The sequence below is a fragment of the Streptomyces decoyicus genome (assembly GCF_019880305.1).
Lineage (GTDB): Bacteria > Actinomycetota > Actinomycetes > Streptomycetales > Streptomycetaceae > Streptomyces > Streptomyces decoyicus.
Genome location: NZ_CP082301.1, coordinates 8,467,761 through 8,521,684, shown reverse-complemented (window position 1 = coordinate 8,521,684; position 53,924 = coordinate 8,467,761). Strand labels below are relative to the sequence as shown.

The window sequence follows — 53,924 nt, the reverse complement described above, 5'->3', positions numbered from 1 at the left end:
GCTCAGTCGCCGGCGTTCGCGCCGTTCTCCGCGGTACTGATCATGCAGGTGACGGTCTATCAGTCGCTGCTGCAGTCCACGCGCTATGTGGGGGCCGTGGCCGCGGGTATGGCCGTGCAGGCCGCTCTCGGGTTCTTGGGCGGTCCTGACCTGCTGACCTTCGCTCTGGTGGCGTTGGTCGCGCTCACCGTCGGACGGTGGCCAACCCTCGGCTCGCAGGGCACTGAGGTGCCCATCGCGGCGTTCTTCGCGTTCTCCACATATGTCTCCGCCACTTCCGACCTCGACAAGCTCACTCAGCTCGGACAGATCATCCTGCTGGTCCTCATCGGGTGCAGTGTCGGCGTCCTGGTGAACGTCACTGTGTTCCCGCCCTTGCGGCTTCGCGGTGCCGAACAAGGCATCCGCTCCCTCGCCCACGCGCTGTGTGACCTGGTCAGCGACATGTACCCGGCACTGCGCGAAGGTGAATTCGACCAGGAGCGTGCCAGGCACTGGCGGGAGCGGGCGGCCCAGACCGGAGAACTGGTCACCCAGGCCCGGACGGGCCTGCGCACAGCCCAAGAGAGCATCCACTACAACCCACGCCGACTCCTGCGCCGACACCGCGGCCGCACCAGTTTCCAGGGCTACGGCGCGGTACTGGAAGCAATGGAGCGGACGCTGTACCAGATGGCATCCCTCACACGCAGCCTGGATCAACGGCGCGAAAACGAGCCCGAGGAGCACCACAACTACCGCTCTTTCCTGCGGTGCTATGCAGACTTCTTGGAGTCCGTCTCAGAGATCACCCAGGTTCTCGCCGCCCTTGATGAGGACAAGCTGAACGAGCAGGCCCCGCAGCTGTGCCAGCTGGCGGACCAGGCACAGCGGTGTCGACACCGCGTGAGCAAACAGGCCGAGCAGGACGGCCTGCCACTCGCCGACCCCACCCACCCGTACGGAGTCCTCGTCATCGATGCCACCCGCCTCATGGAGGAATTCCAGTACACCGGCGACGTACTCCAACACCACGTCGGCCAGTGAGTCCCTTAGCCTCGCGCTTTCACGAGGCAGGCTCTCCGACTAGTGGTCAAGAAGGCAGAAAGTGCCTCTGAACAGCGAGAATCAGGATTGTTGAGGCCCTTGTCCCGCCACCGTCGCAGGCGCTTTCCAGGTGAAGACGCCATTGCCCGGCGGATGGCCGCACTGGTGCCGTCCGTCCCGGCGCGTTGACCGGAGACTGTCGGAACGGGGAGAGCCGTCGGACGAGTAGCGGGAGCGGCTTCGGCCACTGCTGCCGGTAAGCAACGGCCGGTGCGGCCGGTGGCACGACCACCGCCAGGTGCTCAACGGGATACTGCATCGGGTGCGGGCTGGGGTGCCGTGGCGGGGCCTGCCGGAATGATTCGGTTCCCTGGAAGACGGCGTATAAGAGGTCGCGCAGATAGGCGTGGTGGGCTACCCCGGGAGTAGGACAGGCACAGGTCTCGGTGATCATCGAGTTGCGACGCTCTGTGATCACCGGGGAGACCTTTTGCCTGTGCTGCCAGAGGGGCCGGCCTGCGCGGCGACCCCTCCGGTGGGCTGCCAGCGCCCACACATCACCGACCTGATCGGCGGTCAGCCCGCGTCGGCTTCTGCCCTCCACATGGAGCGGAGTTGCGCGTCGACGTCGCCTGCCTGGCGAAGACCCGCTTGGTAGGCCGGTTCCCAGGCTGCCAGGTCGCCCATGTCCGAGCCGAAAGCGCGTACCGAGGCCGGATCGGGGCCGATGGTCACCATCGCGCATGCCCCCACGGCCGCCAGCTGCTGGCTGAGTGGCTCCCGGGGAAACAGGTGAGCCATCGGCTCGACCACGACCAGCGTCCGGGCTCCAACAGCGAGATCGGCGTTGGGGCCCGCACGCAGCGCACCGTCCATGTACCGCCGGCCGTCGATGGCAACGGGCGGCGCGGCCCCGGGGAAGGCGCTACTCGCTGCCACCGCGCGCACCAACGGCACGCCGCTGTCGCGGTCCCACACCACGGGCTCACCGGCGGTTGCGTCCACGGCGGTGATCAGCAGTCGCCGCTCCGGCCACGCGTCCGCACCGATCAAGGCGGCGCGCCCCGCGATCAGCGCCTCCTCAGCCTGGAGGTCGGTGCTGTCGAGCGCGAGCCGGCCCACGCGACGCCTGGCCTCGCCGGGCTCCAGGCTGCGGTCGCCGAGTACGGCGAACACCTGGCCCATCCGCCTGGGGTCCACCTTGAGCCGGTGAGCTGGCTGGCGGGCCGACGTCGCGAGCCGCCTCGGGTCCTGGCCGGTGGCGAGTAGCGCTGCGACGATCGCGCCGGCCGACGTCCCGACGATCAGGTCGGCTTCGCCCAAGTCCACGCCATCGCGGCGCAATCCGTAGGCCAGCCCTGCCATCCAGGCGGTGCCGACGTGACTCCCAGGACCCAGGACGAGTGCTCGGTCGAAGGTGCGCAAGGTGATCTCCCTCGTTATTGAAACAGTCGTACCATATACTCGCTCATGCTGTTTCAACTCCGAGTCGCTGAGAGGAGGTCCACCATGGGGCGACCCGCTGACCCCGCCCGTCGCGAGCACACACTGGCGCAGGCAACCGACTATGTACTGGCGCACGGCTTGGCCGGGCTGAGCCTGAGGCCACTGGCCGCAGCCCTCGACACCAGCCCACGGATGCTGCTCTACGACTTCGGCAGCAAACAGGAGTTGGTCGCGGCGGTCCTCGCCGAGGCCCGCCGCCGCGGTGCTGTGCGCCTGGCCGAGAACCTTCCGCCAAAGACGGGCTCTGTGCAGGAGCGGCTGCGCGGCATCTGGGCGTGGATCAGCGCAGACGACCGCGCGCCGTTCGTCCGGCTGTTCTTCGAGGTGCACGCCGACGGACTGGTTCACCCCGAGACCTACCCCGACCAGGGCGAGGCGATCACGGACTGGTTCGACACGCTCGGTGCCACCTTCCGCGACGTCTCCACCGGTCCTGAGGACACCGTCACGCCCACGTTGGTCATGGCCGTCGTCCGGGGTCTGCTGTTCGATCTCACAGCTACCGGCGACCGCCACCGCACCGATCGTGCGCTGGACCGCTTCGCTGAACTCCTGAACCAGTAAGTGGTCCTGGCAAGGTTTTGCCAGGGTGGCACCACCCCGGGAAAGGATGGAAGCCGGACCGATGTCAGGGCCGGGAACACCGCCGAGTCGGAGCGATGCCGCGATCGCATTGGGCGGTCTGACGGTCGGTTTCGCCCAAGGGCCGGCGCCTGTTCATGGGAGGCGGTTCGGGCGTTCGTCCCATCGGTGGGTCGCCCATGCCCGACGGATCAGGCTACGTACCGCGATGATTGTGTCGGTGAGGTCGAAGAACGCATCGATGACGGTGGCGCGGCGCTCGTAGCAGCGGGCGAGGCGCTGGAAGGCGTTCTGCCAGGCATGGGTGCGTTCGACGTGTCACCTCTGACTTGCCTGGATCGGCGCCTTCTCGCCCTTGCGCGCGATGCGGGCGTGCAGGCCGCGTTCGTCGATCAGGGCACGGGTCTTGTCCGAGTCGTAGCCGGCGTCCAGGTGCACGGTGATGTACAAGATCCGCATCCCCCGACTCGGCTCAGGCCGACCACGACGCCTGCCGGACAGCGTCGGAGCGGACAAAGCGTACAGCAATGGTGTAATCCGCACCTATCTGCGGCGTCGTGGTATCCGACTCGTGATCCCGGAGAAGAAGGACACCACGACGGCTCGCCTACACAGGGGTTCACGCGGCGGCCGACCACCCGCCTTCGACAAAACCCGATACAAAGCCCGGAACACCGTCGAGCGGGCGATCAATAAGCTCAAGCAATTCCGAGCTGGTCACCGCCGCCGCAATCCTCATCTGGCTCCGCTCATGAGCCGAGGACCTCAGCGGGCGACGGGGCCCATGGCCCCGTCGTCGAAACCGAAGAAGTCCGCGCAGCCTGCCAGTCCGCACACGGTTACAGGTACATGCTCCTGACAGCTCCAGTCCTGCTGCGAGAGCCGGAAGTACTGGGATTCGACGACCTGCTCGTGAAGGACATCGCGGGAGATGCCGTCGGGCTTGTAACCGAGCTTGCGTGAGACGGACATCGAAGCCTGGTTGTCGATGAAGCACCCCGACGTGGCGGATACCGCTCCAAGTTCCGCGAACGCCAGGTGAAGCACGGCCACACGCATCTCGGTTCCGATTCCCTTGCCCTGATGGCCAAGCCCGAGCCAAGAACTTGAGGCAATCTCGCCTCGGATGCTGAAGTTCTTGGCCCACATCTCCTGGATGCCCACGGGTTGCCCCTCGAAGAACACCACGAGGTCCAGGGCCCAGTCGTCAGGCGCCCATGCCCCCAGGCGGCTCCAGTGACTCCGGACGACGTGCCTGGCACGCTCGGCAGGCGGCAGATCCGTCCAGGGCGTCAGAAACGGCCGTGCTCCTGGAGCATGGACTCCCTCCGCTGCTACCTCGGCCACTGCGGCCAGCTCTTCCTCGGAGGGAAGCCGCAGCTCCAGACGGGGCGACCGTACACGCAGTGCCTTGAGGGGCCAGACGTCGATCAACATGGACCCAAGTCTGCACCGGCGTGGAACGTGGTCGCCCCTCCTTTTCCCACAGCACATGATCGACGAGACGCCGCCTAGGCGAAGAGAATTCAGCGGAGAGGCGGGACGGCTCCTCCTCGCCGGCAACGCCCTCCATGCAGACCTCGCTCCGGAGGCCGCCGGCAGCGGGGGCTTCGGCTGGCTGATGACCATGCTCGGACAGACCTACGGCTTTCCGGTACCGGTGGGCGGAGCCGGAGCCCTGACCGCCTCCCTGGTGAGGCGGCTCCGCCACCGCGGCGGCATACTGCGCTGCGCTGAACGCGTCGTCGAGGTCGTCGTACGCGCGGGCCGAGCCGTGGCGGTGCGCACGGCGGACGGCGGACGGCGAATGCGTGCCGGCGAGCCGGGCCGTGCTCGCGGACGTCTCGGTCCCCGCCCTGTACGGAGAGCTCGTGGACCCACGTCATCTGCCGGGCCATCTCGTACCGGACCTGCGCCGCTTCCAGTGGGATTTCGCTACCTCAAGGTCGATTGGGCCCTGGACAAGCCCGTGCCCTGGAGAGCCGGAGAGGCATCGTCCGCGGGCACGGTCCACGTGGCCGAAAGCGTCGATGCACTCACCCGCTTCGCCGCGCAGATCGCTATGGGAGAGGTACCCGACCGGCCCTTCGCGCTCTTCGGCCAGATGACCACAGCGGACCCCTCCCGCTCCCCCGCAGGCACCACCGAGTCGGCATGGGCCTATACGCATGTGCCGCAACGGGTTCAGCAGTGACGCCGGGGCGGACGGCATCACGGGGGCGTGGGACCGACGGGAGCAGGAAGCCATGGCGGATCGGATGGAAGAGCAAGTGGAACGGTTCGCGCCGGGCTTTCGCTCGCGTATCCAACGACGCCGGATCCTCGCCCCGCCAACCCTGCAGGCGCTCGACGCCAATCTGCATGGTGGTGCCATCAACGGCGGGACCGCAGCCATGCACCAACAGTTGATGTTCCGGCCCCTCCCTGGCACGGGACGGCCTCCGCCGGCGCCCACCCCGGCGGAGGTGTCCACGGGGCGCCCGGCGCGAACGCCGCACGCGCGGCACTGCGCAGGCTGTCTCCCAGTACGGTCCTCGCGCTGGCTCAACGCGCAGTGACCCCCCGAAGCAGGAACGACGACCCTCGTCAAGGTCGCCTTTAGGGAGTGCGGCCAGCTCCCACCAGAGGTGGAGTAGCGGGGAGCTCGCCGGGGCCCACGCTTTGCTCGACGCAAGGCCCTGCGAAGAGTGCTGACTGCTGCTCATGTTTGGCCGACGCTCGTGTGCCGCAGCCAAGTGCGGGGTACTCGGGCCATGGCCTGCCAACAGCGAGGAGAGGGCGACGGGCGCATCGAAGGCCACCCGAGTCCAGTTGCCGCCCTGCGTGGCGGCAAAGGCGAAGGACGATCTGGAGGCGAAATATGGACCTGCGGCACGGCCCGCTATTGCGTGCCTGGCGCCGGTGGCGGCGCCCCCGTGACCTGCCTGTTCCCGCACGCGCATTCGGCGCGGAAGACGCGAACCGGCGTTTTCTCATGTACGGGGTGTTGCCTCTGTGGTGTGTGCCGGCCGTGGCGGACTGGATCATGCACCGCCGCACCCGTATCGAGGACACCACGGGGGCGCGTGAGTCAGCGTTGCATGCACTGATGATGACGGAAGCGGGCATCCCCGTGGCAATGGGCCTGCTCGCCAAGGTCAATCCGCTCGTACTGTCCGTGATGGGGGGAGCCGCCGTGGCTCACGGAGCTACGGCGCTGTGGGACGTCAGCTTGGCGACCGACGAGCGGGAAGTCCGCCCGGTGGAGCAGCACATCCACAGCTTCCTGGAGGTCTTGCCGCTCGCGGCAATGGCCTTCACCTGCTGTCTGTATGCCGACCAGGTACGCGCCACGCTGCGCGGCGGAGTGGAGTCGGACAACTGGAGGTTGCTCCCCAAGGAAAACCCCCTCTCCGTCAAGTACCTCGCCGGCCTGGGCCTGGCCATCGGCGCCTGCGTTGCCCTCCCCTATGCCGAAGAGATGACGCGGTGTGTCAGGACGGCACGGGCGCGGAAGACATCGTGAATCAGAGCGCAGAGCACACCATGCAGCCCGACGAGCCGCAGCTGCTCCCCGGCCCACGAGTGGTCGCCACCGAGATTCAGGGCCCGAAGACGTGGTGGCCGACGTCGAGGGCCGGCTCTTCACCGGGGCCGCAGACGGAACGGTCTGGCAACTGACACTCTCGGGTTCCGGAGCCGTCCGGGCGGATGCCGTTGCCCACACCGGTGGAAGACTGCTCGGCCTGGAGCCCACCGTGGATGGTCAACTGCTGGTGTGCGACGCACAACGAGGTCTGTTGCGTGTCGACCCGCGCGACGGGGCCGTACGCGTGCTGGCCGGCGCGTTGGGCGGCGAACCCTTGCGATTCTGCAGCAACGTCGCCGCGGGTGGTCAACCCTTCCGCTACGGCTATGGCGCCCGTCAGTTTCAGGTGCGCGCGCTTCACACATAGACGAGTGTGAAGCGCTGATACCCAGGTCCTGAGCTTTCGCAGGGATACTGTTTGATGTCGCCACCGTATTGGCCGCCGCCCGCCACGGTCCAGCAGAGTTCCGTGGCCGTCCTGAACTCGATCTGTGGCTCACCGTACTGGCCGAAGAACGTAAAGCGCTGCAATGGAGAACCGTTGCAATGCGACTGCACGATCGGCTGACGAGCACCGTCACCCAAGAACGGGGCTCGGGGGGTCAGGCACATGCCCTCCGCGAACGTCCTGATCTCGTGGTTCGGGTTCGCGGGGCCATCGCTCATGACCTTGAAGCGCTGGGAGGGAAGATTCTGGCACCGGTCATGTTCAAGCGCAGCGCCGGCGTTGGCGCTCTGGTTCCTGATGCCCAGGCATTGGCCATCGAACATCTTGATCTGGACGAGGTGGTAAGCCGCGGACGCCTGCGCGGGCTGAGCTGCTCCGATCATGGAGACAAGGACTGCCGTTGCGGCGGCGACGGCCACTACCGGCCTTCGCAGGCCCCATACCTCCAGGCCCGTGCACTGCACCTCAGCGCGGCCCGGTTCATTGCCGGGAGAGCGCCGCAGGCATGGCACAAGGTCATGCCCACGACACCGCCGCCGGGTGGCCGGTGGATCGGATAGCTAGCAGGCTGAAGAAGACGCGCGCGGACCATCCAGATCCTCGTTTCGGCTCTCGGCGCGGAGGTGCCTTATGAGCACGTGGCCAGCCACGCTCCCCGGACGCCATCCGCTGTGACGCTTGCTGGTGTCTATCTGCCACAGCACGACACGCGGCTCCTGTTGCGCGCCCTGTACCGCGAAGGTGTGGGGGCGGGCACCGAGCTCCTGGACCTCGGTTCGGGCAGTGGGGCCCTCGCGGTGGGAGCGGCGCGACGTGGCGCTCTGGTCACCGCCGTCGACATCTCCTGGCAGGCAGTCCTGGCCACAAGGATCAACGCCTGGCTCTCCCGGCAGCGCGTCACCGTGCGTCGCGGCGATCTGACCGCAGCTGTCGGCGGCCGTTCCTTCGACGTGCTCGTCAGCAACCCGCCTTACGTCCCCGCCCCCGGCAACCAGACGCCCCGGGGGCCGGCCCGCGCCTGGGACGCGGGGCCCGACGGACGGCTGCTCGTCGACCGTATCTGCGACTCCGCACCGCGTGTGCTCCGCCCTGGCGGCGTCCTTCTCATGGTCCATTCCGGACTGTGCGGCACCGAGGACACCTTGGAGCGGCTAGCCTCCGCGGGGCTGCGGGGGACGGTCAGCGACCGCGCGGTCATACCGTTCGGCCCGATCCTGCGCTCCCGGCTGGCCTGGCTGCGGCGCCAGGGCCTCCTGGACGAGGTCCAGGACTCAGAGGAATTGGTGATCATCCGTGCCGAGAACTCCTGAGCGGCCACGCCGCATCACCCTCGTCCGAAACGGCCCGCTCCTGGTGGAGGGGCCGGTGGAAGTGGTCGGTGACGACGGTTCGGTATCCGTCTCCCGACGCTTCACCGTTGCGATCTGCATGTGCCGGCGCAGCCGGAGCTACCCCTGGTGCGACACCAGCCACCGCAATCGTTCGAAGCTCCCGTCCGACCGCGCCGCCGGCACCGGCTGCCCGGCAGCCGACCGGAGCGCCGAAGGAGGCCAGCGATGAAGGCCGACCTCGGAGCCGCCCGGACCGGCAAGCCGCAGCTTCCGCGACCGCGCGGCTACCTGTCCGACACGGTGATCTCGTGGCTCCGCATCGGGAAGGGGCCCTTGCCGACACGGGAGGCGGTCCAACGCGAGGGCCCGTACGGGGCAGATCTCCAGCTCGCCCTCTACGTGCTGTATGAGCTGCACTATCAGGGGTTCGACGGCGTGGACGACGACCGCGAATGGGCTCCTGCACCGCTGTCGGCGCGGCGCTACCTGGAGGAGGCGTTCCTCCGGGCCCTGCGTGCTGACGTCCCGGTGCTCGGCATGCATGAGGCGATGGCGGGCCTGCTGACCGAGCCCGCCGACGACGGCAGCAGCGTCAGTCACTTCTTGAAACGCGATGGCCGGCTTTGGCAGCTGAGGGAGTACGCGGCCCTGCGCTCGCTGTACCACCTCAAGGAAGCGGACCCGCACGCCTGGGTCCTGCCCCGGCTGCGAGGCCGCGCCAAGGCCGGGATGGCCGCCATCGAATTCGATGAGTTCGGTGCCGGACGCGCCGAGGACATCCACGCCCAGCTCTTCGCGGACCTCATGGCAGATCTCGCCCTGGAGACCGCGTACGGTCACTACCTCGACCTGGCGCCCGCCGAAACGCTCGCCGTGGTCAATCTCATGTCTCTGCTGGGGCTGCACCGGTCCCTGCGCGGGGCACTGGTCGGCCACTTCGCCACGGTCGAGGTGACTTCGTCGCCAGGATCACGACGTCTCGCGGAAGCCATGCGCCGCACAGGTGCCGGCTCCGCTGCGGAGAGGTTCTACGACGAGCATGTCGAAGCCGACGCCGTCCATGAACAGGTCGTCCGCACTGAAGTGGTCGATGGTCTGCTGAAGGACGAGCCGGATCTGGAACCCGATGTCGCCTTCGGAATCGGTGCCACCACACTTCTCGAGGGCCGACTTGCCGCATATCTACTTGCCGCCTGGCGGGAGAACCGCACCGCACTGCCGGCACCGTTGCCGCGCGTCCGCGCCCGCAGGCCCGCACGGAGCGAGACCTGAAAGCCGCGTCCTCATCAATAGGGCCGCGGGGGACAACAGGAGGGTGTGATGGACGAGAGTGCTGAAAGGTTCTGGGATCCGGCGGAGAGCACGGTCTTTGAGGAGTGTCCGCCCGCCGTGGCGGCGGCGCGCGAGTCCTTGGCCTCGACCGGCGTCCACCTCATGCCCGCAGCCACCGTGAAGGCACACTTCAGCACCGGAGAGGAGGAGTGGACGCGCTTCGCCATGCACTGGGAGGACCTTTCCCAGGACCGGTACGCCGCCGAACGCGGCACCTGCCGACTGCGCCGCTACGGAAAGTTCGCGCTCACCCCCTCCACCGGTGAGCTGACCCAGTTGCCGGACTCCCCGTTCGTGCAGCCGGATCGCAGCAACCCGCTCTACGTGGACGTCGACCGTCACTTCGATCCGCTGACCGACGCCTTTGCGGCGGACCCGCTCCTGAGCTCGGTCGTGACGCTCCTCGGGGACGTCGCGGGCGCCCTGGACTCCGCCCCATGCTGGATCGCGAAGGTGCATCCGTTCCGGGTCGTCGCCAGGGCCGGCGGCGAAGGGCAGCCAACTCCGGAGGGCCGGCACCGCGACGGAGTGACGCTGGTGTCTTCGTTGCTGGTCGGCCGCAACAATGCGACCGGGGGCCGGAGCACCGTCATCGCTCCGGGACGGGCCCGAACTGCTCTCGGCCACTCTGGACGAACCCGCGAGCCTGCTGCTGTCGGACGACCGCCACACATTGCACGGCGTGTCACCCATCCGTCCGTTGAATCCGTCCCGGCCCGCGCGCCGGGATGTGCTGGTGACCACGCTCACGCCGGCCTGACGGTGACGCGTCCCGGTGGACGTCCTCCCGGTGGCTCTCCTCATCGAACGTCAGCCGCTCGAGATCATCCACTACGTCCGCCAGGTGTGCACGACGGCGCCACGAGGCCCGCTGACGCTGAGCGCCGCATCCCCGCTCGCCGAGCCGGCGCAGGAACCCCATGGCCCGGTCGAGATCCCCGTGCTGCTCCAGCGCGGAGCGGACATGCTCGACGAGCCGGGCGGCCTGCACGGAGCAGGGCAGGATCCGGCCCGTCAGCGCATCGACCCCCTTGCCGGACCACCCGTCGCGCGCGGCTCGCCAGTAGGCGGCGCGCACCAGTTCGCCACAGGTCTCGGGGCCGGTGTGGCCGCGTTGTACCAGCGCGCTGGCCGTCACCACGAGCGCCCGGATCAGCACCGCCAGGCCGACGGTGTCCGCCGCCTCCGCCGGGACATCCATGACCCGGATCTCCAGGGTGGGGAACTGGGGATTGGGCCTCACGTCCCAGAAGGGGATGCCGGCATCCAGCATCGCCTCGGATTCCTGCAGGGCGGCGGCAAGCCGCTCGTAGTGGTCCAAGGACTCGACGTACGGCGGGGGGCCCAGGGCCGGGAAGCGGCCCCTGATAACGGTGCGCCAGCTGGCATACCCCGTGTCACGCCCGTCGAGGAAAGGCGAGTTGGCGCTCATCGCCACGAGCAGCGGCAGCCACGGCCGCAGGTGATTGCCGACCAGCACCGCCACCTCCCGATCCGGCATGTGCACGTGGATGTGCGCGGTGCAGATGGCGAATCCGTCCAGCAAGGTGCCGAACTGGTCCAGGCCGGCCCGGTAGCGCGGATGGTCCCCGACGATTGCCGGGCCCTCGCGCCCCACAACCGGTGTACCGGAAGCGCAGATACCGAGCCCTTCGGCCCGCGCGGCTGCTGCAGCGGCCCCTCGTACGGCGACCAGCTCGTCGTACAAGGCGGAGCCCTCCCGGCAAGGGGGCGTTTTCACCTCGACCTGACACTCATCGAACTCCCCCGAAACGAGGTCACCCACCGCCTCCCGGGCACGCGCCACCACCCGGCTGCCCAGCGACGCAACCGCCCTGCTGTCTGGATCAATGAGAAAGAACTCTTCCTCCACGCCCAGCAACGGAGCGAGGGCGCGGCCCGTCGGCCCCGCTCCGGGGCACGGTCCGCTGCTCATCGTCCCTCCGGCCCCTGCCGACTCTCTGCCACTGTTCCGGGCCGGCGGCCGCGGGGAGGGCCGGGAGAAGGCCCGGGCCGAGCAGCCCCGCCGACCCGCGCTCTCGCCCGGTGCGGCCCTGCAGCCCGCCGAACAAGCGGTGGCACCGGAACTCTCGATGACATCCACCGTCATGGTGCCTCCTTGCTCCGGCTTCTCCTGTCTACGCCGTACCCGGCCAGGGCGCGACTCCAGGAGCCGGAGGCGGCAAGGCCAGCGGATCCGCAAGTAGTGCCGGTGACATGCAGCACCCCTCTGAACGGCGGGCCCCACGGCGAGCGGCGCAACGACGACGCCCCTGACACGCTCCTTCCGCTGATGTACCAACCGCGGAGCAGCGGGCGGCGGCCCTCTGCGCGTCCGTGTGCAGCACGCCACCTGGGAGAGCCGGCCTGCTCTCCCAGGTGGCGCGGGCGTTCCTTCGGGCGTGGGGTAGAGAGGCGCACCTGGCGCCCGGAGGTTGCCAGTGCCCCAGAGCGCCGGGTGCGCCCAGCCTGCAGCAACCGACGGCGGGATCAGGAGCGCCGAGAGAACCGCTGGAGCCCGTGCCCCAACATCGTGCCGGACCGGGCCGCATCGTTGCCACCGCTCCATGATCGTGTCCCGTAGCGTTTCCCGTCAGGCTGATCGCGATCCGGCGAGACAGGCGTGCCCAGACGTAGCACGCTACGGAGTTGTCGACGTCCTCACGCACCACGCGTGCGGTGCCCGCGCATAGTTGCACGCCATTCCCTGACTGAAGGAAGACCTCGTGACACCTCCTGGCGCATCCCCCGAGACAAGCACCGAGACGGAGCGCTACCGCAAGGCACTCCAGCGCCTGGAGAGCTTGGGCGCGGACGTCAAGGTCTGCCAAGGCGCCGATATCAGTGCCGGCATGCTGGAGACGCTCGTGATGTTGAGTGAGAGGGTGATGTCGGAGGAGGTGGCCGCGGACTGAGCCATCATTCCGTGCCAGTGGTCCACACCTCTGGGCCACCGCCGCGCCACTCGATCAGCAACGGATCAAGCAGGCGCACATCGTCGGGGCCCAGGCCGGCGCGGCGCAGGAACTCCAGGAGGTCGGCCACGCTGTAGGCGACGCCGAGGATCGCGGCGTCGACGTGGACGCGGCGGCCCCCGGTAGGGGCCGGTGGGTGGACCACTATGCGGGGCCGGGCCGCGTCGGTCATACCCCCAGCCTGCCGAACTCCGGCGCCGACTGCCTGCTGGGCTCGGCTATTGGTTCTCGCACTTTGCGTTTGGTCAGCTCTTCGACGATGTCGTCCAGGTCGATCAGGTCGGCTGACCCAGGTGCCAGTGAAGCCCCGGGCCGGGGCTCTCGGGCGCCCTGAGCTGCCGGTGAGCGCTGCCGGGCGACGCACCGCCCGCGCGGTCCGAACACAGGTCTCTTCCCTCCCGGGGAAGGGATGCTGTCGTTGATGTCAGGCATGCCCATAGCGGCTGATCTGCGAGGACGTGGATCGACGGCGAAATGCCGTTCCTACTCTCGGTCCAACTGAAGGCCCCACGATGCAAGCAATGGTGGAGCCGCCTGAGTGGAGCAACTCTCGGCCCCACTACGCATGAGCCCTGCCGGTCAGCGCTGTTCATCCCAGTTTTCGAGCTCAGCACGCAGGACAGCGAAGGCTCGTTCAGCTGCGTGCCGATCGCGCAGGGCGTCCATCCAACCGGGGCCCGAGACCGCCGCCGCGTGGCGTGGGAGGTATGCGTCGCCGTGGGCGCGCTCGCGGTAGACGTCGCGAGGCGCCTCCTGGGCCAGAGGGAGGGGCTGCCGGAAGGTCTCTTCAGGCTCACTCAGACAGGCGGGTGTTGTACGAAACGGTGCGGTGGACGCCGGTCGACGAGCCAGGGGACGGCGCAGGCGGACTTCGGTCTGGCGGTGCTGCCAGGCGGGGGTGTTGGTGCCGTTCAGGGAGCGGAAGAGAGCTGTGTAGCGCTCGGCGGTCCCATCCGCGGCAGGGTGGCCGGGACTTTAGTCATCCTGAAACGGGGGCTGATATGAACGTCTGCTCTTGCTGGTCCTGGCCGTGCTCGCTCCCTCGGCCTGTACGTGCTGTGCCGGGGAGCCCCGCCGATCCCACCGTCCTCACTGGCGTTGCTCGTGCGGTCGTGGTGCTCGTCCTGATCGGGCGGGAAGGCCAGTGGCAAAGCGGTCACCCTCCCAGCTGTAACCTTCCGCCCTGGCCGCAGTTGGAAGAGTGCGTGTAGGTCCGCCCCAACGGAGACACGTATGAGGGCCCGGAACCGCGTGGGTCGTCTTGTTCCAGGCCCTCACGCATGCCGCTGGTCAGAAGTCGAGCTCCACGTAGTCGATGTCGGTGAACTCGACCAGCAGGCCGCCGGCGCGACGGCCGTGGTCCTTGAAGTAGAGCTCCTGCAGGCCCTCGGCAGCGATGTTCTGCAGCTGCTGCTCGGTGGCGCCGGCGGACTGGGCGTCGAAGAGCCGCGCGGCGTAGAGGGGCGGGAGATGCTGGGTGGTCAGCCTGATCCGGCCGTCATCCGTCGTTCCAGGGGCAGCGGTGAAACCGAAACGTGCCCGGGTCTCGCCGGTGATCCCGCCGGTCTGCGCGGCGCGGCGCCGGGCCTTCTCGCGCACCCTGGGCTGCCAGCGGCGGCGGACCTCACTCTCTATGCGCGCGGCGAGGTCCTTCCGGGCCGCTTGATTTGTTTGTTGACGTACCGCTCCACCGTGCGCTGGGAGATGCGCAGGAGCTGCGCGACGGCTTTGGTAGAGCTCTTGTGCTGCTTGACCAGAAACCGCATCTGAGCGCCGGCGCTCTTGGGGATCGGGCGGGTGGTAGCGGCCTTCTCCAGGCTGTCGCCGACACACGTCGGCCTCCTACTCTCCGCTGTCGGGGGCATCGTCGCCCTTGATGTGCCGGGCCGGGTGACCTGATCGTCCTCGATGGCCCGATGAGCCAGGGGAAGTCGCGGGTGCCTTCGTGCTTGACCATGCCGGGGCTGACGCGGAGGCGGAATCCGCCGCCCAGAACGCTGCGGTTCCAGCTACCTGAGGATCTCCCCGGGGCGTGTCGTCTGGCGCGGCGGCACGAAGCCGCCACCGGGAGGTGTCCCGCGCTCTTCGAGGTGCTGGACGCCGCCCTCTCACGGGCGCTATGGAGCGGCCGGGGGCAGCAGTTCATCCCTCCACCTGCTGCTGCGTGGCGCTCCAGGCGTACTGCAGCCAGTCGGCGATGGTGACGACGCTCAGCCCGCCGGCGACCAGCCGGGTGGCGCGGGGGGCCACGGCATACCCGCAGACGAGCGCACCACCGACCCAGGATGCCAGGCAGAACGGGCAGGTCAGCAGCTCACCGGTGGCCAGCCGCAGCCCGTGGCCGCGGGCCTCGTCGGTGACCTCGCTGGCGCTCACGGTCTCCTGGCGCCGGGTGAAGGGCGCGCGGAGGAAGCTGGTGATTTTGTCCTTCGCCACCATGCGTGACGCCTTGTACGTGGCCGCCCCGAGGAGCAGTAGGTCCCAGGGCGGGATCCTGGTGGGCAGCGGGCGCCCGGAGGCCCGTACGCCCAGCGCGAAGAGGGAGACGCCCCCGGCGTAGAGGGACGCCAGGGTCGCGTAGCCCCGCAGGGGGATCTCCTTCCCCTCCCCGTACCCGGCGAAGGCCCAGGAGGGGCGTGCCTCCTCCGGTCGCTCGGATGGCTGGGCCGGCTTCCCGGCACGGTCGGCCGCTCCGGGGCCGTCGGGTGAATCCAGCGGGTTGAATGCCATGGAGCCTCCGGTTGACGATGGTCCAGAGTGAACGGGTACCCGGGGCGGCGCACGGTCCACCACAATGCCGCCGACCGCGTCAGCGCAGCCATGGCAGCCGCCGAGCGCGGCCGGGGGCGGTCAGGACGGCTTCAGCGGGTCGTGGCCGATGTCCATCGGACCGTACCGCCATGAGGCACCGCCAACCGGACGACCGGCCGGTGCTGCGGTCTGGGTGTAGCAGCGGACGTGGTCCATGCCTCGTTCGTGGTGGATGGGCGGTGGGCGTCATCAGCGCCAGGAAGAACAGCGCCTTGAAGGCGTCGGTGTCGAGGCTGGTCACCTCGCCGGTGGGGCCCACCAGCCGGGCGATCAGCTCGGTCGAGTAGCCGGAGCCCCTGCCGTACTCGGCGACCCGCATGTGCGGTTTGCAGGTCCAGGGTGGTCAGTTCGCGGTGGATGACGACCGGGTTCGAGCGGTGCCGCGTCGGGCTGCGGCCTTCGTGGTGGCGTAGTGGCACGGCAGTTGATGCCATCGCTCGTTGGGGCGGGTGCTGCCGGGGGAGGTCGTCGTCGTCCCCGCGCGGGAGTGCCGCGCGGGCCTGCCCTCCTGGCACCACCCGACCTACGACGCGCTGCTCCGGCAGGCGGTCGACGTCCAGGAGACCGGGCTGACGACGTCGGACTCCGCCGCGCACATGGCCGGCAGTGAAATCCTGGTCGGCCTGGCCGGCCAGCTGCTGGCCCGGTCTGCGGCCAGCCGCTCTGCACGCTGGGCCGCAGTCGGCTGCTCCGAGGCAAGCACTTCGACCAGCTGGCCGATGCTCACACCTCGCTCCTTGGCGAGCTCGGCAAGGTGATCACGGGTCTCCCGCAGAACCTGAATCGTCGTCGATGCCATAGGGGCGCTGTAGAACACCCATGGCGCATGGGCCCCGGCGACACCACGGCCTCCGCTCACCGCGTGCAGCCGCCACCGCTGGCGGCATCCGGTGCAATTCGCCCGCACGTCACGTTATCGACGGCGTTGCTCGGGAACCCGTGCTCTGACACGCCGAACCGGCCGGCGTCGCAGCGAAGGAAGGCGGAGATCATGGGTCATGGTGGAGACGTCATCCAGGAACTGACCACCGACCACCGAGAGGTCGACGACCTCTTCAACCAGTTCGATGACGCCGCGCCCGGCAGCCCGGATCGCAAACGCCTGGTCGATGCGATCACCATCGAGCTGGTGCAGCATTCGGTAGCGGAGGAGATGCACCTCTACCCGGCCGTGCGGGAGCACCTAAAGGGAGGCGACGCGCTGGCGGACAAGGAGCTCGCCGACCACGGACGCGTCGAGCGGCTCCTGAAGAATCTCGAGGCTCTCGACGCCGATGACAGCGTCTTCGACGCCACCGTCCGCGAACTGCGCGACGAGGTCACCGGACACGTCGATGACGAAGAGAACAACCTCTTCACCCAGCTGCGCACCCACGTCCATCAGCAGGTCCTGGACCGGCTGGGAGAGCAGGTGCGCGAGGCGAAGAAGACCGCACCCACCCGCCCGCACCCGGCCGCGCCGAGTACGCCGCCGGCCAACAAGGCCCTGGCACCTGGGCTCGGGCTGGTCGACCGGGCCCGCGACTACGTCACCGGCCGCGGCCAGTAACCCCACCCCACACTTCCTGAAGAAAGGCGACACTGTCATGCCTGTGGCACGCGACATCATGACCGCCTCCGCGGAGTGCATCGGCGCCGAGGACAGCGTCCTGGACGCCGCCCGCAAGCTCACCGAGCTCGGCGTGGGCGCTTTGCCGATCTGCGGCACCGACGACAAGCTCAAGGGCGTCCTGACCGACCGCGACATCACCGTCAAGGTGCTGGGCAAGGGACGGGACCCGCAGCAGACCAAGGCCGGCGAGCTGGCCCAGGGCGAGGCGGTCACCATCGGCGCCGACGACGACGCCAACGAGATCTTCGCGACCATGGCCCGCCACAAGGTCCGGCGCCTGCCCGTCATCGACGGCCACCGCCTGGTCGGCATGGTGGCACTGGCCGACGTCGCCCGCGCCCTGCCCGACCCCCAGGTCGGAGACCTCCTCGAAGCCCTCTCCACCGACTGAACCGCCAGTCCGCGGCACCCCGGCGAGGGGCCAGCCGCTCTCCCGGGTGGTGCGAGCGCTCGTTGGGGCGTGGAGTAGACATGCGGACCTGGCGGCCGGATGTGCCAGTGCCCCACGTCGCCAGGTGCGCCCAGCCACCAGAATCCGTCCCGCTCAGTTGGAGGAGCATCATGCCTGCGGGGTCGAGCAAAAAACGCGAACGACAGTACGAACACATCAAGGACAACGCCAAGGAACACGGCTCCTCGGAGCGACGCGCGAAGGAGATCGCCGCGCGCACCGTCAACAAGGAACGCGCCCGCTCCGGTGAGTCGAAGCAGGCGAGCAAGACCTCCACCGGGGACCCGAAGTCCGCCCCGCAGCGCGGCGGCGAACGCTCCCACCAGGGGCCCGGGGGGCCGACCAAGGACCAGCTGTACGAAGAGGCCAAGAAGAAGAACATCGACGGCCGCTCCCACATGAACAAGGAAGACCTGCGCAAGGCCCTCGGCCGCTGAACCGGGCCGTACACCGGCGGCCGAAGCCTGCTTTCCGCCCCTGCCACAGGCAGGCGCTCCCCCTCACTCCGTGGGGTGGGCAGGGTCCTTCAGAGCCCATGCCCGGCCGGAGCAGTCTTCCGGCAGGGGCGGGAAGGTGTGGTTCTTGACGTTGGTGCTGGTGCTCCAGCGATGGGAGTTCCCGCAGTCACACTCGTAGATGCCACTTTGGGGAACGGTCTCGCCGGGATGGAAGGTCTGTCCCTGGTCGCTCATATTCCCTGTCTACGGCCCCACCCTCGGTGCCGCGACCTGAGATCCGCGCAGCGGCGATCAGCGAGACGGAAAGACCGTGGCGTGGCCGGTGCGCTGCGAAAACATCGATAGCTTTTCAGGCTGGTCGGTTTCGGCCCGAGCCGACGGCCTGGTGCAAGAGCTGCTGTCAGCTGGAGAACGTTCCGATCGGGGCCACTTCGCGCACTCCGGGCGCCAGGCGGGGATGGCGTTGGCCCGCTGCCGGAACGCTGCACTCATCCACCGGGCCGGGGAAGGAGGCGAGAGCATATGAACGACGATGACAGGCCAGCGACCACGTCGATCCCGGGATCGTGCGACCTGTGCGGGGCAGCCGTCCCACCGGCAGCCCAGCTCTTCAGCCTGGTCCGCGACTCCTCCAGCATCCACCCCTACGACCCCGACCAGGACGGCGGACGGCTCCTGGCGGCCTGCAGCCCCGGGCACCTCGGCGAACTCCAGCAGCACTACCGCAGGCGCCCGTTCGTCAATGAAGAACGCTGGGCCGGAAAAATCGCCCGCGCCCTGCGCACACAGCCCGACCTCGACGAGGAAGAACTCGCCCAGGTGACCGGCTTGAACTTCATCCAGATCGAACACACCTGACCTGGGAGAGTGAACGCTTCCTGAATGAACAAGCTCCCCGCGACGGCCGTGAAGAGCCAGAAGGCGGCTCCGACACGCGCGGCGCCCCAGGGCCGGATTGACGGAGCAGCCGCCTCGTGGCGCAGCTGCTCCGTTCGCAGGAACTGTCATGGCGGGTCACTAACCCGTAAGACGCAATGGTGAGCTCAGCGTCGGCATCTGCCGGTGCGCCGACCGTCAGGAGCCCGCTATGTCCGAACGGCGCACCCTGCTGCGCAGTCTGCACGATGTGGGCCTGGCCGCCTGGTTCGGGGGCTCACTGATGGGCGCCGTCGGATTGAACTCTGCCGCCAAGCAGGAGGGCGACAGCTGGACGTCCACCGCCCGCATCGCCGCTGCCGGCTGGGCGAAGTGGACGCCAGTAAATGCGGCGGCCATCACCGCGCACCTGATCGGCTCCAGTGGCCTGCTGGCCGCGAACGCTACGCGCGTCCTCTCCCAGAAGGGTGTCGCAGCCGCGTCAGTTCACGAAGACAGTGCTGACCGGGGCCGCTCTGACGGCCACGCCTACAGCTGGGCCCTCGGCAAGAAGATCGAACTCGCCTCTTCCTACGATCAGCAGGACCTTGAGAAGGCGGCCGCACACCCGGTCGACACCAACAACGCACAGCGGCAGCTGGCGTACATGCAATGGGCCGTCCCCGCCCTCACCGGCGCGCTGCTCGCCCTCAACGCCCTCCACGGCGAACAGCAACGGCCCGCCCAGCAACTCCACGCCATGTGGCAGCGCACCCGCTCCCTCGCCCCGCATCTCCCCTGGCCGTCGACCGGCCGACTACCACTGATCCACTGACCACAAAACAGGGTGACCTCGCAGCGACGCAGCCCTCGACTACGTGACGACCAGGTCGCCTGCCCGCCGACCGTGCTCACCTTCGAGCCGAACAAGCAGTACTTCCGCCGTGGCACGGACGCCGCCAACCTCCCCGCTATGGTCAAGGCCGTCAAGGCCGCAGAAGCCATTGCCCCCCGTCCCCACGCAGGCGTCGAGACCGGTGCCGCCAACGGGGTCCTGGGGCCGGCCACCGCTCTCAAGGACCGCACCTGGGAGATCGTCCGCAAGTCCGAGGTTGGCAAGGCGCCCGGGATCCTTTTCCGCGGTGTGGAATTCGCCGAGTCGGACACGCGCATCGCGGAAAGCCTTCGGTTCTCCAGCCGCCGTGGGGGCAAGCCTGTCGACCCATAACGCATCGGCCCCCTGCTCTCGTAGGGGCGAGGCACGGGGGCCGTATGGGTGAAACCTTGCACCATTGCCTCCCTCGAGCCAGTTATTCGTGGCAGCGCGCTGTTTCCGTGATCTCACCAGGGTCCGTGGCCTTCAATCCTCTGGAAGAGCGGGGTCTTGCTGAGCAGGCCCTGCGCTGGAGAGAACCGATCGCCCCGAATCAAGGAGTGACAGCAAGGGGGAACTATGAGCTCTCACGGCGCCCTGGCGGTCGGCGTTCAAAATCCGCCTGCGTTTCAACTGCCCAAGCATGGAAGGTGAGTGTGTGCCATGGTGACGACGACGGAGGTCGCGGACCAGGTAGGCGGAGAGTCGGGCTGGAAGAAGAATGGCGCAGTGGTGGTGACATGGCTGACGACCACAGACCATAAGAAAATCGGCACCTTGTATATGGTGACGTCTTTCCTGTTCTTCCTCTTCGGGGGCGTCTTGGCGCTGACAATGCGCGCCGAGCTGGCTCGCCCGGGGATCCAGCTCATTTCCAATGAACAGTACAATCAGGCGTTCACCATGCACGGCACCATCATGATGCTGATGTTCGCCACTCCGCTCTTCGCCGGCTTCGCCAACGCCATCATGCCGCTACAGATCGGCGCGCCGGATGTGGCATTCCCGCGTCTGAACATGATCGCTTACTGGTTCTACCTCTTCGGTTCGCTGATCGCCGTGGGATCGTTCCTGACGCCCGACGGGGCGGCTGACTTCGGCTGGTTTGCCTACACGCCGCTCTCCGATGCCACACGCACGCCAGGAGTGGGTGGAGACATGTGGATCATGGGCCTGGCATTTTCCGGCTTCGGCACCATTCTCGGCGCTGTCAACTTCATCACGACCATCATCTGCATGCGGGCACCCGGCATGACGATGTTCCGTATGCCCATCTTCACCTGGAACATCCTGCTCACCAGCGCGCTCGTCCTGCTGGCCTTCCCGGTTCTGGCTGCCACCCTCTTCGCCTTGGAGGCGGACCGGAAATTCGGGGCGCATGTCTATGACGCAGCGAACGGCGGGCCCCTGCTGTGGCAGCACCTCTTCTGGTTCTTCGGCCATCCCGAGGTCTACATCATCGCGCTGCCCTTCTTCGGCGTTGTCACGGAAGTCATCCCGGTCTTCGCCAGAAAGCCGATCTTTGGGTACGTCGGCCTGATTGGCGCAACCATCTCCATCACCGGCCTGTCGATCACCGTGTGGGCCCATCACATGTTCGTCACCGGCGCTGTACTGCTGCCGTTCTTCGCCTTCATGTCCTTCCTCATCGCAGTGCCCACAGGCGTGAAGTTCTTCAACTGGATCGGCACGATGTGGAAGGGGTCGCTCTCCTTCGAGACTCCCATGCTGTGGGTGCTTGGATTCCTTGTCACCTTCCTCTTCGGGGGTCTGACCGGAGTGCTCCTGGCCTCACCACCTCTGGACTTCCACGTCAGTGACAGCTATTTCGTTGTTGCTCACTTTCACTACGTAGTCTTCGGCACTGTCGTCTTCGCCATGTTTGCCGGTTTTCACTTCTGGTGGCCCAAATTCACCGGCAAGATGCTCGACGAGACGCTGGGGAAAATCCACTTCTGGACTCTGTTCGTCGGCTTCCACACCACTTTCCTGGTCCAGCACTGGCTCGGCGCCGAGGGAATGCCGCGCCGCTACGCCGACTACCTCGCCGCCGACGGGTTCAGCGCCCTGAACACCATTTCCTCGATCGGCGCCTTCCTCCTGGGACTGTCGACGTTGCCTTTCGTCTACAACGTCTGGAAGACCGCCAAGTATGCGCCGAGGGTGACGGTGGATGATCCGTGGGGATTCGGGCGCTCGCTGGAATGGGCTACGTCCTGCCCGCCCCCACGGCACAACTTTCTTACGCTCCCCCGTATTCGCTCTGAGTCGCCGGCCTTCGACCTGCACCACCCCGAGGTCGCCTCACTGGATCAGAAGGAGTACACGGGGCGGCGCGACGTAGTGGAGAAGGAATGAACCCGGCAGGCGCGGGCCCTGACAAGGGGCATGAGACCGGCGCTGCCTTCCGTGAACTTGAGGGTTACCTCTTTTTGCAGGCCGAAGACGCACAGGCACGTGCCGAGGCGGAGCATTTCGCCGACCAGTTGCCGTGGCTCACCACCGGCCAACGGAAGGAAGTTGTACGCCTTTGCGTTCAGGACCGTCTGGCACTCAACCGCCGCTACCTCGAACGCATCAAAGATCGCTGCTTGGAGCTCCGCGGCGAGTATTCCGAGCGCTACGAACGGTTGCGCTGTCAACTGCTTGCCGTGGTCGCGGCAACGTTCGTGGCGGCTGCCGTACTGCTGTTCTTCGCCTTTCACGCGAACCTCAGAGATTGAAAGGAACGCAACAGCCGTAGGCGTCTCCTCCGGTCCGACCTCACGGCCTCCAGCTTCCACCCCCCGCCGGTGCTGCGCCTGACGCGAGCGGCGCCAGGCACAGCTTGTCGGGCGCGCCGTACGCATCCTGGCCCACCCTGGCCACTGGCCGTGCTCGGGCGCCCGGGCCGCGATCGCGGCCAGCGCCGCCTTACGCCCTCGGCCCGGGCCGCGCGCCGTAGGCTGCGTCGGCCCTATGCCTGCCCATCGGGCTTGACGAGCCGCGCGAGCGCGCGGTTCGCGGCCCGGCAGCCCGACGAAGACCAGCTCTTTGAACAGGCCAAGAAGAACATCGAAGGCCGCTTGGGATGAACAAGGACCAGCTGCGCCGGGACCGTCGGCCGCTGAACCGCTTGCCCGGGCCAGCCCCGTGGAGAAGAGCGCCGGGCGCAGCCTGCGGCGTGCGACCCGAGGGGAGCGTCAGGCTGCGCTCCCGGCAGCTGAGGTGCTGGGCAGTCAGCCGGTGGCCAGCATCTCTTCCCGCAGGCGGGCACAGATGCGGGTGATGAGTCGGGAGACGTGCATCTGGGACAGGCCCATTTCCTTGCCTATCTCGGTCTGGGTCATCTCCGCACCGAAACGGAGCTCGAGGAGAGTGCGCTCGCGCTCGTCGAACTGAGCGAGGTGCGGCTTGAGGGCCTGGATGTCTTCGGCCAGAGCGAGCGCGGGGTCCTCGTTGCCGATCAGGTCGGCGATGAGTCCGGTCCGTTGCTGGCTGCCACCGGCTTCGATGGGCCGGTCGATGGAATCGGCGTCAAAGCCGTTGCAGGCGACCAGGCCCTCGATGACCTCGTCCTCGTCCAGCTCGAGGTGGGCCGCGTAGTCGGCGACGGACGGCTCGGGAATGCCGCGTCCCTCGATCACTTCGCGGGCGCGCGCGAGGTCCACGCGCAGCTCCTGCAGCCGGCGCGGGACGTGCACGGACCAGGTCGTGTCACGGAAGAACCGCTTGATCTCACCGGTGACATAGGGGATGGCGAAGGTGGTGAACTCGTTCTCCAGCGACACATCGAAGCGGTCGATGGCCTTGATCAGGCCGACCGTGCCGACCTGCACCACGTCTTCCATCTCCTGTCCGCGGCTGCGGAAACGGCGCGCGACATAGCGCACAAGCGACAGGTTCATCTCGATGAGCGTGTTGCGTGCGTACTGGTACTCCCCCGTGCCTTCCTCAAGGGTCACCAACCGCTCGAAGAACTGCTTCGAGAGGCGACGCGCATCTGGCGGGGCCACACGTGGGGCCTTGTCCACCAGCGGCAAGGAAGGCTGCGCAGACCCAGGCTCTGCGTCCCTTTCCGAGCGGGTCACGGATGTGTGGATCTGCGTTGCTGCCGTCGCCATGGCTGGCTGCTCCTCTCCGCTGTCCGTCACTGCGTCGCTCCGTCATCTACCCGCGGGTCAGACGCAAAACATCTTGCGGGGGGGAAACTGTTTCCGCGGGGCAACCACGGTGCCGGATCCGTCGGTGGGCAGTCGGCGGGGTCGATGAGCTGCAACAGGCCTTGTGCGCGCTGTCCGTTGTAGCGCTCACAGGCAGGCCACCGGGCCGCCGACCCCGCTGAGCGACGGGGTGTTCGCGCGTCGTCCTACAGGAGCCGCCCGGGGCTCCGTCGTTGTCGACCGCCGATTGTCAGGACCGGGGCCGGTACGGAGGGGGCGGGGAGAGGGAACAGGCGTCGCATGGCGGCAGTGTGACATGCCTCGCTCACTCGATTGCACGCGATCCGAGTTCGATGCCACGGGACACCGGCGCTGGAGGACAGCAAAACCTGCGAGGCCTGGGGCCAAGGCGCCGACCGCCGCGTAGTCCATGGCCACGAACTCAACAGCGCGGCCCGCCCCGGGCCGGGGCCCTTTGAACGGCCCGTTTCGCCACAGCCCCAGCCTCCACCGCCTCCGCATCGTTAGTGCTCGGCCCGCCCGGAGGCGCGTCAAGCTGACCGAATCCCTAAATTGAGTTAAACGCGACGACATGGGCGCTTTGGTAAGCCATGCGTGTTCTGACGTGCCGGGATCGGCAAATGCCGGAGCGAGGAAGGACGAAGACCGTGGGCCATGGCGGAGACGTCATCCAGGAGCTGACCACCGACCATCGGGAGGTCGATGACCTCTTCAACCAGTTCGACGATGCCAAGCCCGGCAGCGCGGACCGCAAACGGCTGGTCGATGCGATCACGATCGAGCTGGTGCGGCATTCGGTCGCAGAGGAGCAGCACCTCTATCCGGCGGTGCGCGAACACCTGGAAGAGGGCGATGCGCTGGCGGACAAGGAGATCGACGACCACGGCCGCGTCGAACGGCTCCTCAAAGGCCTGGAGATGCTGGAGGCGATCGATCCCGACTTCGACCGCATGGTCCGCGAACTGCGCACCGAGGTCACCGCCCACGTCGATGACGAGGAAACCCACCTCTTCCCCCAACTGCGCAATCACGTCCACCAGCCGGTCCTGGACGAGCTGGCAGAGCTGGTGCGTGAGGCGAAGAAAACCGCCCCCACCCGGCCGCACCCGGGCGCGCCGAGCACGCCGCCAGCCAACAAACTCCTGGCACCCGGCCTGGGCTTGGTCGACCGCGCCCGCGACTACGTCACCGGCCGCGGCAGGACCAGGGCCGGCGAACTCGCCCAGGGCGAACGGTCACCATCGGCGCCGACGACGCGGACATGATGTCCCGGCACAAGGTCCGGCGCCTCCCCGTCATCGAGGGCCCCCGCCTGGCCTGGTGCAGGGCTCATCCTGGCCCCTGACGCCTTGCGCGAGGCCACCCTTGATATCTAAGGGCTGCGGGGGTGGCCTACACCCCTCGCGGGCGCTGTGCATCGCAGGGGGAGCGAGGCAAGGCTTGGGCAGCCCCAGTTGCTCGCCCTCTGGCTCTGTCGGTCTTCATCAGCCGCTTGCGGTCGCGTAGAGCCAGTACAGCTCGTGCCACCTGCCCTCGTATTCCGCCCGCATCCCATCCGCGCGGGACGTCGGGACGCCCCACCAAGAAGAGCCCAGTGTGGTGATGATCAGGCGCGCCAGGCAGCCGGCCTCCGGAGACCCACCGGGCGAGGCTGCGGCCGTCGATGAGGCGCAGGGGGTGATCGAGATCGGCGTGGGCGCGCTGCGCGTGGGGGTGAAGGAGCTGATGGTGACGATGACGGCCTGGTCGCAGCGGTGGTAGGCGCGGTAGGTGCCGTTGACGGTGCAGGGCGTGGGCAACGAGAGCCCGCCTGCTCGGCGCTCACCGTGACGGCTACTGGCTGCGGCGCCCTCTGGAGCAGGAACACGAGCTCTCGTCAGAGGTCGAGCAGTGGTCATCGACCGTGAGAGCATCCACGGGCCCTCACTCAACTGGGACACGATCGGGCACCTCCTGCTCTGCCGGCTCGGCGTTCAAGAGCTCCAGCAGTGAACTGGCCATACTGGAGGTGGCGGCCTCGCTGGCGCCCAACTGCGCGGTGCCGCTCGGCCAGGTGATCCGGGCCGTGGACGACCGCGAACTGCGGCTGCTCTGGGCCATGGACGAGCGCGCACGGCGAGGACTGATCCGCTCTTGTCAGACGCGGGCCCACCCGCCGCCGGCGCTCCGCCCGCTCCTCAATGGGCGGCTTCCACGGCCGCCCCGGCCCGGTCCCCCGGACTGGCGCCTCGGCCTACGCCAGAATGCCGTCGTCTCGCACGTGCAGTGTCGGAGAATGCTCTCGATACCCCCACTGGGCTGCATCCTCGGGCACCACCCAGACTCTGGCCTGGAACGCCTGAGCAGGCGTCAACGAAGCTGTACACGCGTCGAGCGGGCTGGTCCGTGTAGCCCTGCCCGGAATGGTGACCTTCACCGACGTCCCCCACGGATCGGGGCAGGTCTGCTCTACCGCAGCCTGGACGTAGGCAAGCTTCGTCTTCACGGTGACCGGCTTTCCCGAAGTGTTCGTGAACTGCACCAGGAAGGACAGGGCCCCGTCCTTGGTGACGAGCGTGCACGGCGTCCACGCCACCGCGCCCGCACTCCGGGCCTTTCCGCACTGGCGGTTGCCCGCGGCCCCGCCGGACTCGATTGAGGCGGCAGGGCCCGGCTTGGCCACATCCTCTTGCCGCCCGCTCGGCGCGGCCGCCCCGTCCGGCTCCTTCTTGGCCGAGGTGGACTCTCCGCCGCCCGGCCACACGAGCAGCGTGATGGTCCTGGCGACCACCACGGCGGCCGTGGCCGCTCCTGCCCAGACCCTCCAGTCCTTCCCGCGTCGAGGCCCAGCTGTCTGCCGGCATGCGACGGCCGCGGCTGACCGCATGAATGCCGTGGGGTGACCTGACCCTGCTCTTCGGTGAGGGCTTCTGCCACGCGGCACGAGCCCTCACCACTTCAGACATCGCGGGCGCGGCTGGCCCACTCAGCGCTCCTGCCCGGCCGGGCAGGAGCGGATGACTGTCGGCACCTGGACCTCCGTCCCCCGCGGATGGGGCTGGAGGGCATGAGCCGACCGGCTCATGCCCTTCACTTCTCTCCGCGCCGCGCTGCTCCCGTGGTGCCGTGACCGAACCCAGCACGGCCAGTTGTGCCAGTCATGAGTGACATCGATGACCGGCTCCTGGCCCTGGTCGACAGCGTCGTCGCCTGCGACGAGAAACGGCTACCGCTGCTGACGTTGCGCGAGGCCCGCGCCGCGATCGAGCTGCTGCAACTGCTCAGCGCCAGCAACGGCGCTGGAGCGTACGCAGCGCGGCACCTGGCCGGGAACCTGGTCCGACGGCTCCCGGCCGAGGAATGAGGATGGAAGGGGCATTCGGCCTGCTGACGCCTAACCTACGGCCGGCGACGCCACGAAGGCCACGCCCCGTAGACCTCGTCGACGGGCCGTGTTCGTGCTTGCGGCCTTGCCCCATTGAGCTGCTCAGGTCGACTTCCCCGGCGGGCAGTGCCGCCAGGTCTGCCGGATGGTAGCGGTCAGGCATGGTGCTACACGTTCCCGAGCCGATGCTGGCGGCGCCGGTCGCTGTGTTGCCGGCGGCCGGGGTGGCGTACGAGGCCAAGTGGGACGGGTACCGCTGCCTGCTCGCCCGGCACTGCGATGGGCGGGTGGAGCTGCGCTCGCGGCGGGGCACCGCGCTGGCGGTGGCGTTCTGCGACATCGCGGCGGCCGCGCAACGCGACCTGCCCGAGGACGGTGTGCTCCTCGATGGTGAGCTGGTGGTCTGGCACGAGGGCCGGCTGGCCTTCGACCGGCTGCAACGGCGAATGAACCGCACCGCCGCCTCGGTCGTCCGCGAAATCCGCGAAGCGCCCGCCCACTTCGTCGCGTTCGACCTGTTGCACCTGGCGGGCGAGAACCTGATGCCGCAACCGTATCTGCGGCGGCGCGAGCGGCTGGAGCGGCTCTTTGCCGAGGAGGGGCTGAAGCCGCCGTGGACGCTGTGCCCGATGACGCTCGACCGCGCCGAGGCGGAACGCTGGGTCCACGAGTGGGCGGCAGCTGACGTCGGCCTCGAAGGCATCGTGGCGAAGAAACTCGACCAGCCCTACCGCCCGGGCGCCAGGGCCTGGAGCAAACTGCGGATCCGGCACACCACGGAAGCTGTGATCGGCGGTGTCACCGGCACGCTGACCCGCCCCACCGGCGTGTTGCTGGGCCGGTTCGACGCCTCCGGCCGCCTGCGGTACGTCGGCCGCAGCACACCACTGTCAGCACAGGCCGACAGGCAGCTCGTCGGCCAGCTGGAGCCCGCGGCGGCAGACCATCCCTGGCACGGGCGCTCCTTCTCGGCGGGCTGGGGCTCGCGCGAGACGCTCTCCGCCGACCTGGCGGAACCTGATCTGGTCGCCGAAGTCAGCGCCGACACCGCCGTGGATGCCGGCCGGTGGCGCCACCCCGTCCGGGTGCTGCGGGTACGCGCCGACATGGTGCCGCAGGACGCCCCACTGTTCGGTGGGGAATGATCGTTGTGCCGAGGCTACTGGCCGCCCGGTGTTCTCTGACGATCAGCTGCCGGGTAGCGCATAATCCGTTTTAGCGTGATCGTTCTGTTCACGTCGCTACGGTCTCTTCCTGCCGCGATGGCCGTCGGCCAGGGCCTCCAACACGTCGGCCGACTTCGGCTGCAGGTCGGTGCCGAGGTACCGGATCCCTTCGCCTTCCGGAGTGCTGTCCTTGCCGATGGGGTGTCGTCGGCTGGTGGCGGTGCGCCATCCATACCGCTCGTGCCACACCAGGGCCTGGGCCGGCTGTTCGGGGTGGAGCAGGATGGCGGCCGCTAAGGGCTGTCCCGTAATCCCTGGTGGATCAGCGCACGGCGTCAGATGCGGTGCATCGCAAGGCGGAGGGACGTCCGGATACTGGGTGTATCCGGATGTTCCGAAAACGCGGCGAGGTGCCGTAGCTGTCGTCGTGCGCCCGCCAGGGATTACGGGACAGCCCTTAGGGGGTCGCCGGCCTGTCGTACTTCCACCCCGTCGGCTTCGGCCACGCCGGCTTCGGTAAGGGCCTCCGCGACGTCCTGGAGGTAGGGCTGGAGGGAGCGCCGGCGTTGTTCGTCCTGCGCGGCCGCGAGGGCACGCCGCCGCGTGATGGCCGGGTATCCGAGCTGTGCCGCGGCGTCACTGCCTAGTTCCGGGGAACCATGTCGCCGCTTCCCTTGGGCTTGCCGCCCGTCGAGCCTTGCCCCCTGGCCGATCGGCTTTGAAGGCGCGGATGGCCAGTGCTCGACCTGGGGCCCCTCATCGCTGGCTACGCGTTCGGGGACCAGGACCATGTGCTCGGAGCCCCCGGGGTCGTACCGGTAGCTGATCCCGTCCGCGGAGTGACGCCGAGCGGCACCCTTGCCACCCGCCTCGGCGGATTGGGCGCCGGCCTTTCTCGTTCCGCCCGCCGCTCCGCGAGCGCGGCGCACCGGTAAGCAGCTGGTCATCAGCCCACGTCCTGCCCGTCTGCTCCGGACACCGCAGTAGCTGTCGTGGGCAGCTCGGCGCACTGGGCAGCTATCAGGCCCCACACGATCGAGCGATACAGCTCGGCCACCAGCATCCGCTTCAGGTCGATACCGGTGAAGTCGCCATCGCCCCCGGATTCCGGGGCCATGACCTCGGCTGGCTGGCCATGGCTTGGTCGCCCTCGAGGCCCAAACCTGCGTGGCCTGCCAATCCTGTACCCGCCGGCCCCCGGCCTCAACGAGCCCCTCGCCGCGAGAGCCCTGGTCACAGACTTCACTATCCCGGCCACCCTCGCCCGAGACCTTCATTCACCGGCTCCAAGCCCCATCTGAAGGCGGGGCACGTAGTGGACCAGCCACGCGCTGGCGAGGCCGGTGGCGGCTCCGGCCGCGACGTCGCTGGGGTAGTGCGCTCCGCTGTGCACTCGCTCCAGGGCCACTATCGCTGTGGGGATGGCGGCCGTCGCTCCCCACCAGGGTGAGGAGGCGGCCACGGCGGCGGTGAAGCCCACGGCGGCGGCGGTGTGACCGGAGGGGAAGGATGAGGAGTCCGGACGGCTCTGGGCCTCGCCGGGCGGGAGCATGTCGCGTGGTGGCCTGCGCCGCTGAGACAGTTGCTTGCCCACCGCATTCCCGGCCAACTGCGCGGTGAGCATACTCAGTACTCCTGCCGCCGCGGCTCTGCGCTCGCGGCTTCCGCCGGCAGCAGCCATAGCCAGGGCGGCGCACCACCACAGTTTGGTTCCCTCGGCTGCGGACTCCACCGCCGACAGCACCTTGTGGGCCAAGGGAGCATCCCACCACGCGGCCTCACGGGTCAGCTGTCGGTCCAGACCACGCAAGTCATCGATTGGGCCCATAGTGCACGTGCTTCCATCCTCCACTGTCCACCGCTCAAGGCCGGTGTCGCACGAGAGACGGGGCGGGATCCGCCCCCGACTCCTTACGGTTCATTGTCCCTCCAGGTGCGGGGGCCCGGGATTGGACTCGGGCTCTTCTTCGGCGGGTGGTCGCCGACGACCGCGCGTCCCCGGATCAGTTCGGCATCGAACTGCAGCCCTAAGGCGAAGGTCGGCCCGGATCGCAACGTGGGCCCTGCAGCCCCGCAAAGCCCATCGAACAGATAAGAGGCGCAAGGGGCCGCGGCTGCGGCGGTGGTGTGCCCGAAGAGCACCCGAGCACCCGTAGCTATTCTCCAGTCCCTGCACCGCTTGCTTTCTTTCGTAGTGCTCGGCTGACTCCGCCATGCGCAACGGGGCCACTCTCAGTGACGAAGCGAAGCCCCATCGCGCTTTTCGAATCGGGTAGCCGCTGCTTGTGAAGGACGCCGAGACACCTGCGGAGGCGCCGTGCAGGCGCCTGTTCCGCTTGGCGGCCGTGGCTTCCCCGCCGACGGCGAAGGTCGCTGCGCCAACCAGGTGGGTGACGGAAGACCCGGGGCTCGCACCGATAAGTCACGCTCGGCGGCCGGGTTCGGTGGCGGCGAAAGGTGCGGTTCAAGAGCCGGGGTGGTTTCGAGGTGCGGCGTGGGCCACGGGGATAGCAGCAGGGCCAGAACACGGACAAGTCCCCCTCGCCAGGAGTCCGGCGAGCCGAGCCCAGCGACGTTGGCCAGGCCTTCTGCGCCGACGGCAGGATGAGCGCACCCGTCCGGCCCCTCCCGGTTGCGGATACCCGAGCGCGGAAGTCCTATGAGCGGGTAGCCCCGGTCACAGATCGACTGAGCGGGGCCGCTGCTGCTCAGCCACCGGGGAGGCAAAATGCGTGGAAGGTGGTACGTCCCGGGAGCCGGGGCGCTGGTGGTACTCGCCACGGTCAGTGGCTGCGACACCCTTTCCGCAAGGCGTGAGCAGGTGACCGCGAAAGTCGCCGGGTTCGAGCGGGCGCTGGCCGCCGGACAGTTGGGGCGGTTGTGCGCCACCCTCGCGCCCGCCACCAGGGAGGAACTGGAACAGTCCGCCAGGAGCCGATGTGATCGGGCGATCGGCCAGGCGATCGAGGAGCAGGAGTTGCCGGCGGCCGGTGCGGTACGGGGCGTGGACGTGTACGGCGATCAGGCCCGGGTCCTGCTGGAGCAGGACACCCTGTTCCTGGCGCACTTCTCCGCCGGCTGGAAGGTGACGGCCGCCGGCTGCCGGCCACGCCCCCAGCGGCCGTACCAGTGTGAGATCAAGGGTGGGTGAGGGCATATGCGGACACTGTTCATCGGGACCCTGCTGGTGGTCGTCGGCGGTTTGGCGTACTTCATGACGTTGGGGGTGATGCACCGATGAGCTCCGATCCGGAACCGGGTACGGTCACTGCACCGAACCGGCACCGCATACGACGCTTTGCGCAGCACAACAGCCTCGGTCTGTTCTTCATGGCCACATTCCTGCTCGCCGTGGCAGGCCAGGCCGTGGCTGGGCACGCCTCGTTCAATGACGAGCTCGTCGCCGACGGGCTGGCCCCCGTCAGCTTCGCCGCGTATGTGACGTCCTCGGACTTCGCCGTCGATGTCACAGAGAACTGGCAGTCCGAATACCTGCAGTTCTTCCTGTACATCTTCTGCACCGTCTGGCTGCTGCAACGCGGATCCCCCGAATCCAAGGAACTCGGCAAGGCCGGTACGGAGTCGGACAAGGAGCAGAGGACCGGGGAGCACGCCAGGAGCGATTCCCCCCGCTGGGCCGCGGATCAGGGCTGGCGGGGGGCCATCTTCTCCCGCTCACTGGGCCTGGTCATGGGGGGCATTTTCCTGCTGTCCTGGCTCACCCAGTCGGTCGCCGGCGTCGCGGCCTTCAATGAGCAGCAATTGCGCCGGCTCCAGGCGCCCACAACGTGGGCCGACTACTTGTCCTCCGCGGACTTCTGGAACCGCACCCTGCAGAACTGGCAGTCTGAACTGCTGGCAATCGCCTCCATGGCCGTGCTCGCCATTTACCTGAGACAACGCGGATCACCGGAATCCAAGCCGGTCGGCGCACCCCACGGCGCCACCGGCGTGGAAGGGGGCTGAGGGGGAGAGGCGGACGGGCAGCCCGGAACCCGATGGCTCGCCCGCGTCCTTACGCAGCGCCACGCTGCTCTCGCGCTGGTCGCCGCATGAGCCCGCTTCGGCTCCTGGCGCGTCAAAGAAGACAGATCAGTGTCGAGCACCTCGACGACATACTCCGCAGCAGCACCATCCTCAACAGCGCTGGGCCTATGGGCTATGAAAAGATGGCTGCATAATTTCGCCGACCTAAGCCTGGTCCTCTACGAATCCACACTGACAACTGGCCGGGCAAGCGAAGCCAGGCTGGTCGGGTCGGGGGCCAGCCTGGCGGCTTTTGGGGCGCCTGCGCCTCGCGGGCGACTGAACTGTCAGTGGGGCCCGTGCAGAACTCGATGCGCCGCCGAACAGCCGGGCCACGGCCCGGAACGGCAGGGTGACAACGTTAGCGATGGCCCCGCCGATGGACCGAGGAACATCTGCGATTGCCCTCAACACGGTGAACCTCCGTCCTCCTTCAGCGCAGAACGCCGGATCTGGCTTGCCGCTGCACGGCCGATCACCGGTCAGGTGCCCGCTAGTCAGCCGAGGAAACAGAGCCGGGGACAGCGACCAGAGCGCCGCCGTCCGGATCACGGGGTACTGCCTTCTGCTCCTTCCGTGCAGGCGGGTATGCGTGGACGAGCGTGGGCCCGTACCTCAGCGATCTTTCGGATGAGGCGTGTGAGTAGATCCGGCCGGTACCCGACGGATGTGGATGAGCACGTCAAAGGCGGGCCGCGCCGGTGCCGTTACTTTGTGCATTCCTCCGGTAGCTTTTTGCATCCAGGCCGGTCGGTTTCACGCGGTCAGTCAGTCCTCTCGGCGAGTGGTCGGCGGCCTGGCTGCAGGCCCCTGTATCTGGCAGCGGGGTTTGCGCGAGCCGCCCCTGCTTCATCCAAGGACAGGGGCGGCCTACGAGTCTGCCCGCCTCCGATACCCGCTCCTGAGTGCCGTGGCAGGGATGGAACGAGGAGCGCGGATGGACAAGGACGACGAGCCGGTGACCGGCCTGACGCCGTGTGACCTGTGCGGTATGCCCACCCCTGTGGCAACGCCGGTCTACAGCCTGGTCCCTGATTCCTCCATCCCTACGACCCGGACCATGACGGCCTGCGCCGTCTGTCAGCCTGCGGCCCCGAACACCTCGGTGAACTCCAGCAGCAGTACCGCACCCGGCCCTTCGCCAAGGAAGAGCTGTGGGCGGGCAAGGTCGCCCGTGCCCTGCGCACACAGCCGGACCTTAACGAGGAGGAGCTGGCCGATGTGACGGGCCTGCACTACATCCAGATCGAGCGCAGCCTGACGTGGGAGAGCGAACGCTTCCTGCGGACCAGAGCTCTCCGAACGATCACGACGGGCCAGCAGGAGAAGCCGGGACATAGAAGCCCGAAGAACCCAACTGACCCGTGCCACCCTCGCAGCGGCCGCTGGGCCGGGTAATGCGTGGACGCAATGGAAAAGCCGCCCTGGTGGCCTGGGGCCAGGGTGGCTCTTGTTCTCCACCACGGGCTCTGGCCAGCCCGTCTTCTCCGGCCTGTCTCCTGGAGGTCTTTCCCTCTTCAGGATAGGCCGGTTGTGCGGTTCTCGCCCGAGGGCCGAGAGCCGAGGCGAACAGCGTGGGGCGGTTAGATGTGGTGGCCGGCGCCTTCGCGGCACAGTGAGGTCGTCGGCCCTGCGCCCGCCCGGGGCCCCTGGAGTCGGGCGCAGAGCCGCCGGCCAGTAAAGACCGGGACGATGGGCGCAGTACGCAGCGCACCCGGGTTGATCTTCATCGTTCAGGCGGCCTGTGTCGTCTGTTCGCCACGCCCATTCGCCCGGCAGGGGGCAATTAGGTACACGGCTGCGTTATGTCCCCATGAGTTCGGGAACCCGTGGTGCGAGAGCCGGATGAGCCTACGGCCCAGTGAAAGGCGGCATGCTGTGGGACATGGTGGTGATGTGATCGCCGAGCTGACCACCGACCACCGGGAGGTCGAAGGGCTTTCAAACAGTTCGAGGACGCTCCCCCCGGCAGTGCAGATCGCAGGCGGCTGGTGGATGCGCTGACGATCGAGCTGGTGCGGCACTCCGTCGAGGAGGAGTACCTCTACCCGGCGGTGCGTGAGCACCTGGAGGAGGGCGATGCGCTGGCGGACAAGGAGCTCGCCGACCACGCTCGCGTCGAGCAGCTCCTCAATGACCTCCAGCAGCGCGAGTTCCCCAGATGCGCACCCACGTGCATCCCTACGCCCTCGAAGAGCTGGGCAACAAGATCCGGCAGGCGAAGAAGAGCGCTCCCACTCGCCCGCACCCCGGCGCCCCGAGCACACCGCCGGCCAACAAGCTGCTCGCCCCGGGCCTGGGGACGGTGGACCGGGTACGCGATTAGGTCTCCGGCCGCGGCAAGTAACGCCGCCTTCTTCCCTTCGCACGAACAACGAAAGGCCAAGCATGTCTGTGGCACGCGACATCATGACCGCTTCCGCTGAGTGCATCGGCGCCGAGGACAGCGTTCTGGAGGCAGCTCGCAAGCTCACCGACCTAGGTGTCGGCGCCCTGCCGATCTGCGGTACCGACGACAAACTCAAAGGCGTTCTCACCGACCGGGACATCACCGTCAAGGTGCTGGGCAAGGGGCGCGACCCGCAGCAGACCAAGGCCGGTGAACTCGCCCAGGGCGAGGCCGTCACCATCGGCGCCGACGACAGCGCCGACGAAATCTTCGCCACCATGGCCCGCCACAAGGTCCGCCGCCTGCCGGTCATCGACGGGCACCGCCTGGTCGGCATGGTGGCGCTGGCCGACGTCGCCCGCGCCCTGCCCGACCCGCAGGTCGGAGACCTCCTCGAAGCCCTCTCCACCGACTGACGACACCGCCGCCACCCGGGTGGCGGCGCGCGCCCACCGGACGTGGACTGGTATTGGCCACAAGAGAGGCGCCGGGAAGGCTGACCGAAGAAAGGGTGAGCAGCTGTGCCTGCAGGATCCAGTAAGAAGCGTGAACGGCAGTACGAGCACATCAAGGAACAGGCCGAGGAGCGCGGCACCTCCGACAAGCGGGCCAAGGAGATCGCCGCCCGCACGGTGAACAAGGAACGCGCCCGCTCCGGCGAAGCCAAAACCGCAAGCAAGACTTCCACCCGCGATCCGAAATCCGCCTCCCAGCGCGGCGGCGAACGCTCGCACCGCGGACCCGGTAGCCCGACCAAAGACCAGCTCTACGAAGAGGCCAAGAAGAAGAATGTCGAAGGCCGCTCGACCATGAGCAAGGACCAGCTGCGCCGGGCCGTCGGCCGCTGACCCACTTGCCCCGGCCAGGTCTACATTCGTAGCCGGCGGCTTCCCTCGAGCGAAGCGGCAGGCTACGCCCGACGGTTGAGGTGTTGTGCAGTCAGCAGGTGGCCAGCATCTCTAGCCGCAGGTGTGCGCAGATGCGGGTGATAAGGCGGGAGACGTGCATCTGGGAGAGGCCGAGTTCCTTGCCGATCTCCATCTGGGCCATCTCGGCGCCGAAGCGCAGTTCGAGGAGCGTGCGGTCTCGGTTGTTGAGTTCGACCAGGTGCGCATTGAGGGCCTGGATGTCTTCGGCAAGCGCGAGGGCGGGGTCTTCGGAGCCGATGACGTCGGCGACGAGCCCGGTCTGCTGCCTGGAGCCGGAGGGACCTCTGTCTCGTCCGGGTTGAGGTGAGTGGCGAGCTCGGCGACGGACGGTTCGTGGACGCCTTGGGCCTTCGAGTTGTTCGCGGGATCGGGCAAGGTCGATGCAGATGCCGGGGCACGCGGACCGACCAGGTGGTGTCGCGGAAGAATCCTTGATCTCACGCTGGATGTAGGGAATGGCCAGCGTGGTGAACTCCACCCCGCGCGAGACGTCGTAGCGGTCGATGGCCTTGATCAGACCGATCGCGCCGACATGCAGCATGTCCTCGGTGCTCTCCTCACGGCCGGAAAAGCCCCGGGCGACGTAGCGCACCAGGGTCAGGTTCATCTCGATGAGGGTGTTGCGCACGTACTGATCCTCGTGCGTCCCCTCCTCCAACGCGTCAAGGCGCAGACACGAACAGCTTCGTGAGCTCACGCGCATTGGCGGGAGCCATGTGCCGCGGGTCCTCGATCTGCGGCAGCACCGTCGGGGCCGGGACGGCACACACCTTCGCCCCCGTCTCCCGTACCGTTCCTGCGGTCATGATGCTGTCGCTCATGGCCGGCTCCCTCCGGTTGCTGAGCCCCGGTCGCCAACCCCCTACCCGACACCTCGATGAGCCCACCCTGCCGGAGGCGTCGGGTCGCGGCCCCAGCACTCGCCCCGCCCCATCGGCACCAGTCATGCCCCCGGCCGCGTTCCGCCCGAGCACAGAGCGGGCAGCCTAAAGGCCTAGATCACAACCCTTTCTTCAGTGACCATTACTGCCACTGAATTCATATCGATGAACTTACTCTCGTCCGGGTTCACCAACTCCTTGTAATTCTTAGACGCGAAGAAGGCGTCGTGATCTGCCCAGCTTTCAAACCAGATTTCAGTGAGACCGTCGTAGGCCGGACTGGGGTACCCTTCAGCCGGTATCGGGTGAGAGACGATGTACCTCTTCACGTACTGCCGCGCTTCCGGAATGGAGGTAAACAACGGGGCGTGGTGGCTTCGGTGATGCTCAACGAATCCCTCGAAGGTCATTCCATCGATACGGTTGATCATGAAAGCGAACTTGATCACGGACTTCTCCCATTCGTGCTCTCGCGGACGCGAGAGGTAGGCGACCTGATACCCCGGCAGCGGGTCGCGAGTCATGGGGTTAACCTAAACGCTCACATCGATGTCAAGGGCAAGTCGCCGTGACCCAATACACACGAGGAGTTGAGGTGCGGATTGGTGAACTGTCCGCCCGGACAGGAGCAAGCCGTCGATCGCTGCGCTACTACGAGCAGCAGGGTTTGCTGGTCAGTACAAGGTCCCCCAGCGGCCAGCGGAGCTACGACGACGAGCACGTCCAGCGGGTGGCGCTGATTCAGGTATTCCTGGCCGCCGGAATGTCCAGCAGAACCATCGCTCAGTTGGTCCCCTGTATGACGCAGCCCAACGTAGACAGAGCTCGGCAAGCCTTGACGGCAATGGATCAGGAGCGAACCCGCCTTTCATCCACAATTGACAGCCTAGCCGCCGCCAGGGAAGCACTTGATCACCTAATTGACGTCAACCGGAAATTCCTGGCGAGCGTGGCGGATGACTCGGCCTCAGACAAACCGAATCAACGTTCTGGGTTTCCTCCGGCGAGATGCTCCAATACAGCTCGCGCTCAGAAGATTTCCCTGGCTGATATCTTCCGCGATCCGCCGGATTTGGGTCCGTGAAAGTACGCAGGGGAGGCGTGCGGTCATGGCCGGCGGTTCGTGCGTACGTCCCAGCGGTAAGTCGTCCATGCTTGTCGGATCAGGCTGCGCACGGTTATGACCCTGTCGGCGAGGTCGAAGCATGCGTCGACCATGGCGCGCCGCTCGTAGCAGCGGGCGAGCCGGTAGAAGGCGCGGCGATCTCGCCGCCTGCCGCGAGTGCGTCGGCTACCGGGTCTCCCACACCTTCCCCGTGTGCGGGCACACCGCGAGGGTGAGGGCGCTCGCGCCCTTCGGGCAGGAAGCGATGGAGCCGACAGGCGGCCAGGTCGGTGTAGCCGCCGAGGTCCGCTAGGCGGTGCTCGGGCTGGTCGACGAGGTGATCAGCGCGCGCAGGCGTACCGGCACAGCGCGGTCAGTGAACCGCCGACTCTCTGAGTGCGGCGTTACGAAACCAGCGATGGATGCCGTGTGACAGGCAGGACCGACTGATCCTCGACGGTTCGCTCCGCCTGGCTAATCTCGGCCCAGACGGCGTCGAGAGACAGGCCGAGGGTGTCGGCGATCGCTGCGATGGTCGGGAAGGCGGGGGTAGCCACACGGCCGGATTCGATCTTCCGCAGAGTTTCCGGCGAGATGTGCGAAGCGAGCGCCACGTCCAGCATCGAGCGGCAGCCCCGGGCTCGGCGGAGCAGGGCGCCAAGGCGCTGTCCGCGTTCTACCTCGGCGGGGGTGAGCGGCAACCTGACCATGACCCCATTCTAATACCGGTACAGTTGGACCGGTATAGTTATTGGACATACATGAGAGGTCCCCCATGATTGAGATCCTGAACTCCGCGCGGCTTGAGCGGGCGAGGGACACCGGCGCCCTGGTCGGAAACATCCTGCACACGCTGAAGCAGCGCAGCACGGTCGGGACGAACCTGCTGGACATCGACCAGTGGGCCAAGGAGATGATCACCGAGGCGGGAGCGCAGTCCTGCTACGTCGACTACGCGCCTTCCTTCGGGCGCGGCCCGTTCGGGCACTACATCTGCACGGCCGTCAACGACCGAGTGCTCCATGGGCGGCCTCACAACTACACGCTGGCAGACGGGGATCTGCTGACTCTCGACCTCGCCGTAGCCAGGGGCGGGGTGGCCGCGGACGCCGCGATCAGCTTTCTGGTGGGCAAGGCCAGGCCAGCGGAGAGCGTCGCGATGATCGAGACGACCGAACGTGCACTCGCCGCCGGCATCGCCGCCGCCAAGCCCGGGGCGCGCATCGGCGACCTCTCCCACGCCATCGGCACGGTCCTCAGCAAGGCGGGCTACCCGATCAACACCGAGTTCGGAGGCCACGGCATCGGCTCGACCATGCACCAGGACCCACACATCGCGAACACCGGACGGCCCGGCCGCGGATACAAGCTGCGCCCCGGACTGCTGCTCGCCCTGGAGCCCTGGGTCATGGCCGACACTGCCACACTCGTCACCGACGCCGACGGTTGGACGCTGCGCAGCGCGACAGGCTGCCGGACCGCGCACAGCGAGCACACCATCGCCATCACCGACAGCGGAGCCGAAATTCTCACCCGACCGTAAGGTAGCCCACACCGCTGCCGCGTCAGCAGACCCGGCTGCCAGGCGCGGCCGGGCCTCAACTATCCCGGCCCCTCGAACCGGGAGGTCACCATGCCCGAGCTGATCGCCGCTTGCACACCGAACAGCCACCCGCACGATGGCGAGGTCCTGGTTGCCATCAACCTTCCGAACTGGGAGAGCTTCCAGAAGGTGACGGCCCGCCCGCCGCTGCCTCGCCGACGCGGGCTTCGCCCCCAGCCCGATCTCGACTCCTCCGGCTCGGCCGGCTGGAGTCCCGCCGGCCTCGGCTTCCTCGTGCCCGTCGTGCGCACCGGGACGACCGTGCCCAGGGCGGCCCGGCCACCGCTGACGAGCGACAGCCTGTAGGAGGGGCCGATGCCGCGATGCCTCAAACCCCCTTCGGCGCCAGCCGACACCTCCGGGCCACAGGCCACGCTTGATCAGGCCCGCACGGGTACCCAAGAGCCGGAGCTCGCCCACTGCGACGCCGGAGGCGACGCTCGGTTAGTCCGCTTCGTCACCGATGGTGTTCGTGACGGCGTCGGCAGTCGACGCACAGCTCGGTGCGCGGCAGAGCCACGACCCGCTCTTTGCCGATCGGAGCACCGCACACGACGCAGATGCCGAATGCCCCCTCTTCCAGTCGGCGCAGCGCACCGAGCGTTTGCTCCAGAACGCCCCGAGCCTCTTGGGCCCGGGCCTGTTGCTGGTCAATCGCTGCCCTCTGGGCACCCGGCGGCGTCTCGATTGCAGTCGGCGCGGAGCTCGGCCGCCGTCGCCTCAGCACCCGGCTATCACTGGTGACGACACCTCGGCGATCTTCCCCACCGGCATGCCCTGCGCGGACAGCAGCACCCTCTGAGCCCGCCGCCAGGTCACCACCGCCCCGGTGCCCCGGCGGATGATCCGCAACAGCCGCCGCCCCCGTCGTCATCAATCTCGCGCACGTGTACTCGTGCTGCCACCAGCACAGCTTGGCGAAGGACCGCATGACGCAGGACCTGCGCGGCGCGTCCCATCATCACAGGGCGCCCTCAAACTTCCTGCCTGACAGGCCCGCTCGGATCGCAGTGCCGCCCCGGGCTATCCCCCCGATACCCCGCCGGACGCCGGAATGACACCCAGCTGCTGAAGGAAGCCGAGGAGATCCTTGTCCGACCACTTTTCGGCGAGCTTGCGGTTCTCGATCCGATGGATCACTGTCGCGGTCATCGTGATCGGCTTACCGGTGGCAGGGATGCCTGGGAGGTCCCCCTCGTGCACGCCACGAGCCGTCAGCCGAGTCACGACCTTGTCGCCCTCCGCGATCTGGTCCTCGATCTCGTGGGTCCCGGGTGTGGCGTCCCAGAACAGGCGGAATACCTGCTTGAGTCCCTCGCGACCGGGTGCGAACCCCGGAAACGGTGGTGGCGAGTGGTCCTGGTAGTCCTCGGCCACGAGCTCGTCCATGGCATCCAGGTTGCCCTCGTCGATCTCCTGGTAAAAACGGCGAACCAGCCTCTTGTTCTCCTCGATGGACACAGGAACCTCTCTGCACGCTCGACTCATGTCGCCGGAACGGCACATACGACCTGAATCGTCACCCGTCGGGCCCCCGGCCACCCCCACGGCGCGCCAAGCCACCGCGGACGTTCACTCAGAAGCGGTTACGCAGGTGACTCAGCGCAGCGATGGCAGGCAGACGTTGCCTGATGCGGCATTAGTTAGGCTGCGGTGAAGCCGCCGTCGGCGGCGACCACGGCGCCCGTGACGAAACTGGACCGTGGTGAGGCGAGGAAGCACAGGACCTCGGCGATCTCCGGAGGCTGTGCCACACGGCCGATCGGGTGTGCATCGGCGAAGGATGCGAGGTAGGCGCGGCTGTCGGAGCGGAAGGTGTCGAGGAAGTCGGTCTCGACGACGCCCGCGGCGACGAGGTTGGCGCGGATGCCCAGGGAGCCACCCTCGACGGCGAGCACCTTGGTCAGCTGGGCCAGAGCGCCCTTCGAGGCGCTGTAGACGGCGCCTTGAGGCAGGCCGACGGTGCATACGTAGGAGCCGGTGCTGACGATGGCTCCGCCGCCGCGCTCCTTCATGGCCTGGAAGGCTTCGCGGGCGAAGAAGAAGGAGCCGCGGGCGTTGACCGCCATCACGGTGTCCCAGTCTTCGGCGGTGGTCTCGGTGATGGCCTTGTTCAGGGTGCGTCCGGCGTTGTTGACCAGGATGTCCAGTCCGCCGAAGGCGTCGACGACCGATCGCACCGCCCCGATGGCGGTCTCTTCCAGCGTGACGTCGCCGGTCATCGTCACGACGCCGGGGAACTCGTCGGCCAGGGCGGAGAGTTCGGGCCGGACATCGACGGCGACGACGCGTGCGCCGCGGGCATGGAGGAGAGCCACCGTTTCCTTGCCCACGCCGCGCGCGGCCCCTGTGACGAGGGCGGCCTTTCCGGCGAACTCGGCGGCTTCGGTGGACAGAATTGCGGATGTCATGGTGTGTTCCTTGGTGAGCTGGGGCCGGACGTCGACGCGGGGCGTCCGGATGCTGTGCGGTCGGGCGACGGGGCGCCGTCAGTGGCCGTGGCTGTCGGGCCAGTGCCGGTGCGGAGTGCGGTTCCCAGGCCGACGATCACGGTGGCGACGATGACGACGGTGCTGGGGCCGTAGCCCGCCAAACGGTCGTCTACGTTCGCCCTCGGCCCGGCTTCGACGACCGCGGTGACGAGGGGAGGACGACAGCGCCACCGATCTGCATGGAGGTGTTGAGCAGGGCCCCGCCAGCCCTTGGTCCAGGTCGGGCACACCGGCCACCGCGCTCTGACTTCATCCGGCGGGGGCTGGCGGAGCCGGAGCACACAGTCCGGCGAGCTACATATCCGGCGGCGGTGCGGACCACGGTCCCGTGCTCCGTCACGAGGGCTTCTCCTCGCGGTACAGCACGAGGTGCTCGTGGTAGAGCACTCCGTCCCGGATGTCGCCCGTGGCTGTGAAGCCGGTGCCGTCGACGTAGTCCAGATGACTGCCGGTCACCGTGTACCGGCCCGTGAACGCGCTGGGCCGGGTGCCCCGGGCCTCGTCGTAGCGGCCGTCCGGCAGCAGTTCCTGACGGATGTGACCGTCCGCGGTCACCCACATGCCGACCACGTCGGCGTTCTCAGGGGTTCGGCCGCTTCGAGCGGTCTCGGTGCTCCCGGTCTGGTCGGCTTGGTGCGCGCCAGCGGTCCCGGCCATGGCGGACTCCCTTCCTCTCGGTCCGGTGATGTTGTGCTCCACCAAGGTTGCGCAGGTCAGGGGGGAGCAACCAGGACCTCTGCTGCCTGGGTGCGGCAGGCCCAGGCAGGGCACCGTGCCCACCGGTTACCGGCCTTCCGCCCACATCGCCGAGCGGACCAGTTCCGCGCGGCGTCAGCTGATGGACGGCTACGCGAACACTCCGGCGTTCGTCATGAGCCGGAACCTGGACCTCCTCGCTGCCAACGCCCTGGCCGACGCGCTCTACGCCCAGTTCGCCCCGGCGGACACCTGACCTGGTTGTCCTTTCTGGACCCTGCAAGTCGGCGCTGCTACACGGACTGGGCGGGGGCGGCCCAGGCCGCCGTATATGCGCCAGGCAACTGGCTTTGATCCCGACAACCCGCGGTCCCGCGCCAGCTGCCCGGACAGGATCCGGACAACGCACTGACCAGGCCGGACATACAACCGACTGTCCGGGACAGACATCGCTGTTGCCCACACCTGTGCCGTGCCGTCAAGCTCTGTCTGCCCAGCCGAATAGGCAGCCGGCGGGCCCCAAGCACGCGACGAATGCCGGTCGGAGCTGCTCAAGAACCGGGAACAGAAACATCCCTTCAAGGAGGATTGATGCGCCCCACCCGTCTCGCTCTCACTGCCACAATCGCGGCCCTCACCGCAAGCCTCCCTGCCTTTGCGGCCGCCCCCTCAGTCGCGGCCCACCAGCCGACGAAGACGCTTCACGTCAGCGACGTCGCCGCCTCTACAGGCTCCACCACGTGCAACGACCTGAAAATCGACGCGACATACACGATCCGCGGCAAGTGGAGCTATCTCAACAGCGTGCATGCCTACGAGACGGGCGGCTACGACAAGCTCTCGTCGACAACCGTCCACTACCGGGCAGACGGTGGGAGAACCACCTTCACGTCCGAGTCATGGTTCCGAGACCAGGACGACGACTTCACCTGGCGCCCCAACATGGGCGGGGTAGACATCGCCCGCAAGCCCTACATCAAGATCCAGCGCAAATCGCTCGGCGGCCTCGGGCACTGCAACGCATACATCCACCTCTACTGACACGCGACGCCATCTGACATCACGCGGGCCGTGACACGTTCGGCCCGCGTCCCCGCTTGAGCCTGCGGCGCGCCGCGTCTACCTCGGAAGTGCGGTCAGACCCGTTAGACGTGGCGCCCGTCGCGGGCGCGCCGGGCGCCGCGCACGGATTCCTCCAGCACGGCCATTAAGAGGAGCTAACAGAATGCTTGGACGCGTCGGTATGTGATCACGCAGCAGGCCAGTTTGAGGAAGGCTTCGTGGACGTCGTCGCGGATCTCCCAACGGATCCGCAGTCGACGGAAGCCATGGATCCAGGCATTCGTGCGCTCCACGACCCAGCGGACGGTGCCGAATCCGGAACCATGCGGCATGCCGCGTCGTGCGATGACCGGCTTGCTCCCGCGTTTCCACAGCAGGCGGCGGTACTTGTCGAAGTCGTAGCCTCGGTCGGCGAACAGCTGCCGCGGCCGGTGACGCGGCCTGCCGATGCGTCCCTTGATGTGGGGTATCGCGTCGAGCAGGGGCAGCAGCTGGGTGACATCGTGCCGGTCGCCCCCGGTGAGCCTGATGGCCAGCGGGGCCCATGGGCAGCAGTGATCACATGGTGCTTCGAGCTCGGTCTGGCACGGTCGACCGGGCTCGGGCCGGTTTTGGGCCGCCCCGACGTGCCTGCCGGTGCGAGCCGTCGATCACCGCCCGCGACCAGTCCAGCTTCCCCGCCTGATGCAGCTCGGTCAGCAACACCTGGTGGAGCCGGTCCCACACCCCGGCCTCGTTCCAGTCCCGCAGCCGGCGCCAGCACGTCATCCCTGAGCCGAAGCCGAGCTCCTGCGGCAGCCACTCCCACTGGATTCCGGTATGCAGCACGAACAGAATCCCCTGCAGACACCGCCGATCGTCCAACGGCAAACGCCCAGCGTTGCGGGACCTGCGCTCACGCACCGGCAACAGAGGCTCGAACTGCCTCCACAAGTCATCCGTTACCACCCACGGCGGACGCTTCCCCTTCCCCATGACCTACCCAACGAGCCTCCACAGACCGAGGCATGACCACACAGAAGCTTTCTGTTAGCTCCTCTAGGAGCGGGTTGCCCTGTCTGCACGAGCACGCCTGGGCCCAGGCGTCAGGTGAACGCCAACGTCCGGTGCGCAACGTCTCCGTCGCCACTACCACATATGATCAACGGAAGTCATCTCTCCGTTTCTCCGGTGCGGCTGGTTATGATCGGCACCCCCACATCGCACCAAAGCCGAACCGGGCTTCCCCCAGTCCTGAACCTAGGACTGCGTCTGGTCTCGACTATTGGGCCGTCCCCACTGTTTCCCCGCTCCCCGAGGACTGATGTCTCCCATAGAACCCGAAGGCACACGAGGGCAGTCGACGACTCGTCGGCGGCGTACCTTGCGCCTGCGTACGCTGCTCATTTGGCTGGCAATCGTCCCTATTCTGGCGATGAGTGCCCAAGTGATCATGACCGCACAGCGGCTGGTGCACCAGTCGGAGAACCTGCGTGCTGATGTGGCAGTTGGTGAGCGGATCGACGTGCCCCTGACCAGGCTGATGGTCAAAGTGCAGGTTGAGCGGACGATGACCGCCACACGGTGGGCGGGCGGCTCCGTGGCCGAGAACGAGCTACGCGAGCGGCGCGCGGCCACGGACCGGGCCGCGGACGAGTTCCGCCGGTCGGCGGACGGAGCTCTGGCGGCGACCGGGCGCGAGGACGAACCTTACGTCGCGGAGCTGAAGCGCAGCCTCGCGGATCTGGCCGCGTTCCGCGAGCGGGCGGACTCCCGCAGAGGAGGCGCGGAGCGGACGATCGGCTACTATTCCGACCTCGTCGACCGCATCATCCGGGTGTACCAGAACGAGTTCAGCCATGCGGAAGACGCCGAGCTCATCCAGGAGAGCGGCGTGGTCGTCACGATGTTCACGGTGTCCGAGATGGTGGCGCGCGAGACCACCATCCTCGCCGTGGCCGGGCCGTCCAGGCGCCTGAGCTCCTCCGGGTTCGCCGAATTCGTCAACTCCGTCGGATCCCAGCGGTACCAGTACGACGAGTGGGTCGCGCCGTATCTGACGTCCGAGGACAGAGCGGACTACGACCAGGTCTTCGCCTCGGACGGCTGGAAGACGAAGGTCCGCATCGAGGACGCGGTCATCTCCGACCACCAGAACACCGCGTCCGGCATCAAGCTACCCATGGAGGCCGCCGCCTGGCGGGCCGCGTATGACAAGTTCGGGGCGCGCGTTGCCGCGCTCGACGCAAAACAGGCGCGAGCAGTACTCGTGCACGCCGACGCCAAGGCCACGCAGCTGGAGACCGAGGTCATCTGGCTGATCGTCGGAAACGGCGCAGCCCTCCTTGCCGTCGCTGCCGTCATCGTGCTCACCACGCGCTCCGTGCTCCGCCGCCTGCGCGGTCTGCACCAACGCACGGTGGCCATTGCCGAGGACACGCTGCCGGATGTCGTGGCCCGGCTCCAGCGGGGGCAGCGCGTCGACGACGATGCGCTGCCGGCGGTGAGCGGAGACCAGGACGAGGTCGGACGTATCAGCGACGCGTTCGCCCGGGTCGTCTCCGTATCCGTCGACGGGCATGCGCAGCTCGCGGCCGAGCGTCAGGGCTTCGGTATGTTCGCCGCGGGCATCGCCTCGCGCACCGGAAACCTGGTCAGCCGGCAATTGACCCTCACCGACGAACTGCAGGACGCCTTCGGTCACGACGAGGAGCTTCTCGCCGGGTTGATGCGATCCGACCAGTTGACGGTGGGTATGCGGCGGCAGGTCGAGAACCTGCTCATCCTGGCAGGTGGGGAGATCCCCGATCCGCACACCGAGCCCATGCGCGTCGCCGACCTGCTGCGCGAAGCCGCCGCGGAAGTCGAGGACTTCCGGCGGATCGAGCGCCAGGCCCTGGACGAGATCAGCGTGGCACCGCGGGTGATCAGCGAGATCAGCCACCTCCTGGCAGAACTCCTCGACAATGCCACCCGGTTCTCCCCGCCACAGTCGAAGGTGGTCGTCCGTGCCGAACTGGTGACGGACGGGCTGTTGGTCGACATCGAGGACCGCGGGCCGCGGGTGACCGCCGCAACCTACGAGGAGATGAACGGGCGTCTGCACTCGGCCCCGCCGTATTCCGTCCTGGCGGAGAACGCGCACCGGCTCGGACTCTTCGTGGTCGGCCACATCGCCGAACAGCTCGGGGCCACAGTGACGCTGCGCCGCTCGGTATACGGGGGGACGTCGGCCGTGGTGATCGTTCCCGAGGGACTCCTTGTGCCGACCGAACCGGTCCGGGCAGGAAAAGAAGCACCGCGTGCGGCGGTGACGCCCGCGCCGGCACCGGGCACGCTCAACGAACGCAAGCCCGAGCTGGTCTTGCACGCGGAGAGCGCGCCGGCCGGCTGTAGGACGCCGGAGCGCTCGCCCGAGCGGCCGGTGGAGAGTAAGCCGCCGCTTCCCTCCGTGACACGGGACGGTGACGCGAAGCCGGCCCTCCCCGAACGGGTCCCGCAGGCTCACATCGCCGAGCGGCTCCGCGCTCCACACGCACCGGAGACTGCCGTCGATCAGGACGCGGCGACACCCGAAGAAGTGGCCGACGCCTGGGCAGACTACGAACACGGAACTCAGACAGTGGAAGAAGAACTCCGACAGGATCAGCCATGACGACGCCAACGAACGACATGATCTACAGCGTCCTGGACAACAACCTGAGCAGGATCGCCGGCATCAAGGGAGCCGTACTCCTGTCCAACGACGGGATCAAACTCAGCTCGTACGAGCTGGAACGGGACCAGGCGGAGCGCATAGCCGCCGCGTCCTCCGGTATCGCTTCCACGATGAAGGCGATATCCAGGGAGGTCGACGGCGGCCGGGTGATCCGCCAGCTGGTCGAGATGGACGACAGCTATCTCTGCATCGTCGGGTGCGGGGAGGGCAGCACGCTTATCGTGGTGACCTCCCGCAAGGCGCGGCTAGGGGAGCTGGGCGGTGAAGCCGTGCGTACCGCCCAGGCGCTCGGTGAGTGGCTGAGCACGCCTGAGCGCGGCCAGGCGCAGCGCTCGTAATGGCGGACGAGCCTGGGCCGCGAGAGGGAGGCCGCCGCCGGACGCGGCTGTACGCGCTGACCGATGGACGTACGGCGGCTGCACACGCCGCCCTCACCATGGACACCACGATCACGGCCGTGGCCGTCGCGGACGGCCACGGCGGTCTGCCCAGCGAGTGGCAGGCCATCCTCGCGATGTGCTCGCCTCCGGGCGGCCTGGCGGTCGCCGAGATCGCGGCGCGCATGCACATCCGCCTCACTCCCATGACGCTTCTTCTCGGCGAACTCGCGGATCGGGGGCTGATCGAGCACCGGTCGCCCCTTGAAGGGGCCGAGACCACCAATGTCCACCTGCTCATGAGAATCAGGGACAACCTTGCCCGGATATGACACCCCTGCCCAGGAAGCGGCCCCCGTCAAGATCCTCATCGCTGGGGGGTTCGGCGTCGGCAAGACGACCCTGGTCGAAACGGTCTCCGAGATCGAACCGTTGCGCACCGAGGAGCGGCTGACGAGCGCAGGCGTCGGCGTCGATGACCTCGACGGCATCGAGTCCAAGGCGGTTACCACCGTCGCGATGGACTTCGGCCGCATCACCCTCACCGACGCACAGGTCGTGCTCTACCTGTTCGGCACACCTGGCCAGGAGCGCTTCTGGTTCATGTGGGACGACCTGCTGTACGGGGCACTCGGGGCGATCGTCCTTGTTGACACACGACGCCTTGACCGTAGTTTCCCGGCCATCGATTTCTTCGAGAACCGAGGGCTTCCGTTCGTGGTCGCCGCGAACTGCTTCCACGGCGAACAGCCGTACACCGCCGAGGAGATCAGGGCGGCGCTGCATCTGCGTGACCCGAAGACACCCATCCGTATGCTCGATGCCCGCTCCCGTGACGAAGCTCGCGGTGCCCTGCTCGCGCTTCTCGACATGCTCATCATCAAAGCTGGGGTCGCGGCGACCGGTTGACACCCGCGACGCGCCCGAGACGCCGCTCAGTCGCCCTGGGCTGAACGGGCCGCCGTCGCCGGATACTTGATCGGCGAGGCGGCGATGTCCGGCCGTCCGTGGGATACGGGTGTGTGACCCGGTGCGTGGCACCACACGGCGGCCCACCGTCGCCAGCCCGCACTCCGGCCGTCCCCGCACCTAGAATGCCGGGTCGACCGAGACGCGGCAGGCTGGAAGCACAGACCAGCAACACCCCCTGAACCGACACTTGTTACGGACGAACTCGGACGAGACGCACACGAAGACGAGCTACGCCGGTACCTTCGGAATACAAGACATGAGTTCCTTGAATCAAGAATTTACAAAAGCGCCCCCGAACGCTGGCAGGCGCGAAGGGTCCTCTCCGCGCGTGCGGAGGTGAGCCGCCATTGCCGGCTCGGCGGGAGCGGATTCCCGCGTGCCCTCCACACAGGCGGAGGTGAACCGGTCGTGTACGACGTAGTGATGGACGACCGCATGCCGCGCGGGCGGAGGTGAGCCGACCAAGCGGCCGACGGCTCCGCCGCCGTCGCCGTGCTCTCGGCGCAGGCGGAGGAGGTGAGCCGACCGCCCCGCCGGTCCTCCGCCCTTTCTTCCCATGCTCACCGCGCACTCTGCGTTGCACATCGCGTGCCGCAGAATGACATTCACTCCGTACGGCCCAAATTCAAATCCCCCTGCCCGATCGGCCACCGGCAGATACCGGCGGACGCAGCGGGAAACGCGACCGTACGCGCACCGATCTCGTCGGCCACCTTCAGCGACCCGCGGTAGCGCGAAGCGAGACGCTCCGAGCGATGCTCGCCATGGATGAAACGTGGACCAACGGTGTTGAGTGTTTACCCACCGCTCACGCGACGAGTGTCAGTGCCGGGGCAATCGGGCCACCACCCCGGAACGTGGCGCGGCAGGCGCGGCAGGTCGCGGGGGAACTGTCGGCGGTGGATGCCTTCGTCCAGGGCTTGCCGGTCAGGGGGTGTCGATCCAGCAGGGAGGGACGTCGCAGATCAGGTACGGGATGCGGGCTTCGCACGCGTCGCAGGAGTGGGCGGTCCAGGAGTTCGTGGCGCCGTGTCCGTGCCACACCCGCATCTGTTTGGCGTCCTCCGCCTTGGGTCCGACGTAGACCATCTCGCTCATGCGCACGTAGTCGACGGACTTCCAGTCGAGGTGCATCGCGCCAAGTCCGAGCAGGAGTTTCATGGCGGAGCACGGCCGGGTGACGCCCTGTAGGTCTGCGCCCAGGTCCACCTTCTCGCCGCGGACGGTCAGCCATCCCCTGTGGTTCGCGGGAATGGCGGGGTTCGCCAGCGTCCACTTCCTCGGGTGGTAGGTGATCCCGTCGAGGTGCTTGGGCTTGATCCATGGCTCTGCGGTGCGTCCGCTGGAGGCAAAGAGGTAGTACTCGCGCCCGCTGATCCTCGCTTCGAGTACGCCCATCATGAAGACGGCCGCCGGATCGCCGACCAGGCCCTTGTCCTGCATCAGGTTGTCTTTGATCTGTCCCACGACGCTGCGCAGCTTCGCGCTGTCGGTCAATTCCGGAATGCCGTGGAGCAGTTTCCCCTGGTCCTTCTTGATCCTGACGTAGTGACACCTCGGGCAGGTGTCCGTGGCGTGGCCGCCATGCCGAAGGTTGACGTCTGCATCCGGCTTGCGGGGCTTGGTCTTCGGCATGCTCGGCCTTCCGTCAACGATCCGTGGAGCGGGGAAACTAGCACCTGACAGCCTTGCCTGAAGACGCAGCGATCAGTTTGGGACGTCATCTGGTGACACCCCGTCGCGACGCCGTCACCCTGTGGAAGTCGTCACCCGGCCCACTTTCGACCGTCCCGAAGCACGCGCCGCCGGTGCATGATCGACTCTCGGGGAACAATCACGGTGGAACACCGTATATACCGGCAAACCGGCCAACAGCCGGAATCTGTCGCGGAAACCAACGAAAGCGCCGCGCGCTCTCCCCCGCCACCTGGCCTGATCACCGCCGTCACCGGTCCCCCCCGCTGTTAGCGTGCGCCGAAATCTCACGTCCACATACTCACGGCGGCCCGTGCCCGGCGCGGCCCATCGGTCAGGAGGGGATGCGTTGTGGCGGTGACCGCGATGACCGTCGGCGGACTCAGGGAATGGTTGAAGACCCTTTCCTCCCCCACTCAGGAACTGCTGCTGCCCGACGGGCTCCCCGACAACCTGGGCGACCAGGGCACCCTCAAGAACGCGGTGAACCCCGGCGCTCTTTCGGAGTGGTTCACCATGGGGACCACCCTCACCAGGATGGTTCCGGACCCGGACCACCTCTGCGTCACCGGAATCATCGTCACGGAAACCCCGAACGTCTCCCTCTGGTTCTTCAGTGACGAGGAAGGGAACCCCGACGACGCCACCGTCACCGGCGTCCAGCTCGGCCTGTCGTTGAAGAGCCACCCCGTGATGTCCGTCTTCAGCGCCCTCGGGCTGCAGGACCTCCTCCTGCTCTACACGATTCACATCGTGGACGGTGCCGCCGTCCGCGAGCTCTCCGCGCGGGCGAAGCTCGCCGTCGATGGCGGGGATCCGCTCCTCGTCACCTGCGCCCTCGACTTCGAAGCCGGGCGGACCGGCTACGAGTTCGTCGTGGAGCCGGAGGGCGGAAAGGAATGGCACGTCGCCGAGGCGTTCTTCGGGCTGTTCGGCGTGGCCCCGCCACCCGTCATGAAGGACATCGCCCTCAAGCGCCTCATGCTGGCCTACGATCACGGCCAGGGCTCCACCGGGTTCCGCGTCGAGGTGGACGTCGACTTCCCGTTGGGCGGCCTCGACGCCGAACTCGCCGTCATGGTGTCCCTGTCCAAGGCCGGCGAGAGCCAGACGTACGACCAGGAGTACGAGGCGCGGCTGGTCCTCGGTGTCCCCACGCAGGGGGGCGGGGACGACACCGTCCGCACCCTGACGTTCGACATCAAGGACGTCCAGCACGCCGAGTTCAGCGCGACCTGCGAGGACTCCAAGGGCGTGTCGTTCGCGGACCTCGCCGGACTGCTGGGCGTGGCGGGACCGCCGGCGTTCCTGGCCGATCTGGCCATCTCCGGCCTCACGGTCGGGTACGCGTCCGCCCGCAAGTCCATTGTGCTCGCCGCGAAGGAGAAGGGCGGCGGCTCGCTCGTCGTCGTCTCGGACCAGCCGAAGGGCGGCATCCGCACCTGGGCCGTGCGCGCCGGCATCGGGCTGGACGCCAAGCTCTCGGACCTGCCCTTACTCCACGGGCAGGTACCCCAAGGCCAGGACCTCGCCGTGCGCGGACTGGGCGTGTTGCTCACCTCCGACGAGCTGAGGACCGACCGGATCACCGAGCTCAACAAGGCCCTCGCGGCGAGCGACGGGACGCTGCCCCTGCTGCCCGCCGACGGCCTGGGCAAGGGGCTGGCCTTCACGGTCGACCTACAGCTGCCGGGACACTCGGAGACCACCTCGGTCGTCGTCCGGGGCGACCGCAAGAAGCCCAAGGCCCCCGTCGAGGCTCCCCCGCGGCCACGGCTGATCACGCAGGACACCACGCCCGTCGCCGAGAACGCCGCCAAGAACGTCACCGAAAACGTCGCCGAGGACGCGCCGGCCACCCCCACCGGCCTCCCCCTGGTCGCCTGGCTCAAGGTCCAGCGCGCCATCGGCCCCCTCGGCCTCAGCCGCGTCGGCGTGGGCTTCGCAGACGACACCGTGTGGGTGCTGTTCGACGCCTCCCTCGGTATGGCCGGACTCACCGTCGGCGTCGACGGGCTGGGCATCGGCATCCGCCTGTCCCACCCCGTGCCGCCGGACTTCCAGCTGGACGGGCTGAGCGTCGGCTACTCCCGTCCGCCGCTGGCAATCAAGGGCGCCCTGGTCAACCGGCCCCCGGACGACACGTACAGCACCCTGATCGAAGGCGCCCTGGCCGTCACGGCCGAGGAGTTCGGACTGACGGCGCTGGGCGCGTACGCGCGGACGAAGCAACACCCCGACCAGCCGTCGTTGTTCCTCTTCGGCAAGGTCAACGGCGAGTTCGGCGGGCCGCCGCCCGTGCAGATCACCGGCATCATGGCCGGCTTCGGCCTCAACACCGACCTGCGGCTGCCCGAGGGCGACCACGTGCTGGACTTCCCGTTCCTCGCGGACATGTCCTCGCCCGAGACCGACCCGCTGGTGGTCCTGAACAACCTGATGGGGGGCCAGGACGCCTGGGTGCGCCCCGCCTCCGGGCAGCTGTGGTTCGCGGCCGGCCTCGAATTCAAGGTCTTCGAGTTCGTCAGCGGTCAGGCGCTGCTGGTGCTGGAGGTCGGCGACGACTTCGCCGTCGCGGTGCTCGGCACGGCGGAGGCGCAGTTCCCCAAGGACCAGTCCCTGCCCGCGTACGCGAAGGTCCGGCTGGGCCTGGCCGCCAAGTACCGCGCCAGCGAGGGCGTGCTGAAGCTGACCGCGCAGCTCGCGCCCGGCTCGTTCCTCCTGTCCGAGGACTGTGTGCTGACCGGCGGCTTCGCGCTGTACACCTGGTTCGACGGCGCGCACGCCGGTGACTTCGTCCTCACCCTGGGCGGCTACTACCCCGGCTACCCGGTGCCCGGCCACTACCCGCAGGTGCCGCGGCTGGGCTTCAACTGGCCGGTCGCCTCGGAGCTGACCATCAGCGGTGGCTCGTACTTCGCGCTCACCCCCGGCGCGATCATGGCCGGTGGAGCGCTGGACGTGAACTTCCGCGCCGGCGACCTGCACGCCTGGCTGACCGCGCACGCCAACATCCTCATCGAGTGGGCGCCGTTCCGCTTCGACGCCGGGATCGACGTGAGCATCGGCGTCAGCTTTGTGCTCGACCTGTGGCTGGTACGCGAGACGATCAGCGTCGAGGTCGGCGCGTCCCTGCGGCTCTGGGGCCCGCCGACAGGCGGCAAGGTCACCGTCCATCTCTGGTTCATCTCCTTCACCATCGGCTTCGGTGACGGCAGCGCGAGCGGCGACAAGGCCGCGCCCTGGTCCGACGTGGTCAAGCAGCTGCCCGCGGCGAAGGATGCCGTCCGGCTGGTGCCCATCGACGGGCTGACGCCGGTGGAGTCCAAGGACGAGCCGGGACTGTGGACGGTCAGCACCGGCGCCTTCTCCTTCGCGGTGCGCACGGCCGTCCCGGTCGGCAAGCTGTACTTCGGCGAAGAGCAGCAGAACGGGATCGCCACCACGGATGTCAACATCCGTCCCCTCCGCGACGGCG

The 53,924-nt window shown here is 67.9% G+C and carries 57 protein-coding genes and 13 pseudogenes (2 of these 70 cut by a window edge); 40 read left to right on the top strand and 30 right to left on the bottom strand.

Going from position 1 to position 53,924, the window contains the following annotated elements; all coding sequences use genetic code 11:
• Positions 1–1,026, top strand: partial view of an FUSC family protein gene (locus tag K7C20_RS37400; RefSeq protein WP_245171496.1) — the 3' portion only. Its footprint begins 183 nt before the window's first position; 1,026 of the gene's 1,209 nt are visible here — the last part of the coding sequence; its start codon lies beyond the left edge, outside the window; its stop codon occupies positions 1,024–1,026.
• Positions 1,027–1,270: 244 nt separating this feature from the next.
• Positions 1,271–1,387 (top strand): annotated as a pseudogene (locus K7C20_RS37395) (transposase); the annotation flags it as partial.
• Positions 1,388–1,602: 215 nt separating this feature from the next.
• Here the strand turns inward: K7C20_RS37395 and K7C20_RS37390 are convergent.
• The gene (locus tag K7C20_RS37390) at positions 1,603–2,451 is read right to left on the bottom strand and encodes a patatin-like phospholipase family protein (protein WP_209443977.1); all 849 of its coding nucleotides are present in this window, start codon (positions 2,449–2,451) and stop codon (positions 1,603–1,605) included.
• Positions 2,452–2,535: 84 nt separating this feature from the next.
• On the opposite strand from K7C20_RS37390, the gene K7C20_RS37385 reads away from it, so the two are divergent.
• Positions 2,536–3,096, top strand: coding sequence for a TetR family transcriptional regulator (locus tag K7C20_RS37385; protein WP_030087978.1), 561 nt, complete (start codon positions 2,536–2,538; stop codon positions 3,094–3,096).
• Between the two features lie 153 nt (positions 3,097–3,249).
• On the opposite strand, the pseudogene K7C20_RS37380 reads toward K7C20_RS37385, so the two are convergent.
• Positions 3,250–3,558 (bottom strand): annotated as a pseudogene (locus tag K7C20_RS37380) (transposase); the annotation flags it as partial.
• Here K7C20_RS37380 and K7C20_RS38865 point away from each other — a divergent pair.
• Positions 3,554–3,826 (top strand): annotated as a pseudogene (locus K7C20_RS38865) (transposase); the annotation flags it as partial. The pseudogenes K7C20_RS37380 and K7C20_RS38865 overlap by 5 nt on opposite strands.
• 53 nt (positions 3,827–3,879) lie before the next feature.
• On the opposite strand, the gene K7C20_RS37375 reads toward K7C20_RS38865, so the two are convergent.
• Positions 3,880–4,551, bottom strand: coding sequence for a GNAT family N-acetyltransferase (locus K7C20_RS37375; RefSeq protein ID WP_048830246.1), 672 nt, complete (start codon positions 4,549–4,551; stop codon positions 3,880–3,882).
• A gap of 68 nt (positions 4,552–4,619) precedes the next feature.
• On the opposite strand from K7C20_RS37375, the pseudogene K7C20_RS37370 reads away from it, so the two are divergent.
• The 3 genes and pseudogenes from K7C20_RS37370 to K7C20_RS37360 form a co-directional block, all read left to right on the top strand.
• Positions 4,620–5,716, top strand: a pseudogene (locus K7C20_RS37370) (phytoene desaturase family protein); the annotation flags it as partial.
• Between the two features lie 258 nt (positions 5,717–5,974).
• The gene (locus K7C20_RS37365) at positions 5,975–6,619 is read left to right on the top strand and encodes a hypothetical protein (RefSeq protein WP_030087981.1); all 645 of its coding nucleotides are present in this window, start codon (positions 5,975–5,977) and stop codon (positions 6,617–6,619) included.
• 94 nt (positions 6,620–6,713) lie between these two features.
• Positions 6,714–7,049, top strand: coding sequence for an SMP-30/gluconolactonase/LRE family protein (locus K7C20_RS37360; protein WP_209443976.1), 336 nt, complete (start codon positions 6,714–6,716; stop codon positions 7,047–7,049).
• Here the strand turns inward: K7C20_RS37360 and K7C20_RS37355 are convergent.
• Entirely contained in the window at positions 7,040–7,513 is a 474-nt protein-coding gene (locus tag K7C20_RS37355; protein WP_150127300.1) for an RICIN domain-containing protein, read from the bottom strand. The genes K7C20_RS37360 and K7C20_RS37355 overlap by 10 nt on opposite strands.
• A gap of 288 nt (positions 7,514–7,801) precedes the next feature.
• Here K7C20_RS37355 and K7C20_RS37350 point away from each other — a divergent pair, with 288 nt between their 5' ends.
• From K7C20_RS37350 to K7C20_RS38855, 5 genes and pseudogenes are all read left to right on the top strand, one after another.
• Positions 7,802–8,440: a HemK2/MTQ2 family protein methyltransferase gene (locus K7C20_RS37350; RefSeq protein ID WP_245171495.1), complete on the top strand. Its 639-nt coding sequence runs from the start codon at positions 7,802–7,804 to the stop codon at positions 8,438–8,440.
• Entirely contained in the window at positions 8,424–8,690 is a 267-nt protein-coding gene (locus K7C20_RS37345) for a CDGSH iron-sulfur domain-containing protein (RefSeq protein ID WP_078953369.1), read from the top strand. The genes K7C20_RS37350 and K7C20_RS37345 overlap by 17 nt, the downstream gene beginning before the upstream one ends.
• Complete coding sequence (locus K7C20_RS37340; protein WP_053209667.1) at positions 8,687–9,733, top strand: iron-containing redox enzyme family protein; 1,047 nt, start codon at positions 8,687–8,689, stop codon at positions 9,731–9,733. The genes K7C20_RS37345 and K7C20_RS37340 overlap by 4 nt, the downstream gene beginning before the upstream one ends.
• Positions 9,734–9,781: 48 nt before the next feature.
• Positions 9,782–10,336: pseudogene (locus K7C20_RS38860) on the top strand (2OG-Fe dioxygenase family protein); the annotation flags it as partial.
• Positions 10,337–10,358: 22 nt separating this feature from the next.
• Complete coding sequence (locus tag K7C20_RS38855) at positions 10,359–10,553, top strand: 2OG-Fe dioxygenase family protein (protein ID WP_245171493.1); 195 nt, start codon at positions 10,359–10,361, stop codon at positions 10,551–10,553.
• Here the strand turns inward: K7C20_RS38855 and K7C20_RS37330 are convergent.
• Entirely contained in the window at positions 10,479–11,666 is a 1,188-nt protein-coding gene (locus K7C20_RS37330) for a carboxylate-amine ligase (protein ID WP_209443975.1), read from the bottom strand. The genes K7C20_RS38855 and K7C20_RS37330 overlap by 75 nt on opposite strands.
• 853 nt (positions 11,667–12,519) lie before the next feature.
• Between K7C20_RS37330 and K7C20_RS37325 the strand changes: the two genes are divergently transcribed.
• On the top strand, positions 12,520–12,708 hold the full coding sequence (locus K7C20_RS37325) for a hypothetical protein (RefSeq protein WP_030089329.1): 189 nt from the start codon (positions 12,520–12,522) through the stop codon (positions 12,706–12,708).
• Between the two features lie 4 nt (positions 12,709–12,712).
• Here the strand turns inward: K7C20_RS37325 and K7C20_RS37320 are convergent, their stop codons facing one another.
• The 4 genes and pseudogenes from K7C20_RS37320 to K7C20_RS37305 all read right to left on the bottom strand — a co-directional run bounded on the left by K7C20_RS37320 (position 12,713) and on the right by K7C20_RS37305 (position 15,898).
• Positions 12,713–12,940 carry a hypothetical protein gene (locus K7C20_RS37320; protein ID WP_030089330.1) on the bottom strand — a complete coding sequence of 76 codons (228 nt, stop codon included), beginning with the start codon at positions 12,938–12,940 and terminating at the stop codon, positions 12,713–12,715.
• A gap of 1,118 nt (positions 12,941–14,058) precedes the next feature.
• Positions 14,059–14,633, bottom strand: a pseudogene (gene tpg / locus K7C20_RS37315) (telomere-protecting terminal protein Tpg).
• Positions 14,634–14,910: 277 nt separating this feature from the next.
• Positions 14,911–15,498: a DUF1360 domain-containing protein gene (locus K7C20_RS37310; protein WP_078953367.1), complete on the bottom strand. Its 588-nt coding sequence runs from the start codon at positions 15,496–15,498 to the stop codon at positions 14,911–14,913.
• A 79-nt stretch (positions 15,499–15,577) separates the two neighbouring features.
• The gene (locus tag K7C20_RS37305; protein WP_150127299.1) at positions 15,578–15,898 is read right to left on the bottom strand and encodes a hypothetical protein; all 321 of its coding nucleotides are present in this window, start codon (positions 15,896–15,898) and stop codon (positions 15,578–15,580) included.
• Between the two features lie 121 nt (positions 15,899–16,019).
• On the opposite strand from K7C20_RS37305, the gene K7C20_RS37300 reads away from it, so the two are divergent.
• The 4 genes from K7C20_RS37300 to K7C20_RS37285 all read left to right on the top strand — a co-directional run bounded on the left by K7C20_RS37300 (position 16,020) and on the right by K7C20_RS37285 (position 18,079).
• On the top strand, positions 16,020–16,337 hold the full coding sequence (locus K7C20_RS37300) for a hypothetical protein (protein ID WP_160328746.1): 318 nt from the start codon (positions 16,020–16,022) through the stop codon (positions 16,335–16,337).
• 233 nt (positions 16,338–16,570) lie between these two features.
• Positions 16,571–17,128: a hemerythrin domain-containing protein gene (locus K7C20_RS37295; protein ID WP_030089337.1), complete on the top strand. Its 558-nt coding sequence runs from the start codon at positions 16,571–16,573 to the stop codon at positions 17,126–17,128.
• Positions 17,129–17,165: 37 nt separating this feature from the next.
• On the top strand, positions 17,166–17,582 hold the full coding sequence (locus K7C20_RS37290) for a CBS domain-containing protein (RefSeq protein WP_053209666.1): 417 nt from the start codon (positions 17,166–17,168) through the stop codon (positions 17,580–17,582).
• 170 nt (positions 17,583–17,752) lie between these two features.
• Complete coding sequence (locus K7C20_RS37285; protein ID WP_030089341.1) at positions 17,753–18,079, top strand: hypothetical protein; 327 nt, start codon at positions 17,753–17,755, stop codon at positions 18,077–18,079.
• A 63-nt stretch (positions 18,080–18,142) separates the two neighbouring features.
• On the opposite strand, the gene K7C20_RS37280 is transcribed toward K7C20_RS37285, so the two are convergent.
• Positions 18,143–18,334: a hypothetical protein gene (locus tag K7C20_RS37280; RefSeq protein WP_030089343.1), complete on the bottom strand. Its 192-nt coding sequence runs from the start codon at positions 18,332–18,334 to the stop codon at positions 18,143–18,145.
• Positions 18,335–18,622: 288 nt separating this feature from the next.
• Between K7C20_RS37280 and K7C20_RS37275 the strand changes: the two genes are divergently transcribed.
• The 5 genes from K7C20_RS37275 to K7C20_RS37255 all read left to right on the top strand — a co-directional run bounded on the left by K7C20_RS37275 (position 18,623) and on the right by K7C20_RS37255 (position 22,552).
• Positions 18,623–18,958, top strand: a complete 336-nt coding sequence (locus K7C20_RS37275) for a hypothetical protein (protein WP_048830423.1) — start codon at positions 18,623–18,625, stop codon at positions 18,956–18,958.
• A gap of 229 nt (positions 18,959–19,187) precedes the next feature.
• On the top strand, positions 19,188–19,790 hold the full coding sequence (locus tag K7C20_RS37270) for a hypothetical protein (RefSeq protein ID WP_048830424.1): 603 nt from the start codon (positions 19,188–19,190) through the stop codon (positions 19,788–19,790).
• 12 nt (positions 19,791–19,802) lie between these two features.
• Positions 19,803–20,183: a hypothetical protein gene (locus K7C20_RS37265; protein ID WP_209443974.1), complete on the top strand. Its 381-nt coding sequence runs from the start codon at positions 19,803–19,805 to the stop codon at positions 20,181–20,183.
• 309 nt (positions 20,184–20,492) lie between these two features.
• Positions 20,493–22,187: an aa3-type cytochrome oxidase subunit I gene (gene ctaD, locus K7C20_RS37260; protein WP_053209665.1), complete on the top strand. Its 1,695-nt coding sequence runs from the start codon at positions 20,493–20,495 to the stop codon at positions 22,185–22,187.
• On the top strand, positions 22,184–22,552 hold the full coding sequence (locus tag K7C20_RS37255) for a hypothetical protein (protein WP_053209664.1): 369 nt from the start codon (positions 22,184–22,186) through the stop codon (positions 22,550–22,552). The genes ctaD and K7C20_RS37255 overlap by 4 nt, the downstream gene beginning before the upstream one ends.
• Before the next feature lie 495 nt (positions 22,553–23,047).
• On the opposite strand, the gene K7C20_RS37250 is transcribed toward K7C20_RS37255, so the two are convergent.
• Entirely contained in the window at positions 23,048–23,932 is an 885-nt protein-coding gene (locus K7C20_RS37250) for a SigB/SigF/SigG family RNA polymerase sigma factor (RefSeq protein ID WP_078953365.1), read from the bottom strand.
• 707 nt (positions 23,933–24,639) lie between these two features.
• On the opposite strand from K7C20_RS37250, the gene K7C20_RS37245 reads away from it, so the two are divergent.
• Positions 24,640–25,257 (top strand): hemerythrin domain-containing protein, encoded by a 618-nt coding sequence (locus K7C20_RS37245; RefSeq protein ID WP_048830436.1) that lies wholly within the window; start codon positions 24,640–24,642, stop codon positions 25,255–25,257.
• Positions 25,258–25,476: 219 nt separating this feature from the next.
• On the opposite strand, the gene K7C20_RS37240 is transcribed toward K7C20_RS37245, so the two are convergent.
• Together K7C20_RS37240 and K7C20_RS37235 are read right to left on the bottom strand one after the other, a co-directional pair.
• Positions 25,477–25,791: a hypothetical protein gene (locus tag K7C20_RS37240; RefSeq protein ID WP_209443973.1), complete on the bottom strand. Its 315-nt coding sequence runs from the start codon at positions 25,789–25,791 to the stop codon at positions 25,477–25,479.
• Between the two features lie 434 nt (positions 25,792–26,225).
• The gene (locus tag K7C20_RS37235) at positions 26,226–26,765 is read right to left on the bottom strand and encodes a hypothetical protein (RefSeq protein WP_030089426.1); all 540 of its coding nucleotides are present in this window, start codon (positions 26,763–26,765) and stop codon (positions 26,226–26,228) included.
• A gap of 366 nt (positions 26,766–27,131) precedes the next feature.
• Between K7C20_RS37235 and K7C20_RS37230 the strand changes: the two genes are divergently transcribed.
• Together K7C20_RS37230 and K7C20_RS37225 are read left to right on the top strand one after the other, a co-directional pair.
• The gene (locus tag K7C20_RS37230) at positions 27,132–27,335 is read left to right on the top strand and encodes a hypothetical protein (protein WP_245171491.1); all 204 of its coding nucleotides are present in this window, start codon (positions 27,132–27,134) and stop codon (positions 27,333–27,335) included.
• A 182-nt stretch (positions 27,336–27,517) separates the two neighbouring features.
• Positions 27,518–28,501, top strand: a complete 984-nt coding sequence (locus tag K7C20_RS37225; protein ID WP_053209663.1) for an ATP-dependent DNA ligase — start codon at positions 27,518–27,520, stop codon at positions 28,499–28,501.
• Positions 28,502–29,468: 967 nt separating this feature from the next.
• On the opposite strand, the gene K7C20_RS37220 is transcribed toward K7C20_RS37225, so the two are convergent.
• Positions 29,469–29,639 (bottom strand): hypothetical protein, encoded by a 171-nt coding sequence (locus K7C20_RS37220; protein ID WP_160328745.1) that lies wholly within the window; start codon positions 29,637–29,639, stop codon positions 29,469–29,471.
• Positions 29,640–29,795: 156 nt separating this feature from the next.
• Positions 29,796–30,146, bottom strand: a complete 351-nt coding sequence (locus K7C20_RS38845; RefSeq protein WP_052414387.1) for a phosphatase PAP2 family protein — start codon at positions 30,144–30,146, stop codon at positions 29,796–29,798.
• Between the two features lie 1,104 nt (positions 30,147–31,250).
• Between K7C20_RS38845 and K7C20_RS37210 the strand changes: the two genes are divergently transcribed.
• Both K7C20_RS37210 and K7C20_RS37205 read left to right on the top strand, forming a co-directional pair.
• Positions 31,251–31,673: a hypothetical protein gene (locus K7C20_RS37210; protein WP_053209660.1), complete on the top strand. Its 423-nt coding sequence runs from the start codon at positions 31,251–31,253 to the stop codon at positions 31,671–31,673.
• A gap of 86 nt (positions 31,674–31,759) precedes the next feature.
• Entirely contained in the window at positions 31,760–32,488 is a 729-nt protein-coding gene (locus K7C20_RS37205) for a DUF6766 family protein (RefSeq protein ID WP_048830399.1), read from the top strand.
• 357 nt (positions 32,489–32,845) lie between these two features.
• Here the strand turns inward: K7C20_RS37205 and K7C20_RS39160 are convergent.
• Together K7C20_RS39160 and K7C20_RS37200 are read right to left on the bottom strand one after the other, a co-directional pair.
• A pseudogene (locus K7C20_RS39160) lies at positions 32,846–32,962 on the bottom strand (LPFR motif small protein); the annotation flags it as partial.
• 666 nt (positions 32,963–33,628) lie between these two features.
• Entirely contained in the window at positions 33,629–33,886 is a 258-nt protein-coding gene (locus K7C20_RS37200) for a hypothetical protein (RefSeq protein ID WP_150127297.1), read from the bottom strand.
• A gap of 540 nt (positions 33,887–34,426) precedes the next feature.
• Here K7C20_RS37200 and K7C20_RS37195 point away from each other — a divergent pair.
• The 3 genes and pseudogenes from K7C20_RS37195 (at position 34,427) to K7C20_RS37185 (ending at position 35,785) form a co-directional block, all read left to right on the top strand.
• Positions 34,427–34,874: pseudogene (locus K7C20_RS37195) on the top strand (hemerythrin domain-containing protein).
• Positions 34,875–34,936: 62 nt separating this feature from the next.
• Positions 34,937–35,353: a CBS domain-containing protein gene (locus tag K7C20_RS37190; RefSeq protein ID WP_053209659.1), complete on the top strand. Its 417-nt coding sequence runs from the start codon at positions 34,937–34,939 to the stop codon at positions 35,351–35,353.
• A gap of 105 nt (positions 35,354–35,458) precedes the next feature.
• Positions 35,459–35,785, top strand: a complete 327-nt coding sequence (locus K7C20_RS37185) for a hypothetical protein (RefSeq protein WP_053209658.1) — start codon at positions 35,459–35,461, stop codon at positions 35,783–35,785.
• 91 nt (positions 35,786–35,876) lie between these two features.
• Here K7C20_RS37185 and K7C20_RS37180 read toward each other — a convergent pair whose 3' ends face one another.
• The 3 genes from K7C20_RS37180 to K7C20_RS37175 all read right to left on the bottom strand — a co-directional run bounded on the left by K7C20_RS37180 (position 35,877) and on the right by K7C20_RS37175 (position 37,271).
• On the bottom strand, positions 35,877–36,494 hold the full coding sequence (locus tag K7C20_RS37180; RefSeq protein ID WP_245171487.1) for a sigma-70 family RNA polymerase sigma factor: 618 nt from the start codon (positions 36,492–36,494) through the stop codon (positions 35,877–35,879).
• A 34-nt stretch (positions 36,495–36,528) separates the two neighbouring features.
• Positions 36,529–36,687, bottom strand: a complete 159-nt coding sequence (locus K7C20_RS38840) for a hypothetical protein (protein ID WP_245171485.1) — start codon at positions 36,685–36,687, stop codon at positions 36,529–36,531.
• A gap of 173 nt (positions 36,688–36,860) precedes the next feature.
• Positions 36,861–37,271, bottom strand: coding sequence for an EthD domain-containing protein (locus tag K7C20_RS37175; protein ID WP_245171483.1), 411 nt, complete (start codon positions 37,269–37,271; stop codon positions 36,861–36,863).
• Positions 37,272–37,342: 71 nt separating this feature from the next.
• Between K7C20_RS37175 and K7C20_RS37170 the strand changes: the two are divergent.
• A pseudogene (locus K7C20_RS37170) lies at positions 37,343–37,708 on the top strand (MerR family transcriptional regulator); the annotation flags it as partial.
• A 146-nt stretch (positions 37,709–37,854) separates the two neighbouring features.
• Here the strand turns inward: K7C20_RS37170 and K7C20_RS37165 are convergent.
• Positions 37,855–38,010: pseudogene (locus K7C20_RS37165) on the bottom strand (IS5/IS1182 family transposase); the annotation flags it as partial.
• Between the two features lie 246 nt (positions 38,011–38,256).
• The gene (locus K7C20_RS37160) at positions 38,257–38,562 is read right to left on the bottom strand and encodes a helix-turn-helix domain-containing protein (protein ID WP_010983415.1); all 306 of its coding nucleotides are present in this window, start codon (positions 38,560–38,562) and stop codon (positions 38,257–38,259) included.
• 65 nt (positions 38,563–38,627) lie between these two features.
• Here K7C20_RS37160 and map point away from each other — a divergent pair, with 65 nt between their 5' ends.
• Together map and K7C20_RS37150 are read left to right on the top strand one after the other, a co-directional pair.
• Complete coding sequence (gene map, locus K7C20_RS37155; RefSeq protein WP_030089194.1) at positions 38,628–39,395, top strand: type I methionyl aminopeptidase; 768 nt, start codon at positions 38,628–38,630, stop codon at positions 39,393–39,395.
• A 90-nt stretch (positions 39,396–39,485) separates the two neighbouring features.
• Positions 39,486–39,761: a hypothetical protein gene (locus K7C20_RS37150; protein WP_053209657.1), complete on the top strand. Its 276-nt coding sequence runs from the start codon at positions 39,486–39,488 to the stop codon at positions 39,759–39,761.
• 151 nt (positions 39,762–39,912) lie between these two features.
• Here K7C20_RS37150 and K7C20_RS39605 read toward each other — a convergent pair whose 3' ends face one another.
• The 5 genes and pseudogenes from K7C20_RS39605 to K7C20_RS37130 form a co-directional block, all read right to left on the bottom strand.
• Entirely contained in the window at positions 39,913–40,182 is a 270-nt protein-coding gene (locus K7C20_RS39605; protein ID WP_409351337.1) for a TraR/DksA family transcriptional regulator, read from the bottom strand.
• A 17-nt stretch (positions 40,183–40,199) separates the two neighbouring features.
• A pseudogene (locus K7C20_RS39350) lies at positions 40,200–40,360 on the bottom strand (IS630 family transposase); the annotation flags it as partial.
• A 118-nt stretch (positions 40,361–40,478) separates the two neighbouring features.
• Positions 40,479–40,916, bottom strand: coding sequence for an ester cyclase (locus K7C20_RS37140; RefSeq protein ID WP_030089190.1), 438 nt, complete (start codon positions 40,914–40,916; stop codon positions 40,479–40,481).
• Positions 40,917–41,098: 182 nt separating this feature from the next.
• A complete protein-coding gene (locus K7C20_RS37135) occupies positions 41,099–41,866 on the bottom strand; it encodes an SDR family NAD(P)-dependent oxidoreductase (protein WP_030089188.1) in 768 nt (255 codons plus the stop codon).
• A 417-nt stretch (positions 41,867–42,283) separates the two neighbouring features.
• Positions 42,284–42,508, bottom strand: coding sequence for an Atu4866 domain-containing protein (locus K7C20_RS37130; RefSeq protein WP_048830400.1), 225 nt, complete (start codon positions 42,506–42,508; stop codon positions 42,284–42,286).
• 211 nt (positions 42,509–42,719) lie between these two features.
• Between K7C20_RS37130 and K7C20_RS39600 the strand changes: the two genes are divergently transcribed.
• Together K7C20_RS39600 and K7C20_RS37120 are read left to right on the top strand one after the other, a co-directional pair.
• On the top strand, positions 42,720–42,899 hold the full coding sequence (locus K7C20_RS39600) for an MmyB family transcriptional regulator (RefSeq protein ID WP_030089185.1): 180 nt from the start codon (positions 42,720–42,722) through the stop codon (positions 42,897–42,899).
• A 335-nt stretch (positions 42,900–43,234) separates the two neighbouring features.
• A complete protein-coding gene (locus tag K7C20_RS37120; RefSeq protein WP_030089183.1) occupies positions 43,235–43,684 on the top strand; it encodes a hypothetical protein in 450 nt (149 codons plus the stop codon).
• A gap of 176 nt (positions 43,685–43,860) precedes the next feature.
• Here the strand turns inward: K7C20_RS37120 and K7C20_RS37115 are convergent.
• Positions 43,861–44,680, bottom strand: a pseudogene (locus K7C20_RS37115) (IS5 family transposase).
• A 439-nt stretch (positions 44,681–45,119) separates the two neighbouring features.
• On the opposite strand from K7C20_RS37115, the gene K7C20_RS37110 reads away from it, so the two are divergent.
• The 4 genes from K7C20_RS37110 to K7C20_RS37095 are packed head-to-tail and all read left to right on the top strand — an operon-like array spanning position 45,120 to position 48,688.
• Positions 45,120–47,339 (top strand): sensor histidine kinase, encoded by a 2,220-nt coding sequence (locus K7C20_RS37110; protein ID WP_245171480.1) that lies wholly within the window; start codon positions 45,120–45,122, stop codon positions 47,337–47,339.
• Positions 47,336–47,740, top strand: coding sequence for a roadblock/LC7 domain-containing protein (locus K7C20_RS37105; RefSeq protein ID WP_030083887.1), 405 nt, complete (start codon positions 47,336–47,338; stop codon positions 47,738–47,740). Before K7C20_RS37110 ends, K7C20_RS37105 begins: the two co-directional genes overlap by 4 nt.
• Complete coding sequence (locus K7C20_RS37100) at positions 47,740–48,111, top strand: DUF742 domain-containing protein (protein ID WP_053209654.1); 372 nt, start codon at positions 47,740–47,742, stop codon at positions 48,109–48,111. The genes K7C20_RS37105 and K7C20_RS37100 overlap by 1 nt, the downstream gene beginning before the upstream one ends.
• Positions 48,098–48,688 carry a GTP-binding protein gene (locus tag K7C20_RS37095; RefSeq protein WP_030083891.1) on the top strand — a complete coding sequence of 197 codons (591 nt, stop codon included), beginning with the start codon at positions 48,098–48,100 and terminating at the stop codon, positions 48,686–48,688. The genes K7C20_RS37100 and K7C20_RS37095 overlap by 14 nt, the downstream gene beginning before the upstream one ends.
• A gap of 704 nt (positions 48,689–49,392) precedes the next feature.
• On the opposite strand, the pseudogene K7C20_RS37090 reads toward K7C20_RS37095, so the two are convergent.
• Together K7C20_RS37090 and K7C20_RS37085 are read right to left on the bottom strand one after the other, a co-directional pair.
• Positions 49,393–49,545: pseudogene (locus tag K7C20_RS37090) on the bottom strand (macro domain-containing protein); the annotation flags it as partial.
• 133 nt (positions 49,546–49,678) lie between these two features.
• Positions 49,679–50,386, bottom strand: coding sequence for a hypothetical protein (locus tag K7C20_RS37085; protein WP_030083892.1), 708 nt, complete (start codon positions 50,384–50,386; stop codon positions 49,679–49,681).
• Positions 50,387–50,797: 411 nt separating this feature from the next.
• Here K7C20_RS37085 and K7C20_RS37080 point away from each other — a divergent pair, with 411 nt between their 5' ends.
• Positions 50,798–53,924, top strand: the 5' portion of a protein-coding gene (locus tag K7C20_RS37080; RefSeq protein WP_053209653.1) for a YncE family protein. Its footprint extends 1,622 nt past the window's final position; the window shows 3,127 of its 4,749 coding nt (coding positions 1–3,127); the start codon lies at positions 50,798–50,800; its stop codon lies beyond the right edge, outside the window.

What these genes read in the sequence shown, in the direction of transcription:
- K7C20_RS37200 (WP_150127297.1), bottom strand. Translation starts at nt 33,886, where the DNA reads ATGTCCCGGCTTCTCCTGCTGGCCCGTCGTGATCGTTCGGAGAGCTCT.
- K7C20_RS37295 (WP_030089337.1), top strand. Translation starts at nt 16,571, where the DNA reads ATGGGTCATGGTGGAGACGTCATCCAGGAACTGACCACCGACCACCGA.
- K7C20_RS37320 (WP_030089330.1), bottom strand. Translation starts at nt 12,940, where the DNA reads ATGACCGACGCGGCCCGGCCCCGCATAGTGGTCCACCCACCGGCCCCT.
- K7C20_RS37135 (WP_030089188.1), bottom strand. Translation starts at nt 41,866, where the DNA reads ATGACATCCGCAATTCTGTCCACCGAAGCCGCCGAGTTCGCCGGAAAG.
- K7C20_RS37210 (WP_053209660.1), top strand. Translation starts at nt 31,251, where the DNA reads ATGCGTGGAAGGTGGTACGTCCCGGGAGCCGGGGCGCTGGTGGTACTC.
- K7C20_RS37305 (WP_150127299.1), bottom strand. Translation starts at nt 15,898, where the DNA reads ATGCGGGTCGCCGAGTACGGCAGGGGCTCCGGCTACTCGACCGAGCTG.
- K7C20_RS37270 (WP_048830424.1), top strand. Translation starts at nt 19,188, where the DNA reads ATGTCCGAACGGCGCACCCTGCTGCGCAGTCTGCACGATGTGGGCCTG.
- K7C20_RS37255 (WP_053209664.1), top strand. Translation starts at nt 22,184, where the DNA reads ATGAACCCGGCAGGCGCGGGCCCTGACAAGGGGCATGAGACCGGCGCT.
- K7C20_RS37130 (WP_048830400.1), bottom strand. Translation starts at nt 42,508, where the DNA reads ATGTGGGTGACCGCGGACGGTCACATCCGTCAGGAACTGCTGCCGGAC.
- ctaD (WP_053209665.1), top strand. Translation starts at nt 20,493, where the DNA reads ATGGTGACGACGACGGAGGTCGCGGACCAGGTAGGCGGAGAGTCGGGC.
- K7C20_RS37085 (WP_030083892.1), bottom strand. Translation starts at nt 50,386, where the DNA reads ATGCCGAAGACCAAGCCCCGCAAGCCGGATGCAGACGTCAACCTTCGG.
- K7C20_RS38840 (WP_245171485.1), bottom strand. Translation starts at nt 36,687, where the DNA reads ATGAGCGACAGCATCATGACCGCAGGAACGGTACGGGAGACGGGGGCG.
- K7C20_RS37250 (WP_078953365.1), bottom strand. Translation starts at nt 23,932, where the DNA reads ATGGCGACGGCAGCAACGCAGATCCACACATCCGTGACCCGCTCGGAA.
- K7C20_RS37100 (WP_053209654.1), top strand. Translation starts at nt 47,740, where the DNA reads ATGGCGGACGAGCCTGGGCCGCGAGAGGGAGGCCGCCGCCGGACGCGG.
- K7C20_RS37225 (WP_053209663.1), top strand. Translation starts at nt 27,518, where the DNA reads ATGGTGCTACACGTTCCCGAGCCGATGCTGGCGGCGCCGGTCGCTGTG.
- map (WP_030089194.1), top strand. Translation starts at nt 38,628, where the DNA reads ATGATTGAGATCCTGAACTCCGCGCGGCTTGAGCGGGCGAGGGACACC.
- K7C20_RS37150 (WP_053209657.1), top strand. Translation starts at nt 39,486, where the DNA reads ATGCCCGAGCTGATCGCCGCTTGCACACCGAACAGCCACCCGCACGAT.
- K7C20_RS37160 (WP_010983415.1), bottom strand. Translation starts at nt 38,562, where the DNA reads ATGGTCAGGTTGCCGCTCACCCCCGCCGAGGTAGAACGCGGACAGCGC.
- K7C20_RS37110 (WP_245171480.1), top strand. Translation starts at nt 45,120, where the DNA reads ATGAGTGCCCAAGTGATCATGACCGCACAGCGGCTGGTGCACCAGTCG.
- K7C20_RS37355 (WP_150127300.1), bottom strand. Translation starts at nt 7,513, where the DNA reads ATGATCGGAGCAGCTCAGCCCGCGCAGGCGTCCGCGGCTTACCACCTC.
- K7C20_RS38845 (WP_052414387.1), bottom strand. Translation starts at nt 30,146, where the DNA reads ATGCTCACCGCGCAGTTGGCCGGGAATGCGGTGGGCAAGCAACTGTCT.
- K7C20_RS37285 (WP_030089341.1), top strand. Translation starts at nt 17,753, where the DNA reads ATGCCTGCGGGGTCGAGCAAAAAACGCGAACGACAGTACGAACACATC.
- K7C20_RS37205 (WP_048830399.1), top strand. Translation starts at nt 31,760, where the DNA reads ATGAGCTCCGATCCGGAACCGGGTACGGTCACTGCACCGAACCGGCAC.
- K7C20_RS37375 (WP_048830246.1), bottom strand. Translation starts at nt 4,551, where the DNA reads ATGTTGATCGACGTCTGGCCCCTCAAGGCACTGCGTGTACGGTCGCCC.
- K7C20_RS37290 (WP_053209666.1), top strand. Translation starts at nt 17,166, where the DNA reads ATGCCTGTGGCACGCGACATCATGACCGCCTCCGCGGAGTGCATCGGC.
- K7C20_RS37220 (WP_160328745.1), bottom strand. Translation starts at nt 29,639, where the DNA reads ATGGCCCCGGAATCCGGGGGCGATGGCGACTTCACCGGTATCGACCTG.
- K7C20_RS37340 (WP_053209667.1), top strand. Translation starts at nt 8,687, where the DNA reads ATGAAGGCCGACCTCGGAGCCGCCCGGACCGGCAAGCCGCAGCTTCCG.
- K7C20_RS37230 (WP_245171491.1), top strand. Translation starts at nt 27,132, where the DNA reads ATGAGTGACATCGATGACCGGCTCCTGGCCCTGGTCGACAGCGTCGTC.
- K7C20_RS37105 (WP_030083887.1), top strand. Translation starts at nt 47,336, where the DNA reads ATGACGACGCCAACGAACGACATGATCTACAGCGTCCTGGACAACAAC.
- K7C20_RS37365 (WP_030087981.1), top strand. Translation starts at nt 5,975, where the DNA reads ATGGACCTGCGGCACGGCCCGCTATTGCGTGCCTGGCGCCGGTGGCGG.
- K7C20_RS37120 (WP_030089183.1), top strand. Translation starts at nt 43,235, where the DNA reads ATGCGCCCCACCCGTCTCGCTCTCACTGCCACAATCGCGGCCCTCACC.
- K7C20_RS38855 (WP_245171493.1), top strand. Translation starts at nt 10,359, where the DNA reads ATGCGACCGGGGGCCGGAGCACCGTCATCGCTCCGGGACGGGCCCGAA.
- K7C20_RS37385 (WP_030087978.1), top strand. Translation starts at nt 2,536, where the DNA reads ATGGGGCGACCCGCTGACCCCGCCCGTCGCGAGCACACACTGGCGCAG.
- K7C20_RS37310 (WP_078953367.1), bottom strand. Translation starts at nt 15,498, where the DNA reads ATGGCATTCAACCCGCTGGATTCACCCGACGGCCCCGGAGCGGCCGAC.
- K7C20_RS37280 (WP_030089343.1), bottom strand. Translation starts at nt 18,334, where the DNA reads ATGAGCGACCAGGGACAGACCTTCCATCCCGGCGAGACCGTTCCCCAA.
- K7C20_RS37175 (WP_245171483.1), bottom strand. Translation starts at nt 37,271, where the DNA reads ATGACTCGCGACCCGCTGCCGGGGTATCAGGTCGCCTACCTCTCGCGT.
- K7C20_RS37190 (WP_053209659.1), top strand. Translation starts at nt 34,937, where the DNA reads ATGTCTGTGGCACGCGACATCATGACCGCTTCCGCTGAGTGCATCGGC.
- K7C20_RS37275 (WP_048830423.1), top strand. Translation starts at nt 18,623, where the DNA reads ATGAACGACGATGACAGGCCAGCGACCACGTCGATCCCGGGATCGTGC.